The following is a 57057-nucleotide window of genomic DNA, read 5'->3' on the forward strand; positions in this document are numbered from 1 at the left end:
CCACCGTCACGACGCTCACCGCTGAAACGACGACCATCACCACGACCGCCTTCACGACGCTCGCCGCCGAAACCGCGACCTTCGCCACGACGTTCGCCACCGAAGCTACGACCGCCTTCACGACGTTCGCCGCCGAAGCTACGACCGCTACGCTCTGGACGAGGCTGCGCGTCGCCGATCAGCTGCATGTTCATCGGTTTGTTCAGGATGCGGGTGCGAGTAAAGTGCTGCAGTACTTCGCCCGGCATGCCTTTTGGCAGTTCGATAGTAGAGTGGGTACCGAACAGCTTGATGTTACCGATGTAACGGCTGCTGATGTCGCCTTCGTTCGCAATAGCGCCAACGATGTGACGAACTTCAACGCCGTCATCACGACCTACTTCAATGCGGTACAGTTCCATATCGCCAACGTCACGACGTTCGCGTTTAGGACGATCTTCACCACCGCGTTCTGCACGGTCGCCACGTGGGCCACGGTCGTTACGGTCACGACGTTCGAAACGATCGTCACGGTCACGGAACTCACGCTTAGGACGCATTGGCGCATCTGGTGGAACGATCAGAGAACGTTCGCCCTGTGCCATTTTCAGCAGCGCAGCGGCCAGCGTTTCAACGTCCAGCTCTTCGCCTTCCGCGGTCGGCTGGATTTGCGCCAGCAGTGCACGGTACTGATCCAGATCGCTGCTTTCCAGCTGCTGCTGTACTTTCGCGGCGAATTTTTCCAGACGGCGTTTGCCCAGCAGATCTGCGTTTGGCAGCTCAACTTCTGGAATGGTCAGCTTCATAGTACGTTCGATGTTGCGCAGCAGACGACGCTCGCGGTTCTCAACGAACAGCAGCGCACGGCCAGCACGACCCGCACGACCGGTACGGCCGATACGGTGAACGTAAGACTCAGAGTCCATTGGGATGTCGTAGTTAACAACCAGGCTGATACGCTCAACGTCCAGACCACGTGCCGCAACGTCGGTTGCGATCAGGATATCCAGACGACCGTCTTTCAGACGATCCAGAGTCTGCTCACGCAGAGACTGGTTCATGTCGCCGTTCAGCGCGGCGCTGTTGTAGCCGCTACGTTCCAGGGCTTCAGCCACTTCCAGGGTCGCGTTTTTGGTACGAACGAAGATAATCGCCGCATCAAAATCTTCAGCTTCCAGGAAACGTACCAGCGCTTCGTTTTTGCGCATGCCGTACACAGACCAGTAGCTCTGGCTGATGTCAGGACGAGTGGTTACGCTGGACTGAATGCGTACTTCCTGTGGATCTTTCATAAAGCGACGGGTAATACGACGGATAGCTTCCGGCATGGTTGCAGAGAACAGAGCGGTCTGATGACCTTCTGGAATCTGAGCCATGATGGTTTCAACGTCTTCGATAAAGCCCATACGCAGCATTTCATCAGCTTCGTCCAGTACCAGACCGCTCAGTTTAGAGAGATCCAGGGTACCGCGCTTCAGGTGGTCCAGCAGACGACCTGGGGTACCGACGACAATCTGTGGCCCTTGACGCAGGGCGCGTAACTGCACGTCATAACGCTGGCCGCCGTACAGGGCAACCACGTTTACGCCGCGCATATGTTTAGAGAACTCGGTCATTGCTTCAGCCACCTGAACCGCCAGTTCGCGGGTCGGGGCCAGCACCAGGATTTGAGGTGCTTTCAGCTCAGGATCGAGATTATTCAGCAGTGGCAGGGAAAACGCTGCGGTTTTACCACTACCTGTCTGGGCCATACCCAGAACGTCACGACCGCCCAGCAGGTGCGGAATGCACTCAGCCTGGATCGGAGATGGTTTTTCGTAACCCAGATCGGTAAGGGCTTCAAGGATAGGAGCCTTCAGGCCCAGATCTGCAAAAGTGGTTTCGAATTCAGCCATGTAGTACAAGTGCCTCAATATTAATGGCGGCCAGTCTACATAACTCATCATGAAATTGATCTGCAATTTTCATTGAAAAGTGTGAACCGGCTCAAAGTAGGTGTATTAACGAACAACAACGCCCTCACCCGCAAAGGTGATGGCAATCAAAAAGATTACGGGCTGATGTAGTCGTCAGCTATTGCTGGTCCGATTCTGCCAGGTCATCTTGGTCCTGGCCCAGGAGCGATAATTCCAACAATGCGTATCGGTGCTCAACGTAGTTGTGTACGTTGTTGGCAACCGCCAGTTTGAACAGTGCCGTAGCGCTGTCCTTGTCCCCAAGACTTAGGTAATACTTACCTAAATAGAAGTTGGTTTCACTGAGATGCTCAGCGAGCGAGGTGTTATCCGTTGCGTCCGCCTTCAGGCGTTCCATTAACGTTTTTTCGTCAATGTTGCCTAAGTAGAACTCGACAATGTTCCATCCCCACTGTTCTTTATCCGATTTGTCGAAGCGTTGCTTCAACGCGTCTTTTGCCTGCTTCTCATCGAGCTTCTGCTCGGCGAGATAAAGCCACAGGCTGCGGAAAGGATCATTGGGATCGTCTTGATAAAACGCCAGCAGATCATCTTGCGCTAACTTCGCACGGCCACCGTAATAAAGCGCGATGCCGCGGTTCAAGTGCGCATAATTGTAAGTTGGATCAAGCTCAAGTACAGAATCAAACGCTTCATAGGCAGCATCAAAATTGCCTGCCTGCGTTAAATAAATGCCTAAGTAATTGAATACTTCAGGCATATCAGGTCGGATTGCCAGCGCTTGCGAGAAATCGTTACGCGCTAATGCCCTCAGACCGAGACTATCATACAACACTCCGCGCTCATATAAAAGCTGTGCGCGTTCGTCATCGGTTAAAGCCCGACTGGCAAGAATTTGTTCCATACGTGCCAGGATCACTTCCTGCTGTAAAGTCGGTTGCAATGGCACTGCGAGGACTTCACTCTTACGCCAGGCAGAGTTGCTGCATCCTGCCAGCGTGAGTGCTGTCGCAACGAAACACCAGCGCAAAAAAGGCTTCATTTCCCACTCCCGAAGACAACAATTGGATGAACGTCCTGTCCCCCGCCTGCAAACAAGGCATCCGGCCAGCTAAATGTGCCCTCCGCAAACGCGGAGGGCAAAGGCAAACCTTACTCGCCCTGCTCTGCTGCCGGAGCTGGTGCTGCGGCGGCTGGCTGAGACTGCTCGGTTGCTTCTTTAATGCTCAGACGGATACGGCCCTGACGGTCAACTTCCAGAACCTTAACCGGTACTTCCTGGTTCATCTGCAGGTAGTCGGTCACTTTCTCAACGCGCTTGTCAGCGATCTGAGAGATGTGTACCAGACCTTCTTTACCGCCACCGATGGCAACGAATGCGCCAAAGTCAACGATACGGGTCACTTTACCGTTGTAGATACGACCTACTTCGATTTCTGCAGTGATCTCTTCGATACGACGGATAGCGAATTTCGCTTTTTCACCGTCGGTCGCAGCGATCTTCACGGTACCGTCATCTTCGATTTCGATGGTGGTGCCGGTTTCTTCGGTCAGAGCACGGATAACAGAACCGCCTTTACCGATAACGTCTTTGATCTTGTCTGGATTGATCTTGATGGTGTGGATACGTGGAGCGAACTGAGAAATGTCGCCACGTGGCGCGTTAATCGCCTGTTCCATCACGCCCAGGATGTGCATACGAGCACCTTTAGCCTGGTTCAGAGCAACCTGCATGATCTCTTTGGTGATACCTTCAATTTTGATATCCATCTGCAGTGCAGAGATACCGTCGCGGGAGCCCGCCACTTTGAAGTCCATATCGCCCAGGTGGTCTTCGTCGCCCAGGATGTCAGACAGAACAACAAAGTTGTCGCCTTCTTTCACCAGACCCATCGCGATACCCGCAACGGCAGCTTTGATAGGCACGCCTGCGTCCATCAGCGCCAGGGAAGCACCACATACGGAAGCCATGGAAGAAGAACCGTTAGATTCGGTGATTTCAGAAACCACACGAACGGTGTACGGGAATTTGTCCAGCTCTGGCATCACTGCCAGCACGCCGCGTTTCGCCAGGCGACCGTGACCAATCTCACGACGCTTAGGAGAACCGACCATACCGGTTTCGCCTACGCAGTAAGGAGGGAAGTTGTAGTGGAACAGGAAGTTGTCAGTACGCTCGCCCATCAGTTCGTCGAGGTTCTGTGCATCACGGGTGGTGCCCAGGGTCGCAGTCACCAGCGCCTGAGTTTCGCCACGGGTGAACAGCGCGGAACCGTGAGTACGTGGCAGAACGCCAGTACGTACGTCCAGACCACGGATCATGTCTTTTTCGCGACCATCGATACGCGGCTCGCCTGCCAGTACGCGGCTACGAACAACGTTCTTCTCGATGGCGTGCAGGATTTCACCCAGTTCGTTAGCGTCCAGGGTTTCATCTTCTGCAACCAGCTGAGCGATGGTTTCAGATTTAATCACGTCAACCTGAGCATAACGCTCTTGTTTGTCGGTGATGCGGTAAGCGTCGCTCAGGCGAGATTCTGCCAGCGCAGCAACGCGCGCGTTCAGCGCTTCGTTGACGGCTTCTGGCTGCCAATCCCAACGTGGTTTGCCCGCTTCTTTAACCAGCTCGTTGATCTCTTTGATAACAACCTGCTGCTGTTCGTGGCCGAATACAACGGCACCCAGCATCTGGTCTTCGCTCAGCAGTTCTGCTTCGGATTCAACCATCAGTACGGCAGCTTCGGTACCGGCAACAACCAGGTCCAGCTTACTCTCTTTCAGTTCGTCCTGAGTTGGGTTCAGTACGTACTGGTCGTTGATGTAACCAACACGAGCAGAACCGATTGGACCGTTGAACGGAATACCGGACAGGGACAGGGCAGCAGATGCGCCAATCATCGCAACGATGTCTGGGTTAACCTGTGGGTTAACGGAAACAACGGTCGCGATAACCTGAACTTCGTTAACGAAGCCTTCTGGGAACAGCGGGCGAACCGGGCGGTCAATCAGACGCGCGATCAGGGTTTCACCTTCGCTTGGGCGGCCTTCACGACGGAAGAAGCTACCTGGGATACGACCAGCAGCGTAAGTACGCTCCTGATAGTTAACGGTCAGCGGGAAGAAGTCCTGGCCTGGTTTCGCTTTTTTCTGACCTACAACGGTAACGAATACCGCGGTGTCATCCATGCTAACCATAACAGCGGCAGTTGCCTGACGCGCCATCATGCCGGTTTCCAGCGTAACGGTGTGTTGGCCGTACTGGAACTTACGAACGATCGGATTAAGCAAAATTCTATCCTTTCTTATTAAATGGCGGCACACCCTCTGGCGTACCGGCCGATGATACCGATCTTCTTTGCATCCTCGCGACTAATGACAACCCTAACCCGATGCGGGTAAAGCCTCTCATTAGCCGCGCGAACCTCTGCAACGAAGAATATGCACAACAACAATACATTATACCCGTTATCTTTCAAAATACTGCTGTGTCGGTAATTTCAGCTCAATTTTGTCTAAACGAAAGGTAGACAGCGAGGATTACCGGGGCGCAGACAGCGTTTCTACGGGCACTCAATTCTTTTAAATTGGCGTCGTCTGGTGGAAAAAAGGGGCCATAAAGGCCCCTCTTTCTGAAACTCGCTAGAATTAGCGACGCAGACCCAGACGCTCGATCAGCGCGGTGTAGCGTGCAACATCTTTACGTTTCAGGTAGTCGAGCAGTTTACGACGCTGAGAAACCATGCGCAGCAGACCACGACGGCTGTGGTGATCTTTTTTGTGCTCTGCAAAGTGACCCTGCAGGTGGTTGATCTGTGCAGTCAGCAGTGCAACCTGAACTTCGGTAGAACCACTGTCGTTCGCGCCACGACCGAACTCAGAAACGATTTGTGCTTTAGCTTCAACGCTTAGAGACATTTTGAACTCCAAATTTAAAAGAAAGAAAGGGTGCCGATCTCTAATTCAGCAACCCCTGATATAACGCTTGCCAATTGTTAAACAATTAAGCAGGCGTTAAGCCGCGATATTCTACTCGCAGCGCTCTGTTATCGCAAGCCACACAATCTGGCTTACTCGGCGTATTCGACCACCAGACGGCGTGGTGCCACGCGGCCTTCATCGTCAATTTCGCCCATGCCAAGGAATTTACCCTCTTCGCCTTCCGTCACGCGTACCAGACCTTCCAGCGGGGCACCTGACGTCCGCACCGGGTTACCATTTTTAAAGTAAACCGATGAGGTTAAAGGGATATTGACTATCGGGTAGTCTGAAGCCGGGCTGTCCATCGGCATTAATAGCGGGTCGAGCAGTTCCGCTGCTGGAACGCCCTGCTGCTCGGCCTGTTCGACCAATGCCTGCAGCTGTTCCAGCGTAACCATACGGTCGACTGGGTATTTGCTGACCGCCAGACGACGCAGGAAAATCACGTGTGCGCCGCAGCCGAGTTTTTCACCCAGATCGTCGATAATGGTTCGAATATAGGTGCCTTTTGAGCAGTGAATCTCCAGCTCCAGTTCGTTGCCTTCGTGGCGAATAAACAGCAGCTCATAGACGGTAATCGGACGCGCTTCGCGCGGTACGTCAATGCCCTGACGAGCATATTCGTACAGCTTCTTGCCCTGATACTTCAGCGCCGAATACATGGATGGCACCTGTTGAGTGTCTCCACGGAAGCTCTCCAGCGCTTCAGCCAGCTGCGCATCGCTGAAGGTCACTGGGCGTTCTTCCACAATTTGTCCGTCAGCATCCGAGGTATCGGTGCGCTGGCCCAGGCGGGCAATCACACGATAACGCTTGTCGGAGTCCAGCAGATACTGGGAAAACTTGGTGGCTTCACCGAGGCAAATTGGCAGCATGCCGGTAGCCAGCGGGTCCAGCGCACCGGTATGCCCGGCACGGTTGGCGTTATAAATACGCTTTACCTTCTGCAGCACATCGTTGCTGGACGCACCCTGCGGTTTATCCAGCAACAATACGCCGTGAATATCACGGCCGCGACGACGAGGACGACTCATCAGTCCTCCTTGCTGTCGTCCGCTGGGTTCACACGACGTTCGTCGTCATGCTTCACCACGCTGGTCACCAGGTTGGACATACGCATACCTTCAACCAGTGAGTTGTCGTAGAAGAAGGTCAGTTCCGGCACGATACGCAGGCGCATCGCTTTCCCGAGCAGGGAGCGGATAAAACCAGAGGCTTCCTGCAGCGCTTTGATGCCGGATTTAATCGCCGCTTCATCTTTGTCGTTCAGGAAGGTCACAAACACTTTGGCATAGGCCAGGTCACGGGACATTTCCACACCAGAAACGGTGGTCATCATGCCCAGACGAGGATCTTTAATTTCGCGCTGCAGGATGATTGCGATCTCTTTTTGCATCTCCTGGGCCACGCGCTGCGGGCGACCAAATTCTTTCGCCATAATAAATTCTCCAGACAAAAAAGGGGCTATCAGCCCCTTTTGAAATAATTGCCGGGTTGCACGAGGCGATCCCGGCCTACAATCGACAATCTTAACGAAGGTTAGGCGATGGTACGTTGGATTTCGATGATTTCGAACACTTCGATCATATCGCCAACGCGAACGTCGTTGTAGTTCTTAACGCCGATACCACATTCCATGCCGTTACGGACTTCGTTAACGTCATCTTTGAAGCGGCGCAGGGATTCCAGCTCGCCTTCATAGATAACCACGTTGTCGCGCAGAACGCGGATTGGGTTGTGACGCTTGATGGTACCTTCGGTAACCATACAGCCCGCGATCGCACCGAATTTCGGTGATTTGAACACGTCACGAACTTCAGCCAGACCAATGATCTGCTGTTTCAGTTCTGGAGACAGCATGCCGCTCATTGCCGCTTTCACTTCGTCGATCAGGTTATAGATGACGGAGTAGTAGCGCAGATCCAGGCTTTCTGACTCGATAACTTTACGAGCAGAGGCATCAGCACGTACGTTGAAGCCAACCAGGATAGCGTTGGATGCTGCAGCCAGGGTTGCGTCGGTTTCGGTGATACCACCTACGCCAGAACCGATGATCTTCACTTTCACTTCGTCGGTAGACAGTTTCAGCAAGGAGTCGGAGATCGCTTCCACAGAACCCTGTACGTCGGCCTTCAGTACGATGTTCACTTCGTGAACTTCGCCTTCGGTCATGTTGGCGAACATGTTCTCGAGTTTAGATTTCTGCTGACGAGCCAGTTTAACTTCACGGAATTTACCCTGACGGTACAGAGCAACTTCACGCGCTTTCTTCTCGTCACGAACGACTGTCACTTCGTCACCGGCAGCCGGAACACCGGACAGACCCAGGATTTCCACTGGAATGGATGGACCCGCTTCCAGCACTTCCTGACCCAGTTCGTTACGCATCGCACGAACGCGACCGTATTCGAAGCCACACAGTACGATATCGCCCTTATTCAGGGTACCTTCACGAACCAGGACGGTAGCAACTGGGCCACGACCTTTATCCAGGAAGGATTCGATTACCGCGCCGCTCGCCATACCTTTACGAACCGCTTTCAGCTCCAGAACTTCAGCCTGCAGCAGGATAGCGTTCAGCAGGTCGTCGATACCGGTACCCGCTTTTGCAGATACAGGAATGAACTGCGATTCGCCGCCCCACTCTTCCGGCATAACGCCGTACTGAGACAGTTCGTTCTTAACGCGATCCATATCGGCTTCTGGCTTATCGATTTTGTTCACAGCAACAACCAGAGGCACCTGCGCCGCTTTCGCGTGCTGGATTGCTTCGATGGTCTGCGGCATCACGCCGTCGTCTGCTGCAACAACCAGAACAACGATATCCGTTGCCTGAGCACCACGAGCACGCATAGAGGTAAACGCTGCGTGGCCTGGGGTATCCAGGAAGGTGATCATCCCGTTTTCAGTTTCAACGTGATATGCACCGATGTGCTGAGTAATGCCGCCCGCTTCGCCAGAGGCCACTTTCGTAGAACGAATGTAGTCCAGCAGAGAGGTTTTACCGTGGTCAACGTGACCCATGATGGTCACAACCGGTGCGCGCGGTTCAGCCGCAGCACCTGTATCACGGTCGCTCATTACCGCTTCTTCCAGCTCGTTTTCACGACGCAGGATAACTTTGTGGCCCATCTCTTCGGCAACCAGCTGTGCGGTTTCCTGGTCGATGACCTGGTTGATGGTGGCCATTGCGCCCAGCTTCATCATCGCTTTGATGACCTGAGAGCCTTTCACCGCCATCTTGTTAGCCAGATCGCCAACGGTGATGGTTTCGCCAATCACAACGTCACGGTTAACGGCCTGAACCGGCTTCTGGAAGCCCTGTTGCAGTGCGGAACCTTTACGCTTGCCGCCTTTACCACCGCGACCAGCAGCACGTGCTTCTTCGCGATCGGCTTTAGATTCAGCGTGTTTGTTGCCTTTCTTCTGAGGACGAGCTGCTTTCGCCGCAGTGCGGGTACGGCCACGACCACCTTCAACTTCGCGGTCATTTTCGTCTTCAGCCTGTCGGGCGTGCTGAGAGGTAGTGACGTGATAATCGCTCGCATCTTCAATCGGTTCAGCGGTATTCACACCATTCTTCTCGTTTTCTTCTGCCATACGGCGAGCTTCTTCCGCTACGCGGCGCGCTTCTTCTTCAAGCTTGCGACGTGCTTCTTCTTCCGCTTTGCGCTTCAGCTCGGCAGCTTCATTTTCACGGCGGGCTTTTTCGGCCTGGGCAGTTTTGGTCATATCGTCGGTCTGTTGATTGCTCACTTTGTCTTTTTCCGCAGCTTCACGTTTCGCTTTATCAGCGGCTTCACGATTAGCTTTTTCTGCGGCCTCACGTTCAGCTTTTTGTTGCGCCTCGCGTTTAGCTGCTTCTTCAGCTTCACGACGGGCTTGCTCTTCCGCTTCACGCTGCGCCTGCTCTTCCGCGGCCAGGCGTTCAGCCTCTTGCGGATCGCGTTTCACAAAGGTGCGTGTCTTGCGGACTTCGATTTGTACCGATTTGCTTTTTCCACCGGTACCTGGAATGTTGAGAGTACTGCGCGTTTTGCGCTGCAAAGTCAACTTATCTGGGGCGGAACCATTTTCACGGTTCAGATGCGCCAGTAAGGTTTGCTTCTCTTGCGCGGACACAGAATCATCAGCACCTTTCGGGATGCCCGCATCAGCAAATTGCTGTACCAGGCGATCCACGGAGGTCTGTATTTCTGCAGCCAGCGTTTTTACGGTTACATCTGTCATACTGTTCCTTCCTGCTACAGTTTATTACGCTTCGTCACCGAACCAGCAGATATTACGGGCAGCCATAATCAGCTCACCGGCTTTCTCGTCGGTTAAGCCTTCGATATCCACCAGATCATCAATGCCTTGTTCGGCGAGATCTTCCAGCGTACAAACACCACGGGCAGCCAGTTTGAAGGCCATCTCACGATCTAATCCTTCCAGATTCAGCAGATCGTCAGCCGGTTTATTATCACCGAGGCTCTCTTCCTGGGCCAGTGCCAGAGTGGTCAGTGCGTTTTTAGCACGCTCGCGCAGTGCTTCAACGGTGTCTTCATCCAGGCCATCAATGGCCAGCAGTTCTTTCATTGGCACATAGGCCAGTTCTTCCAGCGTGGAGAAGCCCTCTTCAACCAGCACGGTAGCGAAATCTTCATCAATATCGAGATATTTAGTGAAGGTATCGATAGCCGCGTGTGCTTCAGCCTGGTGCTTCGCCTGCAGGTCATCAACGGTCATGACGTTGAGTTCCCAGCCGCTCAGTTGAGAAGCCAGACGGACGTTCTGACCGTTACGGCCAATCGCCTGCGCCAGGTTGCCCGCTTCAACCGCGATATCCATGGTGTGTTTGTCTTCGTCAACCACAATGGATGCCACGTCGGCCGGAGCCATCGCGTTGATCACGAACTGCGCCGGGTTGTCGTCCCACAGCACGATATCGATACGTTCGCCGCCCAGCTCGGTAGAGACCGCCTGAACACGCGCGCCGCGCATACCAACGCAAGCACCGACTGGGTCGATACGTTTGTCATTGGTCTTCACAGCGATTTTGGCACGAGAGCCCGGGTCGCGAGCAGCGGCTTTGATTTCGATAACTTCTTCACCGATTTCTGGCACTTCAATGCGGAACAGTTCGATCAGCATTTCTGGCTTAGAACGGGTGACGAAGAGCTGCGCGCCGCGCGCTTCCGGACGTACGGAATACAGAACGCCACGAATACGGTCGCCTGGACGGAAGTTTTCACGCGGCAGCATGTCTTCACGCAGGATAACCGCTTCAGCGTTGCTACCAAGATCCAGGGAGATGTTGTCGCGGTTCACTTTCTTCACCACGCCGGTGATGATCTCACCTTCATGCTCACGGAACTGGTCAACAACCATTGCGCGTTCAGCTTCACGTACTTTCTGTACGATTACCTGTTTTGCCGTCTGGGTCGTGATACGGTCGAAGGTGACAGATTCAATCTGATCTTCAACGTATTCGCCCACGTTCAGGCTTTCGTCTTCGAAGCGTGCCGCTTCGAGAGTAATTTCTTTAGTCGGCTGGGTCACTTCTTCGACAATGACCCAACGACGGAAGGTGTCGAAATCACCGCTACGACGGTCAATTTCAACGCGAACGTCGATCTCTTGTTCGTACTTTTTCTTCGTTGCTGTAGCCAGCGCACTTTCCAGCGCTTCAAAAATTTTCTCGCGTGGCAGTGATTTTTCGTTGGAAACGGCTTCAACAACGGCCAAAATTTCTTTGTTCATCGCGGGCTTTTCACCTCAATCCAGACTGTTAAAAGTGGGGAACCAGGTTCGCCTTCTGGATGTTACTCAGCGCGAACACTTCATCTTTACCGTCGACTGTCACGGTGATCATCTCACCGTCTACCGCTTTAATAATGCCCTGCCATTTACGACGGTTCTGAACCGCCATACGCAGGACCAGCGCAACCTCTTCACCCATGAAACGCACATAGTGTTCAGCAGTGAACATAGGACGGTCGAGGCCCGGAGAGGAAACTTCCAGGTTGTAAGCCACAGTAATAGGATCTTCAACGTCCATCACTGCGCTTACCTGGTGGCTCACATCAGCACAATCATCAACATTGATGCCATCTTCACTATCAATATAGATGCGCAGTGTCGATGTGCGACCGCGAATAAATTCGATGCCGACCAGTTCGTAGCCTAAGGCTTCAACCGGCGCTGTAATCATCTCTGTTAATTTTTGCTCTAATGTGGACAAACCCACCCCCAAGACATAAAAAAAGGGCCTAAAGCCCAGTTATTCTGTAGTCAGATAACAAAAAACCCCGATAAATCGGGGCTTTAGATAACTGAACCCTATAGCCGCAACTGCGGCCTGGAGAACCTTCCGAAAGAATTTTTTTCAAATCCAGCTACGAAGGCCTAAGTCTTCACAGTATATTTGAAAATGAACTCTAAGGGAAAGTGGTTGCGGGGGCCGGATTTGAACCGACGACCTTCGGGTTATGAGCCCGACGAGCTACCAGGCTGCTCCACCCCGCGCCTGAAACGTGGCAAATTTTACTCGTTTTGAGCAAAAAATGCAAATAATGCTGGGATTTGGTACCGAGGACGGGACGTAAAATCGACCTACAGTATAGTGACCTCGATCACAGCTTGTCAACCTCACATTCTATGCAGAAGAAATGCGTAAGCCGTCGCGGTATGGTGATGCTGGTTATCAGCGCTGACGGCGCGGATTTTTTGAATAAAAATGCATGAATCCCTTCCGATGCCAGTCAAAACATGATTAAATGAAAACTCATTTATTTTGCATAAAAATTCACTGACAGCGTAAGCAATTTATCCTTCAGTCAATCAAGCAGGGTTTTACTTTATGACGACGATTCTCAAGCATCTTCCAGCAGGTCAACGTATTGGTATCGCCTTCTCTGGCGGTCTTGACACCAGCGCAGCGCTGCTGTGGATGCGACAAAAAGGAGCTGTCCCTTATGCATATACTGCAAATCTGGGCCAGCCTGACGAAGAAGATTATGATGCGATCCCTCGTCGTGCTATGGAATATGGCGCAGAGAACGCTCGCCTGATCGACTGCCGTAAACAACTGGTTGCTGAAGGTATCGCTGCAATTCAGTGTGGTGCCTTCCATAACACCACCGGCGGTCTGACCTACTTCAACACCACCCCGCTGGGCCGTGCCGTGACCGGTACTATGCTGGTTGCCGCCATGAAAGAAGATGGCGTTAATATCTGGGGTGACGGCAGTACTTATAAAGGTAACGATATCGAACGTTTCTATCGTTACGGCCTGCTGACCAACGCCGAGCTGCAAATCTACAAGCCGTGGCTCGATACCGACTTTATCGACGAGCTTGGCGGCCGTCATGAAATGTCTGAATTCATGATTGCCTGCGGCTTTGACTACAAGATGTCCGTTGAGAAAGCCTACTCCACCGACTCCAACATGCTGGGCGCCACTCACGAAGCGAAAGACCTTGAGTTCCTGAACTCCAGCGTGAAGATTGTTAACCCGATCATGGGCGTGAAGTTCTGGGACGAGAACGTGAAGATCCCAGCGGAAGAGGTGACCGTACGCTTTGAGCAAGGCCACCCGGTAGCGCTGAACGGTAAAACCTTCAGCGACGACGTTGAGATGATGCTGGAAGCGAACCGCATCGGTGGCCGTCACGGTCTGGGCATGAGCGACCAGATTGAAAACCGTATCATCGAAGCGAAGAGCCGTGGCATCTACGAAGCCCCGGGGATGGCACTGTTGCACATTGCCTACGAGCGTCTGCTGACCGGTATCCACAACGAAGATACTATTGAGCAGTATCACTCTCATGGCCGTCAGTTAGGCAAACTGCTGTATCAGGGCCGCTGGTTCGATTCTCAGGCGCTGATGTTGCGTGACGGCCTGCAGCGTTGGGTCGCCAGCCAGATTACCGGTGAAGTGACGCTGGAACTGCGTCGCGGCAATGACTATTCCATCCTGAATACCGTGTCCGACAACCTGACCTATAAGGCTGAGCGTCTGACTATGGAGAAAGGCGAGTCCGTGTTCTCGCCAGACGATCGTATTGGCCAACTGACCATGCGTAACCTCGACATCACCGATACCCGCGAGAAGCTGTTCGGCTACGCGAAAGCGGGTCTGCTGACCGCTTCTTCTGCCACCGGTCTACCGCAGGTTGAGAATCTGGAAAACAAAGGCAAATAAGTCTGCGTTGATAATGTAAAAGGCCGCTTATGCGGCCTTTTTTGCGTCTGGGGATTCTTCGGGCTCGGAGAGATCCCGGCGTCACTTCGTTCGGCCGGGCTAGCGGAATAATGCATACTGTAGGGAAGTTGCACTACCTGCGCCGCCATTCTCCTGGGGTCAGGCCATAGTGCTTTTTGAAGGTTTTTGAGAACGATGCCAGCGACTGGAACCCGCAGCGTTCGGCAATGACATCGAGCCGGGCCTGTCGGTCCTGGTGCAGCAATCGAGCGGCCATCGCCATACGCAACTGGGTAAGCCAAGCCTGTGGCGTCAGGTGGTAAGCGCGGGCAAAGTGACGAGCAAAGGTCGCTCGTGATAAAAAGGCGCGTGTTGCCATACTTTCCATCGTCCAGGGCTGTTCCGGCGTTGCCAGAACGGCCAGCACTGCGGGCATCAATCGTTCATCGCGCATCAGGCGCAGTAAACCGCCCGGCGGTTCCTCTGCTCCCAACAGCGTTCGTAGCAGCAAAACCAACAGCGTATCACCCAGGCTCCGCACAATCGCGCTGCCGCCGGGATGCTCGGCCAGGCTTTCGCGCACCAGAACGTTGAGCAGAATCTCCAACTCCGGGCAATCTTCTCGTTCATCAGTATGAAGATGAATAAGCTCCGACTCTTCGGCAAACAGCCAGCTAACGTGCGGGCCAAAATAGAACTCACCGCACAGCATCTCCAGCGCATCGCTCTCGTTGCCGGTACGCATTTCTGTCAGCGTGCCGTTAAAGCGGTGAGCCACCGGCAGAACCTGCCCCCACTCCACCAGGCTCTCCATGAGATGCGGCGAGCCGTGGGGCAACAGGATGACATCTCCCGCGCGCATATGCCGGGTTTGATTCCCCACGGTAAGACGCCCTTCCCCACGTAACACAAAATGCCAGGGCACGATGCCAGCACGCATCTGGTCGTGCCCCGCCTGCCAGCGCCCACCGAAGCGACAGTGAAGGTTCACTTCGCAGCGCGGAGCCAGCAGCGTCAAAAGATGGCTAAGGCTATCCATAACACTCCTGAGACGATAAGACAAAAAGATGAGACGAAGAGCGCCAGTCTAGCACGGTCAACTCCTCTAATATGACGTCATTGCCACTACAAACCCTCTAGTAACAGGAGTATGTCATGAGCCGTTTAGCTGAAATTCGTGAACAAGATGCAACAGGTAAAGCCGCAGAGATCTTTGGCGGGATTAAAAAAGCGATGGGAAAAGTGCCGAATGCCTACCTGACCATCGGCGGGCATTCACCGGAGTCGCTGCAACAGGCGCTAGCGCACAACGCCATGCTGCATAAGGGGAGCCTGAACGCGAAGGAACTGGAAACCATCAACCTGGCGGTGAGCGAAGCTACCGGCTGCGATTACTGCCTGGCGGCCCACAGCATGATGGCGAAAAAAGCCGGCTTCAGCAGTGAACAGATTCGCGAACTGCGCCGTGCAGAGTATGCCGAAGATGCCCACCTCGACGCACTGGCGAAATTCTCGCAAACGCTGGTAACCACAACGGGTACCCTGCCAGAAGCCGATGTTGCCGCTCTGCGCGATGCCGGGTTCAGCGACCGTCAGGTGATCGAAGCCATCAGCGCCATCAGCGCTATTCTGTTTACCAACATGGTGAACCGAGTGAACGACACCGTGGTTGATTTCCCAAAGGCTGACTAAGCCGAAGCATGCCGGATAACGACGTTGCCTTATCCGGCCTACGAAACCACGGTGGTTTTCTACAGACGAAAAAAAAGACGCTTTTCAGCGTCTTTCTTTCGGAATATTGGTACTGAGGATGGGACTCGAACCCACAAGCCCGTTAGGGCACTACCACCTCAAGGTAGCGTGTCTACCAATTCCACCACCTCAGCACGGATACTACTATTAATGCGGGATATCGCTGGTCGGCTGTGCCGGTGCCGCTGGCTGAGTAGTTTGCTCAGTCTTAGGCGCAGTCAGATTTTCCCACTCGCTTCCTTTATTGGTCTTGTTACTGTTGATGTTGCCCAGTACCAGACTGATAATGAAGAACAGCGTCGCAAACACAGCGGTCATGCGGGTCATGAAATTACCAGAACCACTAGAACCAAACAGCGTAGCGGAAGCGCCTGCTCCAAAGGAGGCTCCCATATCAGCGCCTTTACCTTGCTGCAGCATAACGAGGACCACAAGGCCAATCGCTACAATAAGGAAAACAACTAAAAGAGCTTCGTACATAATCAACCTGTTCCTTGCGGGGACACCGCGTACCAAGTGCTTCTACCAATAAAGCGGGATGTTTATGTTTCCCACTGAAGCGGGTGTGAATACTAACCAAAGCGAATGACCTTCGCAAGGGCAATTTCGACACATTGTATCAACTGCGGAAAAAAACAGCAAAACAACGCATAATCAGCAATAAAAAGGCGGCAAGCGCCACCTTTTTAATCACTTACATCACGGTTATACCGCTTTTACCGCATCAGCAATGCGGTGAGCGAACGCGGTGACCTGCGCTTCTTCTTCACCTTCAACCATGACGCGAATCAGCGGCTCGGTACCGGATTTACGCAACAGCACGCGGCCACGGTTACCCAGCGCCGCTTCCACTTCCGCAGCCGTCGCTTTCACGACCTCATTTTCCAGCGGGTTGGATTTACCGTCGGTGTAGCGTACGTTAACCAACACCTGTGGGAACATCTTCATGCCGCTGCACAGATCGTGCAGGCTCATGTGGTTGCGCACCATCGCCGCAACGACCTGCAGGCCAGCCACGATGCCGTCACCGGTGGTGGTTTTGTCCAGCAGGATAACGTGACCAGAGTTTTCCGCCCCGATGCGCCAGCCTTTCTCCTGCATTTTTTCCAGCACGTAGCGGTCGCCCACTTTCGCGCGGGTGAATGGAATACCCAGCTGTTTCAGCGCCACTTCCAGCCCCATGTTGCTCATCAGCGTACCTACCGCGCCACCGCGCAGTTGGCCCTGGCGCAGCGCTTCACGCGCGATGATGTACATGATCTGATCGCCATCGACTTTGTTACCTTCGTGGTCAACCATGATGACGCGGTCACCGTCGCCGTCCAGCGCGATCCCCAGATCGGCTTTTTCCGCCAGCACGCGCGCCTGCAGCGCACGCACATCAGTAGCGCCCACTTCTTCGTTGATGTTCACACCGTTTGGCTCACAGCCAATAGCAATCACGTTCGCGCCCAGCTCACGCAGTACGTTCGGCGCAATGTGGTAGGTGGCGCCGTTCGCACAGTCAACGACGATTTTCAGGTGGTTGAGGCTCAGTTCATTCGGGAAGGTCCCTTTGCAGAACTCGATGTAGCGGCCCGCAGCATCAACGATTCGGCTAGCTTTACCCAGCTCGGCGGAGTCCACACAGGTGATCTCTTTTTCCATTTCAGCTTCAATCGCTTCTTCCACTTCATCCGGCAGTTTGGTGCCGTCGATGGAGAAGAACTTGATGCCGTTGTCATAGAACGGGTTATGCGATGCAGAGATAACGATGCCAGCTTCCGCGCGGAAGGTACGGGTCAGATAAGCAACCGCAGGGGTTGGCATTGGGCCGGTGAAGGAGGCAGATAAGCCCGCCGCTGCCAGACCCGCTTCCAGAGCAGACTCCAGCATATAGCCAGAGATGCGGGTATCTTTACCGATAATGATTTTACGCGAGCCGTGGCTTGCCAGCACTTTACCCGCCGCCCAACCGAGCTTCAGGACAAAATCAGGAGTGATTGGCGCATCGCCTACACGGCCACGGATCCCATCGGTACCAAAATACTTGCGATTACTCATAACGTTTTTTTCCCTTCGCAGACAGCGTGGCTTCGACCACACGCATCGCCTCAACAGTTTCTTTGACATCGTGGACGCGAACGATATGCGCGCCCTGCATAGCTGCAATCACCGCACACGCCAGGCTGCCGCTAAGGCGTTCTGATGGCCCCACGTTCAGCAGTTGGCCAATCATCGATTTCCGCGACATACCGACGAACAGCGGCAGACCGAAATGATGGAATTCTGACAGGCGAGCGAGTAATGCGTAATTGTGAGAGAGATTTTTACCGAAACCGAACCCCGGGTCGAGCAGCAATTTATCTTTTCCGATACCCGCATTTTCACAACGTGCGATCTGCTCCACAAAGTACTGGTTCACCTCCGCAAAGACATCGTCATATTTCGGCGCTTCTTGCATGGTTTTCGGATTGCCCTGCATGTGCATCAGCGACACCGGCAGCCCGGTTTCCGCCGCGGCTTCCAGGGCGCCCGGTTCGCTGAGCGAGCGGATATCGTTGATGATATGCGCTCCCGCACGAGCAGATTCGCGGATCACTTCTGGCTTAGAGGTATCCACCGAAATCCACACTTCGAAGCGCTGGGCGATCGCCTCGACCACCGGGATTACGCGCGCCAGCTCTTCTTCCACGCTGACATCCAGCGCACCAGGGCGGGTTGACTCGCCACCGACATCGATGATCGTCGCGCCGGCGTTAATCATCAGGTTCGCATGTTTCACCGCCTCAACCAGCGTATTGTGCGTGCCGCCGTCGGAGAACGAATCCGGCGTAACGTTGAGGATCCCCATCACGTGTGGATGGGAAAGATCCAGGATGGAGCCCTGGGCGGTGAGTTTCATAGCGAATCCTTCTGAGTTCTTATTGGTGGCATAAAAAAACCCTGGAGCAAGCCCCAGGGTTTCAGGTGAAGCACAGTCATCAACGATGGGATAACTTATTTGTCGCCCAGCTGCTCTGACATGGTGCCAGAGTCCGGAGCACGCGGTTCATCAACCGGACGTGGCGCACTTGGTTTACCCGTGTTGCCAGAGTTGTTGGATGAACCTGGTTCTTCCCAGCCTGCTGGCGGACGCACGTCGCGGCGAGCCATCAGGTCGTCAATCTGCGGTGCATCGATGGTCTCATATTTCATGAGCGCATCTTTCATTGCATGCAGAATATCCATGTTGTCGTTCAGGAGCTGGCGAGCTCGAGCGTAGTTACGTTCGATAAGCGCTTTCACTTCCTGGTCGATGATACGCGCGGTTTCATCAGACATGTGTTTCGCTTTGGCGACAGAGCGCCCCAGGAATACTTCGCCCTCTTCTTCCGCGTACAGCAGCGGACCGAGTTTATCGGAGAAGCCCCACTGGGTGACCATGTTACGTGCCAGGTTAGTCGCGACTTTAATGTCGTTCGACGCACCGGTAGAAACATGTTCTACGCCATAAATAATTTCTTCTGCCAGACGACCGCCGTACAGGGTGGAGATCTGACTTTCCAGTTTCTGACGGCTGGCGCTGATAGCGTCGCCTTCAGGCAGGAAGAAGGTCACACCCAGCGCGCGACCGCGTGGGATAATCGTCACTTTGTGCACCGGATCGTGTTCCGGTACCAGGCGACCGATAATCGCGTGGCCTGCTTCGTGGTAAGCGGTGGATTCTTTCTGCGCTTCCGTCATCACCATGGAGCGACGTTCCGCACCCATCATGATTTTGTCTTTCGCTTTTTCGAACTCAACCATCGATACCACGCGCTTGTTGCCGCGCGCTGCAAACAGTGCCGCTTCGTTCACCAGGTTCGCCAGATCTGCACCGGAGAAACCAGGAGTACCACGAGCAATGATTGCTGCATCAATATCAGGTGCCAGCGGCACGCGACGCATATGCACTTTCAGAATCTGTTCACGACCGCGAACGTCCGGCAAACCAACCACAACCTGACGGTCGAAACGGCCTGGACGCAGCAGCGCTGGGTCAAGTACGTCTGGACGGTTAGTTGCCGCGATAACGATGATACCTTCGTTACCTTCGAAGCCATCCATCTCAACCAGCATCTGGTTCAGCGTCTGCTCACGTTCATCGTGACCACCGCCCAGACCTGCGCCACGCTGGCGGCCTACGGCGTCGATTTCATCGATGAAGATGATGCACGGTGCCGCTTTCTTAGCCTGTTCGAACATGTCGCGCACACGAGATGCACCAACACCCACGAACATTTCTACGAAGTCAGAACCGGAAATGGTGAAGAACGGTACTTTCGCTTCGCCAGCAATCGCTTTTGCCAGCAACGTTTTACCGGTACCCGGAGGGCCAACCATCAGCACACCTTTCGGGATTTTACCGCCCAGCTTCTGGAAACGGCTCGGTTCACGCAGGTACTCAACCAGCTCACCCACCTCTTCTTTCGCTTCGTCGCAGCCTGCAACGTCGGCAAAGGTGGTTTTAATCTGGTCTTCCGTCAGCATGCGCGCCTTGCTCTTACCGAACGACATGGCACCTTTGCCACCGCCGCCCTGCATTTGGCGCATGAAGAAGATCCAGACGCCGATCAGCAGCAGCATCGGGAACCAGGAAATGAAGATAGAAGCCAGCAGGCTTGGTTCTTCAGGCGGCTCACCAACCACTTTGACGTTTTTCGTCAGCAGGTTGTCAAGCAGCTTCGGATCGTTAACCGGGATGTAAGTCGTGTAACGGTTACTATCTTTCTTGGTAACGTTGATCTCACGTCCGTTGATACGCGCTTCGCGAACCTGGTCGTTATTGACCTCTTGCAGGAAGGTAGAATAATCCACCTTATGGCCGTTCGATTCGCTGGGCCCAAAGCTCTGGAATACTGACATCAGCACAACGGCAATGACCAGCCAGAGTATTAGGTTTTTCGCCATGTCACTCAAGGGATTAACCTCATATTACAACTGTGTTAAAAACAGCGTCAGGATACTCTATATCCAGTTTCTTTCAAACTTTCGTTTGAAAAACCACCGTCTATCACTTTCGCCCGGTCGCTACAATGTACACTTCACGTGAACGCGCACGAGAAGAGTCCGGCTTACGAACTTTAACCTTCGTAAACAGGGAGCGAATTTCCCTTAGGTACTCATCGAAGCCTTCGCCCTGGAACACTTTCACTACAAAATTTCCGCCCGGCGCTAACACATCACGAGCCATTTCAAGCGCCAGTTCCACCAGATACATGGCCCGGGGGATGTCAACCGCCGGCGTTCCGCTCATGTTTGGTGCCATATCTGACATGACAACTTGTACTTTACTGTCACCCACGCGTTCCAGTAATGCCTTCATCACGAGTTCATCACGAAAATCGCCCTGAAGGAAGTCCACACCGACGATTGGATCCATAGGTAGAAGATCGCAAGCGATGATGCGGCCTTTGCCACCAATCTGCGTGACCACGTACTGTGACCAGCCTCCTGGTGCAGCACCGAGGTCGACTACCGTCATCCCCGGTTTAAAAAGTTTGTCACTTTGCTGTATTTCATCAAGTTTAAACCAGGCACGGGAACGTAACCCCTTTTTCTGTGCCTCTTGAACATATTTATCGCTAAAGTGTTCCTGAAGCCAGCGGCTTGAACTGGCAGAACGCTTTTTACCTGTCATTTAACATTCCCATCGGGGCAGTTCATCGTAGCCTTTCGGCGTAAATTTCTACGCATCGTTTGGCGATATATGGGAGATGGCGGTAGAATGACCCGTTTTCAATCCCAACGTAAGCAAAAATATACGATGAATCTGAGTACTAAACAAAAACAGCACCTGAAAGGTCTCGCACATTCGCTCAAGCCTGTAGTTATGCTTGGCAACAATGGTTTGACCGAAGGGGTACTGGCCGAGATTGAACTAGCGTTAGAGCACCATGAACTTATCAAGGTGAAAGTCGCCTCGGAAGACAGAGAGACCAAAACTTTGATTGTGGACGCTATCGTTCGCGAAACCGGCGCCTGTAATGTACAGGTCATCGGTAAAATACTGGTGCTTTATCGCCCTGGTAAAGAACGCAAAATCTCGTTGCCACGTTAAGAATATCCTAATTTCTGACACAACATTGTGTTAAATGAGGGATTTTCTATACGAGGGCTAGCAACATGCCACGCTCTTATGCTTGATAAAAGGCCGCTATGCGGCCTTTTTCTTATCTTTACACTCGTTCAACAATTCAGTGTTGAACCGATCTTACAGATAATCCACGTGGATGATTTCGAATTCAACTTCACCACCCGGGGTACGGATAGTTACCACGTCATCCTGCTCTTTGCCAATCAACCCACGGGCGATCGGTGAGTTAACGGAGATCAGGTTCTGTTTGAAATCAGCTTCGTCGTCGCCCACGATGCGGTAAGTCTGCTCTTCATCGTTATCCAGGTTCAGCACCTTCACGGTGGCACCGAAGATCACGCGACCATTGTTCGGGATCTTGGTGATGTCGATAACCTGCGCGTTAGACAGTTTCGCTTCGATATCTTTGATACGACCTTCGCAGAAGCCCTGCTGCTCACGAGCAGCGTGATACTCTGCGTTCTCTTTCAGGTCGCCGTGCTCGCGCGCTTCAGCGATAGACGCAATGATTTCAGGGCGGCGAACTGACTTCAGAAAGTCCAGCTCTTCACGCAGTTTTTCTGCACCACGAAGGGTCATCGGAATAGCTTGCATTGTTATACCTCTTAAACATTCCTGTAGGGAGCGGTTCGCCCCGCTCCGGCTGCTAAGCCCGCCTGGGTCGCTATCAACACCAGGCCAGAAGCAAAAGAAAACCGACCCGGGTACGAAGCCCCAGGTCAGCAGCAATTTTTAGTTTGATACGTATTTTACCCCGAAGTTCACTACGGGTCATCGTTTACTTTACAGGGCGTTGCGCCGTAGTATGACGGCTTGTTTCCAGGTTGTTAGCGCGAGAATATGCGATTTCCTAGATTTATCATCGGATTGACTACCAGTATAGCGTTTAGCGTTCAGGCCGCGAATGTTGATGAATATATTAATCAACTTCCCGACGGGGCCAACCTCGCGCTTCTGGTACAGAAAGTGGGCGCACCCGCGCCGCTGATTGATTATCACGGCCAGCAGATGGCGCTGCCGGCCAGTACTCAAAAGGTACTTACCGCGCTGGCAGCCCTACTTCAGCTTGGCCCGGATTTCCGCTTTACCACCACGCTTGAGAGTAAAGGCAGCGTGGATAACGGTACATTAAAAGGCGACTTAATTGCACGATTTGGCGGCGATCCTACGCTAAAACGCCAGGATATTCGCAATATGGTCACCACCTTGAAAAAGTCGGGCGTACAGAATATTGACGGTAACGTGCTGATCGATACCTCCATCTTCGCCAGCCACGATAAAGCCCCAGGCTGGCCGTGGAACGATATGACCCAGTGCTTTAGCGCACCGCCAGCAGCCGCCATTATCGACCGCAACTGCTTCTCGATTTCACTTTATAGCGCCCAGAAAGCTAACGATCTGGCGTTTATTCGCATTGCCTCTTACTACCCGGTAACTATGTTCAGCCAGGTACGTACGCTGGCCAAAGGCTCGCCGGAAGCACAGTACTGCGAGCTGGACGTCGTACCTGGCGATCTGAACCGCTATACGCTCACCGGCTGCCTGCCACAACGCGCTGACCCGCTGCCGCTGGCGTTCGCCATTCAGGATGGCGCCAGCTACGCCGGGGCGATTATCAAAGACGAGTTGAAGCAGGCCGGGATCACCTATACCGGCACCCTACTGCGCCAGACGCTGGTAAACGAACCGGGGACGGTCATCGCCAGCAAGCAATCGGCACCGCTGCACGACTTGCTGAAAATCATGCTGAAAAAATCAGACAATATGATTGCTGATACCGTATTCCGCATGATCGGCCATTCACGCTTCGGTGTACCGGGTACCTGGCGCGCGGGTTCCGACGCAGTTCGTCAGATTCTGCGTCAGCAGGCCGGCGTGGATTTAGGCAACACGATTATCGCTGACGGCTCCGGCCTGTCGCGCCATAACCTGCTGGCGCCAGCGACCATGATGCAGGCGCTGCAGTATATCGCCCAGCATGATAACGAGCTGGACTTCATCTCAATGTTACCGCTTGCCGGACACGATGGTTCACTACAGTACCGTGCGGGTCTGCATCAGGCAGGCGTGGATGGGAAGGTTTCGGCGAAAACCGGTTCACTGCAGGGCGTATACAACCTGGCGGGCTTTATCACTACCGCTAGCGGGCAACGCATGGCGTTTGTGCAGTATCTGTCAGGGTACGCAGTTCCGCCGGCGGATCAGCGTAATCGACGCATTCCGCTGGTACGCTTTGAGAGCCGGTTGTACAAGGATATTTATCAGAACAACTGATAAAGAAAGGGCCGCAGACGCGGCCCTTTTTATTTGGTTTTGGTAGCCCGAACGAAGTGACGCCGGGCTACAGAGGACGTTGAATTAACGTTTGTAGATGAACTCAACGCCTTCTTCGTCGTCTTCATCCCAATCGTCATCCCACTCTTCGTCTTCAGCTTCTGCGGCGACTTCGTCCAGTTGCTGGCGATGGTAGTCATCCCACATGAACTCGACTTTCTCTGGCTGTTTCGCTTCTTCAGCCTGAGCAATTGGGTTCTCGATGATGAAGTTCATCACGTCCCAGCACAGGTCTTTCACGCCAACCTGGCTTGCTGCGGAGATCAGGTAGTACTTATCTTCCCAACCCATCGCTTCGGCAATCGCTTTGGCTTTAGTTTCAGCTTCCGCTTTATCCATGGTGTCGATCTTGTTGAAGAGCAGCCAACGTGGCTTATTCGCCAGCTTCTCGCTGTATTTCTCAAGCTCACCAATGATGATTTTCGCGTTTTCAGCCGGATCGGAGCCATCGATCGGATCGATATCAATGATGTGCAGCAATACGCGGCAGCGCTCAAGGTGCTTCAGGAAGCGGATACCGAGGCCAGCGCCTTCGGATGCGCCTTCAATCAGACCAGGGATGTCGGCGACCACGAAGCTCTTCTCGTTATCGACACGCACCACACCAAGGCTTGGCACCAGGGTGGTAAACGGATAGTCAGCCACTTTTGGCTTCGCCGCAGACACAGCGCGGATAAAGGTGGATTTACCGGCGTTCGGCATGCCCAGCATACCCACGTCCGCCAGCAGCATCAGTTCGAGCTGCAGGTCACGCTTATCGCCCGGCGTACCCATGGTCTTTTGACGTGGCGTACGGTTAACGGACGATTTAAAACGGGTGTTACCCAGGCCGTGCCAGCCGCCTTTAGCAACCATCAGACGCTGACCATGCTTGGTCATATCGCCCATGGTTTCGCCGGTGCCCTGATCGATAACGCGGGTACCCACCGGCACCTTGATGGTGACGTCTTTACCACGTTTACCGGTACAGTCGCGGCTTGCGCCGTTTTGACCGCGTTCAGCGCGGAAAGATTTTTCGAAACGGTAGTCAATCAGGGTGTTCAGGTTCTCGTCGGCTTCCATCCAGACGTCACCGCCGTCACCGCCGTCACCGCCGTCAGGACCACCACGAGGAATATATTTTTCACGGCGGAAGCTTACGCAACCATTACCGCCATCACCTGCTACGACCAGGATCGTTGCTTCATCAACAAACTTCATTTTACTCTCCGTAAATCATTCGCCTGCGCGGGGTAACGGAACAACCGCTTCACGCTTACGCCACCGCCCCCAAAGACGATGACCAATGGCGGAATACATCGCGCCCGCAACCACGACAAACGCACCGAGGTAACCAATAAGGTTCAACATCGGTCTGGCGAAGAAATCGGGCCAGGCCATTGATAATAAATCTGAAAATAACAGGGTAAACAGAGGAGTCAGCGTGATTAACGCGCTCACCTGTGCCGCCTGCCAGCGCGCCATGGCTTCCGCCAGCGCCCCATAACCGACCAGTGTGTTCAGACCACAGAAGATCAGACAGGCTAGCTGCCAGTCGCTCAGTTGTCCGATAACTTCAGGCTTAGCTAATGGCAGCAGTGCAATCGTACATAAAGTGTACAATAAAAAGAGGATCTGCTGTGAAGCCAGACGCCGCAATAACACCTTTTGTGCGACACCGTAGCTCACCCAGACCATCGCCGCGCTAACCCCAAAAATGACACCCCAGGTGTAATCGGTCAGGCGGGTAAAAATTTCAATCAGGCTGGTGTTAAAGAACATCACCAGCCCGCAGATAAGCATGATTGCGCCGACTATCTGCGTACCGCGCATCTTCTCTTTAAGAATAAAGACGCTGGCGACCATCATCCCAACGGGCGAAAGTTGGCCGATAACCTGAGATGCCGTCGGACTCACATACTGCAGCGATGAGCTAAACAGGACGAAGTTACCGAACAGCCCGCCGGTAGCGATAAGCAGCAGTACAAGCCAGCGTGGGTCGCGAAACAGCCGTAAAGAGGGCAGCTTGCGCTTCCAGGACAAAATGAGGCCCAGGCCACAGCTTGCCATTAGAAAGCGGTAGAAGACGATAGTGGGTGGCTCCATGACCTCCAGAACCTGCTTCATGGCAATCGGAAGTGCGCCCCAGCATACTGCTGTGGTGAGCGCCAATAGAATGCCAATGCCCGCCTGCTGCTTCATACCGGATTCCCTGCCCTGAAACGGTGGTACAACCCATCATTTTTCTGGCGTCGAATGTAAAAAGCCCCGCAACACGTTGCGGGGCTTTCATCCGTTACCGGGACGCGAAAAACTTATTCAGCAACGATGCTGATATAACGACGGTTTTTCGGGCCTTTCACTTCGAATTTCACTTTACCGTCTGCTTTAGCAAACAGAGTGTGGTCTTTGCCGCAGCCTACGTTAGAGCCAGCGTGGAACTGAGTACCACGTTGACGAACGATGATGCTACCAGCCAGAACGGATTCGCCGCCAAAGCGTTTTACGCCAAGACGTTTAGCTTCTGAGTCGCGACCGTTACGAGTCGAGCCACCAGCCTTTTTATGTGCCATTTAATCTGCTCCCCTTAACTTAAGCGCTGATGCCAGTAATTTTCACATCAGTGAACCACTGACGATGGCCCTGCTGCTTACGGTAGTGTTTACGACGACGAAACTTAACGATTTTAACTTTCTCGCCACGACCATGAGCAACAACTTCAGCTTTGATAACGCCGCCATCAACGAAAGGAACGCCGATTTTGACTTCTTCACCGTTTGCGATCATCAGAACTTCAGCGAATTCAACAGATTCGCCAGTTGCGATGTCCAGCTTTTCCAGGCGAACGGTCTGACCTTCGCTAACTCGGTGTTGTTTACCACCACTTTGGAAAACCGCGTACATATAAACTCCGCTTCCGCGCACAACTTTATGTGATTCAGAGTGCGCTATAAATATTCACAATAGGGCGCGAATATTACGCAAAACGCGAGCCTTTGACAAGTGCTAGCATCAATACATGCAGAAAAAAAATACAACCTGCACAGTAACGTTTATCTGAGGCGTTTTTTCAGTACAATCGTATCTACAACGCTAACGTAAAACCTTCGTTATCCCATATGGATAAGTGGTAAACAGGACATTAAGCCCGGCTTTTGCGATGAATCTACAACAAATCAACGAGTTAACCGCGCAGGATATGGCGGGTGTCAATGCGACGATTCTCGAGCAGCTCAACTCGGACGTCCAATTGATCAATCAGCTTGGCTATTACATCGTCAGCGGCGGCGGGAAACGGATTCGTCCGATGATCGCCGTATTGGCCGCCCGTGCCGTTGGCTATCAGGGAAATGCCCACGTCACTATCGCTGCGCTGATCGAATTTATTCATACCGCAACGCTGCTGCACGACGACGTTGTCGATGAGTCCGATATGCGTCGCGGTAAGGCGACGGCAAACGCGGCTTTTGGCAACGCGGCCAGCGTGCTGGTTGGCGATTTTATCTATACGCGCGCCTTCCAGATGATGACCAGCCTCGGTTCGCTGAAGGTGCTGGAGGTCATGTCTGAAGCGGTAAACGTCATTGCCGAAGGCGAAGTCCTTCAACTGATGAACGTTAACGACCCGGACATTACCGAAGAGAACTACATGCGCGTCATTTACAGCAAAACGGCGCGTCTGTTCGAAGCGGCGGCGCAGTGTTCAGGTCTGCTTGCCGACTGTACGCCAGAGCAGGAGAAAGGTCTGCAGGACTATGGCCGCTACCTCGGCACCGCTTTCCAGCTGATTGACGATCTGCTCGACTATAGCGCCGATGGTGAAACGCTGGGTAAAAACGTGGGCGATGACCTCAACGAGGGCAAACCGACGCTGCCGCTGCTGCACGCTATGCGTAATGGCACTCCGGAGCAGGCTCTGCTGATTCGTGGTGCTATTGAGCAGGGCAACGGTCGCCATCTGCTTGAGCCAGTGCTGGAGGCGATGGCCGCCTGTGGTTCACTGGAGTGGACGCGTCAGCGCGCCGAGGAAGAAGCTGACAAAGCGATTGCTTCCCTGGTATCCCTGCCGGATACGCCGTGGCGCGATGCGCTTATCGGGCTTGCCCATATCGCCGTTCAGCGCGATCGCTAATCCCCGGTTCGCTTCTCCGCGATAACGCTGAAAAAGTTCCTGAAAGCGCCGAAAGGCGCTTTTTTTTGCCAAAAATTTGATGTTTTCCTAATTTAATTAAACTTACTAGAACTCTTTATGAACTTACCGAAAAGAGCGATACAGTATATTCCGCACTCAACGTAACGAGTTAATGACCGTTTTCAGGGAGGAAGTATGGAGAAGTTTAGCGACTGGCATCCCGCCGACATTATCGCGGGGTTACGTAAAAAAGGCACATCAATGGCAGCAGAATCACGCAAGAACGGGCTAAGCTCATCCACCTTAGCCAACGTGCTTTCGCGTCCGTGGCCGAAAGGCGAGATGATCATTGCCAAAGTTCTGGAAACGGACCCATGGATTATTTGGCCATCGCGCTATCACGATCCAGTCACCCATGTGTTTATCGACAGAACGCAGTCTATTCGGCGCAGTAAGCAGGAAAATGAGTGAGATATTAGGTGAGAAGCGCCCAGCAGGATCTGCGGGCGCTTAAATAGGCGTTGCGATTACTCGCCTTTGATACGTTCGATATTAGCACCTAAAGCGCGCAGCTTATCTTCAATGCGCTCGTAACCGCGATCGATGTGATAGATACGGTCAACGATTGTGGTGCCCTGGGCGATACAGCCCGCCAGCACGAGGCTTGCAGAGGCGCGCAGGTCAGTTGCCATCACCTGAGCCCCGGAGAGCTGCTCAACGCCGTGGCAAATCGCGGTGTTGCTTTCGATTTCTGCACGTGCACCCATACGGATAAGTTCTGGAATGTGCATGAAGCGGTTTTCGAAGACCGTTTCAGTGATCACGCCAGTGCCTTCCGCAACCATGTTCAGCAGGGTGAACTGGGCCTGCATGTCAGTTGGGAATGCCGGATGTGGCGCGGTACGCACGTTCACCGCTTTAGGGCGCTTACCGTGCATGTCCAGGCTTATCCAATCTTCACCGACTTCAACGTCGGCGCCGGCTTCACGCAGCTTAGCCAGAACGGCATCCAGAGTATCCGGCTGCGCGTTGCGGCAGACAATTTTCCCGCCAGAGATCGCCGCTGCCACCAGGAAGGTGCCGGTTTCGATACGATCGGGCAGAACGCGGTAGACACCGCCACCCAGACGCTTCACGCCTTCGATGGTGATGCGGTCGGTACCCTGACCCGTTACCTTCGCACCCATGGCGTTGAGGAAGTTCGCCGTATCGACGATTTCCGGCTCACGAGCGGCGTTTTCGATGATGGTGGTGCCTTCCGCCAGCGTCGCGGCGGACATGATGGTAACGGTCGCGCCAACGCTGACCATATCCATCACAATATGCGCGCCTTTCAGACGACCGTTAACGCTTGCTTTGACGTAGCCTTCTTCCAGCTTAATTTCTGCGCCCAGTTGCTCGAGACCAGAGATATGCAGGTCGACCGGACGCGCACCGATGGTGCAGCCACCCGGCAGAGAAACCTGGCCCTGGCCAAAACGCGCCACCAGCGGCCCCAGCGCCCAAATAGAAGCACGCATGGTTTTCACCAGGTCGTATGGCGCACAGAAGACGTTTACCGAGCCCGCGTCAATCCACACCGAGCCGTTACGCTCAACTTTTGCACCCAGCTGAGTCAACAGCTTCATGGACGTATCAACGTCTTTCAGCTTCGGTACGTTCTGGATCTCTACCGGGTCTTCTGCCAGCAAAGCGGCAAAAAGAATCGGCAGGGCAGCATTTTTAGCACCGCTAATGGTGACCTCGCCCTGAAGGCGGGTTGGCCCCTGCACACGAAATTTATCCATCAAATCTAATCTCTGTTAAGTATTCACGTTCGCCACCGGAAAAGTGCGCACACTTTTCCCCTGGCTCAAAAACCGTTGAGTTTGCGATCGCGTGCCCACTCTTGTGGGGTGTACGCCTTGATCGACAGGGCATGAATGCGGTTGTCCGCAAGGTACTCCATCAGCGGGCCGTAGATAGTCTGCTGCTTCTTAACCCGGCTCATGCCATCAAACATCTCACCCACGGCAATGACCTGGAAGTGGCTGCCATCGCCAGAAACGAGAACTTCCTGAAGGGAGAGTGCGTTCATCAGCACGGTCTGAATTTCATTATTTTCCATAGGTTCGCATTTCATTTGAGAGTGAAAACAAGCCCCACATCTTAGAGGAAAGTGGCGCGGTCTTAAACAAGCAAAAAGCCCCATCGTTGAGATTGATGGGGCTTTATCAGAAACCACAACAGTAACGTGCTGAAACTGTTAGGGGATCATGCCTTCCGGCAGGTTATACAAGCTTTTCAGGGTCGCCAGTTTTTCGCTTACCCCTTCCAGGCTCGGGGTACGCCCCTGTGCGCGGATAAGTTCAACCAGATGCACCAGCAGCGCCAGGCCAGCCGTATCAACACGGCTAAGGCCGCTGAGGTCGAGAACCGACACGCCCTGGGTCGCTTCACCTCTGGCATCCCACAGGGACACCAGAAAATCCTGATCCAGTTCACCGTGCAGCGCCAGGCGTTCACCATCGCGCTTCCAGCTTAGCGGTTCGGCCATTATTTTTTCTGATCCAGGGTGATTGGCTGTGCAGAAATGGATTTCAGCTGTGCGGTCAGGCCGTCAATGCCTTTGGTGCGCAGCAGGTCGCTCCATTCGTTCTGCTTGGTGGTGATCATGCTCACCCCTTCCGCAATCATGTCATAGGCCTGCCAGTTACCCGTCTGGGTATTTTTACGCCACTGGAAGTCCAGGCGTACCGGAGGGCGGCCGTTCGGGTCGATGATGGTCACACGGATAGGCACGATGGTCGCATCGCCCAGCGGCTGTTCTGGCGCAATCTGGTAGGTCTGACCGTGGTACATTGCCAGCGCCTGACCGTACGCCTGTTTCAGGTATTCACGGAAAGCGGTGAAGTAAGCTTCACGCTGCGCAGGGGTCGCGTCTTTATAGTAACGGCCCAGCACCAGCGCACCGGCGTATTTCACCTGTACGTACGGCAGCAGTTCCTGATCGACCACGTCGCGCAGGTAGTTCGGGTTAGAACGAATCTTAGGTTGTTCATTCTTCAGGCGATCGAACGTCTTCTGCGCCGCTTCATTCATCAGCTTATAAGGGTTGGTTTGGTCTGCCGCAGTGGCCGCCGTCAGCGGCGCAATCACCAGCATGGCGACCATCAGTAAACGTTTAAACATGTCGAGTATCTCCTGAGATTAATTCGTCGCGCCAGTCGCAGGCGTCGCTGTACCAGTATGTCCATCTGCAGAACCCTGCGCATCGCCTGAATTCTGATTGTCGCTGCCTTTGCTGTTGTAAAGGAATTGGCCAATCAGGTCTTCCAGTACCATCGCTGATTTAGTGTCCTGGATGATACCGCCATCTTTAAGGATAGACGTTCCCAGTTCAGGGTCTTCAAAGCCGACGTTCAGCGCCAGATACTGTTCGCCGAGCAGACCAGAGGTACGAATGGCCAGCGAACTGGTATCAGGGATATGGTTATAGCGATCTTCGATGTCGATTGCGACGCGCGGTAAGTAGGTTTTCGGATCCAGTTCAATATCCGCAACGCGACCAATCACTACGCCGCCAATTCGCACCGGTGAACGGTTTTTCAGGCCGCCGATGTTATCGAAGGTGGCGTAAATGCGGTAGGTTGGTTCTGATTTCATTGACGATACGTCCGCCGCTTTCAGGCAGATAAACAGCGCCGCCAGCAGGGCAACCAACAAAAAAATACCGACCCAGATTTCACTCTTTTTCGTTTGCATTCACTCAATTCCCAAACATCAGTGCCGTCAGCACAAAGTCCAGCCCAAGAACCGCCAGCGAGGAGTGCACCACGGTGCGCGTCGTCGCCCGGCTAATTCCGGCAGAAGTGGGGATCGCATCGTAACCGTTAAATAACGCAATCCATGTCACCGTAATGGCGAAAACAACGCTCTTGATCAGGCAGTTCACCAGATCCAGACGCCAGTCCACCGCATTTTGCATTGCCGACCAGAAGAACCCGGCATCAATACCTTTCCAGCTTACGCCGACCAGCGAACCGCCCCAGATGCCGACCGCCACGAAGATAATGGTCAGCAGCGGCAGCGAGATAACGCCCGCCCACAAACGAGGGGAGATAACGCGACGCAGCGGATCCACCGCCATCATCTCCATGCTGGAAAGTTGCTCGGTAGCGCGCATCAGGCCAATTTCCGCGGTCAGCGCAGAACCCGCACGCCCGGCAAACAGCAGCGCGGCAACCACCGGCCCCAGTTCACGCAGCAGCGACAGTGCCACCAGCATGCCAAGACTGGTCTCAGCGCTATAGGTGGTCAGCACCAGGTAGCCCTGCAGTCCCAGCACCATGCCGATAAACACGCCCGACACGATGATGATGACCAGAGAGAGCACGCCGACGTTATACAGCTGGCGAACCAGCAGCGGCGCGTGTTTGCGGAACTCCGGCTTGCCGACAACGGCATTGAATAACATTAACCCAGCGCGCCCGAACGTCGCGACGGTCTTGATCCCGCGATGTCCAAGCGCTGCCAGTGCATTTAACAGCATGAGTAGATTAGCTCCCTGTGCCGATGAGATCGCGGCGATAGTCGCCCGCAGGATAACGGAACGGCACCGGGCCGTCGGCAATACCGTCGAGGAACTGACGCACTCGAGGATCGCTATTTTCCTGCAATGAAGAGGCGCTGCCGTGCGCGACGATTTTCTGGTCCGCCACGATATAAGCGTAATCCGCAATGCTCAGCACTTCCGGCACATCGTGAGAAACCACAATACAGGTGACACCCAGCGCACTGTTGAGTTCAGAAATCAGCTTTACCAACACGCCCATGGTAATAGGGTCCTGGCCGACGAAAGGCTCGTCGAACATGATGAGATCTGGCTCCAGCGCAATGGCGCGCGCCAGCGCGGCGCGACGGGCCATACCGCCGGACAGCTCCGATGGCATCAGCTTTGCGGCACCGCGCAGACCAACGGCCTCCAGCTTCATCATCACCGTGCTTTTCAGCAGCGGCGCCGGTAGACGGGTGTGCTCGCGAATCGGATATGCCACATTGTCGAACACGTTCATGTCGGTAAACAGCGCACCGGACTGAAACAGCATGCTCATACGCTTACGTACGGTATAGAGGCGGGAGCGCGACATCTTCGGCACGTTCTCACCATCAAAGAGGATCTCTCCGCTATCTGGGGGGATCTGCCCGCCAATCAGGCGCAGCAGTGTGGTCTTGCCAATCCCCGACGGGCCCATAATCGCGGTGATTTTTCCGCGCGGCACCGAGAGCGAGATATTGTCGAAGATGACCCGACTGCCACGTGAAAACGTGACGTCTCGCACCTCGACCAGATTCTCGATATTTTGGCTCATAGGCTTACCTTTCCAGGTCCTTAAGTAGAGCAAACTCCTGCTTGCCCCCGCATTCTTACAGAATCCTAACCGCTCTGGTTAACGAAATCTGGCATTTGTTTTACTTTTCCAGCGCATAAAGTCAAAATTAGGAATTCGTTACGTCCAGACGTGCGGACCGGCGATTATACCCGAATAAAGGACTTTAGATGCTTTTAGCTACGGCTCTGTTAATAATTGGTTTACTTCTGGTGGTCTACAGCGCCGACCGCCTCGTGTACTCCGCCTCGATTCTGTGCCGTGCTTTAGGTGTCCCTCCTCTGATTATAGGTATAACCGTTGTCAGCATCGGTACCTCACTGCCGGAAATCATCGTTTCTGCCGCTGCGTCGCTGCACGGACAGGTCGATCTGGCCATCGGCACCGCCGTCGGCTCCAACATCGTCAACATTTTGCTGATCCTCGGGCTGACCGCCCTGTTCCACCCATTTACCGTGCATTCTGATATTCTGCGCCGCGAATTACCGCTAATGTTGGTAGTGAGCCTGGTAGCAGGCTATGTGTTGTATGATGGCGAACTGTCATGGTTTGACGGCGTCTTTTTATTTATTCTGGCCGGGCTCTGGCTGTTGTTTATCATTAAAATAGCCCGCCTTGCCGAGCGCGAGGGTAACGATAAATTTACCCAGGAGCAGCTGGCCGAACTACCGCGCGACGGGTCGCTGCCCGTTGCCTGCCTCTGGCTCGGCGTGGCGCTGATTATCATGCCGATGGCGACCCAGATGGTGATTGATAATGCTACCGTGCTGGCCAATTACTTCGCCATGAGCGAACTGACCATTGGCCTGACGATTATCGCGCTGGGCACTAGCCTGCCGGAGCTGGCGACCGCCATTGCTGGCGTACGTAAAGGCGAAAACGATATTGCGGTCGGCAATATCATCGGCTCGAATTTCTTTAATATTGCTATCGTGCTGGGGCTCCCTGCCCTTATCGCGCCAGGGGCGTTTAACCCTCTCGCGTATACCCGGGACTACGGCGTGATGATGCTGGTCAGCGTGGTCTTCGCCCTGCTGTGCTGGCGCCGCCGCCAGGTAGGGCGCGTCGCGGGCGTGTTGTTGATCGGCGGTTTTGTGGTATGGCTGGCGCTGCTCTACTGGGGCACGCCGCTTTTCATCGAATGAACTGGGATAACACTATGTCGCAAATAGATTTGCCGTCAGATTTCAACTTCCAGCAGGCTGGAAGAGAGGTTCTGGCGATTGAACGGGAAGGGCTGGAACAGCTTGATCAATACATTAATCAGGATTTCAGCGAAGCCTGCGAGAAGATCTTCTACTGCACCGGCAAAGTGGTGGTCATGGGGATGGGCAAGTCCGGGCACATAGGCCGCAAGATGGCAGCCACTTTCGCCAGCACCGGTACTTCCGCCTTCTTCGTTCATCCTGGTGAAGCGGCGCACGGCGATTTAGGCATGGTCACCCCGCAGGACGTGGTCATCGCCCTGTCGAACTCCGGCGAGTCCAACGAAATTCTGGCGCTAATCCCGGTGTTAAAGCGCCTTCGCGTCCCGCTTATCTGCATGACCAGCAAACCGGAAAGCAGCATGGGCCGCGCGGCGGATATTCATTTATGTGTCAAAGTTCCGCGCGAAGCCTGCCCGCTCGGGCTAGCCCCAACCTCCAGCACCACGGCAGCACTGGTGATGGGCGATGCGCTGGCGGTGGCGTTACTGAAGGCTCGCGGTTTTACTGCTGAAGATTTTGCCCTTTCGCACCCCGGCGGGGCACTGGGTCGTAAGCTTCTGCTGCGCGTTAACGATATTATGCATACGGGTGCTGAGATTCCGCATGTTAGCGTTGACGCGTCGCTGCGCGATGCTCTGCTGGAGATTACCCGCAAAAATCTGGGCATGACTGCCATCTGCGATGACAATATGCAGATCAAAGGTATTTTCACCGATGGTGACCTGAGACGCATCTTCGATACCGGCGCCGATGTGCGCAGTCTCGGCATCGCTGACGTGATGACGCCTGGCGGTATTCGTATCCGCCCAGGCATGCTGGCCGTCGATGCGCTGAATCTGATGCAATCCCGTCATATTACCTGCGTGCTGGTTGCCGATGGCGACCATCTGCTAGGTGTGATACATATGCACGACCTACTGCGCGCAGGCGTAGTGTAATCAAGGATATAAAGAATGAGTAATGCTGTCGCATCGGTCGCCACCTGTTATGGCCCGGTGAGTCCACAATTTATGGCGAAGGCGGAGAAAATCCGCCTGCTGATCCTCGACGTTGACGGGGTGCTTTCTGACGGCCTTATCTACATGGGCAACAGCGGTGAAGAGCTGAAAGCCTTTAACGTCCGCGACGGCTACGGCGTGCGCTGCGCCCTCACCTCAGATATCGACGTGGCGATTATTACCGGGCGAAAGGCTAAACTGTTAGAAGACCGCTGCGCCACGCTCGGCATCACCCATCTTTACCAGGGGCAGTCGGATAAACTGATCGCCTACCGCGAGCTGATAGCAAAACTGAATCTCCAGCCGGATGAAGTTGCCTACGTTGGCGATGACCTGATCGACTGGCCGGTGATGGCCGAAATTGGTCTTAGCATCGCCGTCGCGGATGCGCACCCTCTGCTGTTACCGAAAGCCGATTACGTGACGCGTATTGCGGGCGGTCGCGGTGCGGTTCGTGAAGTCTGCGACCTGCTGCTAATGGCGCAAGGGAAGCTGGAAGAAGCCAAAGGGCAATCGATATGAGTAAAACCAGACGTTGGGTTATCATTGTGTTATCGCTGGTTGCGCTTGTCCTGATCGGCCTGAACCTGGCCGATAAAGACGACAGCAGCCAGGCCGTCGTTAACGCAAACGATCCAACCTACCAAAGCGAACATACCGATACCGTGGTGTACAGCCCCGAGGGCGCGCTCAGCTACCGGTTAATTGCCGAGCACGTGGAGTATTTTTCCGACCAGGCGTTGTCATGGTTTACCCACCCGTTTTTGACAACCTATGACACCAGCAAGGTGCCGACCTGGTCGATTAAAGCAGATAAAGCCAAACTCACTAATGACCGCATGCTGTATCTCTATGGACACGTTGAAATCAACGCGCTGACAGAAGACGCACAACTGCGTAAGATTACTACGGATAATGCCCAGGTGAACCTGACGACTCAGGACGTTTCCTCTGACGATCTGGTGACGTTATACGGAACAACATTTAATTCCAGCGGCCTGAAAATGCGCGGCAATTTACGCAGCAAAAACGCCGAGCTGATTGAAAAGGTTAGAACCTCTTATGAAATTCAGAACAAACAAACTCAGCCTTAAGCTGGCACTTGCCGGTTCCTTGCTGGCCGCCAGCCTGCCGGCAATGGCGCTTACCGGCGATACCAATCAGCCGATTCATATCGAATCCGATCAGCAGTCGCTGGATATGCAGGGCAACATCGTGACCTTCACCGGTAACGTCGTGGTGACCCAGGGCAGTATCAAAATCAACGCCGATAAGGTCGTCGTGACACGTCCGGCTGACCAGAAAGGCAAAGAAGTCATCGACGGCTACGGTAATCCGGCCACCTTCTACCAGATGCAGGACAACGGCAAGCCGGTAAAAGGCCGCGCCTCGAAAATGCATTATGAGCTGGCAAATGACTTCGTGGTGCTGACCGGCAACGCTTACCTTGAGCAACTGGATAGCAACATCAAAGGCGACAAGATCACTTATCTGGTCAAAGAGCAGAAAATGCAGGCGTTTAGCGACAAAGGTAAACGCGTAACCACCGTGCTGGTTCCATCGCAGCTGCAGGACAAGTCCAAGGACCAGGTTCCGGCACAGAAGAAGAGTAACTAATTCGTTATGGCGACATTAACTGCAAAAAATCTGGCGAAGGCCTACAAAGGCCGCCGCGTGGTGGAAGATGTCAGTCTGACCGTGAATTCCGGTGAGATTGTGGGTCTGCTTGGGCCAAACGGCGCGGGCAAAACCACCACCTTCTACATGGTGGTAGGGATCGTTCCGCGTGATGCCGGCAATATCATCATCGACGATGAAGACATCAGCCTGCTGCCGCTGCACGCCCGCGCGCGTCGCGGTATCGGCTATCTGCCGCAGGAAGCCTCCATCTTCCGTCGTCTGAGCGTCTACGACAACCTGATGGCGGTGCTGCAGATCCGTGACGATCTGAGCAACGAACAGCGTGAAGACCGCGCCAAAGAGTTGATGGAAGAGTTCCACATCGAGCATCTGCGCGACAGCCTTGGCCAGGCGCTTTCCGGCGGTGAACGTCGCCGTGTTGAAATCGCCCGCGCGCTGGCGGCAAACCCGAAATTTATCCTGCTGGATGAACCGTTTGCCGGCGTTGACCCGATTTCCGTTATCGATATTAAACGCATCATTGAACACCTCCGCGACAGCGGCCTTGGCGTGCTGATCACCGACCACAACGTACGTGAAACGCTGGCCGTGTGTGAACGCGCTTATATCGTCAGCCAGGGGCACCTGATTGCCCACGGTACCCCTCAGGAGATCCTACAAGACGAACATGTTAAACGCGTGTATCTTGGGGAAGACTTCAGACTCTGATAGGGTAGTGGTTTACGACGTTAGCGGGAGATATTCGTTCTGAACATGAAGCAAGGTTTGCAATTAAGGCTCAGCCAACAGCTTGCCATGACGCCACAGCTGCAGCAGGCAATCCGTCTGCTGCAACTGTCTACGCTGGAACTTCAGCAGGAACTCCAGCAGGCGCTGGAGAGCAACCCCCTGCTTGAGCAAACCGATCTTCACGAAGAAGTAGAGACTCAGGAAACCGTCGATAACGAAACGCTGGACAGCGTCGATGCGCTGGAAAAGCCCGATATGCCCGAAGAGTTGCCGCTCGACGCCAGCTGGGATGAAATCTACACCGCCGGAACCCCTTCCGGGACCGGCGCTGATTATCAGGACGATGAATTACCGGTTTATCAGGGTGAAACTACCCAGTCGCTTCAGGATTATCTGATGTGGCAGGTTGAGCTGACGCCGTTCACCGATACTGACCGGGCGATTGCCACCTCGATAGTCGACGCGGTGGACGATACCGGCTACCTCACCGTCACGGTGGAAGACATTCTTGAAGGCATTGGCGACGAAGAGGTTGGCCTTGATGAAGTGGAAGCCGTGCTCAAACGGATCCAACGCTTCGATCCGGTCGGCGTCGCCGCCAAAGATCTTCGCGATTGCCTGCTGATCCAACTTTCCCAGTTCTCCCCCACTACGCCGCGTATCGCTGAAGCCCGTTTGATTATCAGCGATCATCTCGATCTGCTCGCCAACCATGATTTCCGTTCGCTGATGCGCGTCACGCGACTGAAAGAGGACGTGTTGAAAGAGGCGGTAGATCTGATTCAGTCACTGGATCCGCGCCCGGGTCAATCGATCCAGACCGGCGAACCGGAGTATGTGATCCCCGACGTACTGGTGCGCAAAGTGAGCGATCGCTGGGTCGTTGAGCTGAACGCCGACAGCATTCCGCGTCTGCAGATCAACCAACACTACGCGGGAATGTGCAACAACGCCCGTAACGACGCCGACAGCCAGTTTATCCGCAGCAACCTGCAGGACGCAAAATGGCTGATTAAGAGCCTTGAGAGCCGTAACGATACGCTGCTGCGGGTCAGCCGCTGCATCGTTGAACAGCAGCAGGCCTTTTTCGATCTCGGCGAAGAGTATATGAAACCGATGGTACTGGCGGATATCGCCCAGACCGTCGAGATGCACGAGTCCACGATTTCGCGTGTTACCACGCAAAAGTATTTGCATAGCCCACGAGGCATTTTCGAGCTTAAGTATTTCTTCTCCAGTCACGTGAGTACCGAGGGCGGCGGCGAAGCCTCTTCCACGGCGATTCGCGCGCTGGTTAAGAAATTAATTGCCGCGGAGAACCCCGCAAAACCACTGAGCGACAGTAAACTGACCACCATGCTCTCTGAACAGGGTATCATGGTGGCACGGCGTACCGTTGCAAAGTACCGAGAGTCTTTATCCATTCCGCCGTCTAACCAGCGTAAACAGCTGGTTTGACACAACTGATAAGGAAGACACTATGCAACTCAACATCACTGGACACAACGTCGAAATTACCGATGCGATGCGCGAATTTGTGAATACGAAATTCGTTAAGCTCGAACAGTATTTCGAGAGGATCAATCAGGTCTACATTGTGTTGAAGGTGGAGAAATTGACGCACATCTCGGATGCAACGTTGCATGTTAACGGGGGCGAACTTCATGCTAGCGCGGAAGGCAAGGATATGTACGCCGCCATCGACGGTTTGATCGACAAACTGGCGAGACAGTTAAACAAGCATAAAGACAAACTAAAACAACATTGATTGTCCGAGCAGTCGCCCGATATGCCCGCATACCGGGCGATGCTTAGGTGAAATTATGACAAATAACGATTCGGCTCTTCAACTGAGCAATGTCCTTAACCAGGAATGTACCCGCAGTGCTGTGCACTGTCAGAGTAAAAAGCGTGCGCTGGAAATCATCAGCGAGCTGGCGGCAAAACAGCTGAGCCTGCCTCCGCAGGTGGTCTTTGAAGCTATTTTGACCCGCGAGAAGATGGGCAGTACCGGTATTGGTAACGGTATCGCTATTCCTCACGGCAAGCTGGAAGAAGATACGCTGCGCGCGGTTGGTGTGTTTGTGCAGTTGGAAACCCCGATCGCCTTTGATGCTATCGACAATCAGCCCGTCGATTTACTCTTTGCGCTCCTGGTGCCGGCAGACCAGACCAAAACCCATCTGCACACGCTGTCCCTGGTGGCAAAACGTCTGGCGGATAAAACCATTTGCCGTCGTCTGCGCGCCGCGCAGAGCGACGAAGAGCTGTATCAAATCATCACCGATACGGAAACTCACGATGATGCATAGTGGACATCACATCGTACTGAGGAGAAACGGTACATGGTACTGATGATCGTCAGCGGCCGCTCAGGCTCGGGAAAATCGGTCGCCTTGCGCGCGCTGGAAGATATGGGCTTTTACTGCGTCGATAACCTGCCGGTCGTGCTGCTGCCAGAACTGGCAAAAACGCTCGCCGACCGGGAAATATCGGCCGCCGTCAGCATCGACGTGCGTAACATGCCCGAATCACCGGAAATCTTTGAGCGGGCCATGGAAAACCTGCCGGATAACTTCTCCCCGCAACTGTTGTTCCTTGATGCCGATCGCAACACCCTGATTCGCCGCTACAGCGACACCCGCCGCCTACACCCCCTCTCCAGTAAGAATCTGTCGCTGGAAAGCGCCATTGATGAAGAGAGTAACCTGCTGGAGCCGCTGCGCTCTCGCGCCGACCTTATCGTCGATACCTCCGAGATGTCGGTTCACGAACTGGCGGAAATGCTGCGTACTCGCCTGCTGGGCAAACGCGAGCGTGAGCTGACGATGGTGTTCGAGTCCTTCGGCTTCAAGCACGGCATTCCGATTGACGCCGACTACGTCTTCGACGTCCGTTTCCTGCCGAACCCACACTGGGATCCTAAGCTGCGTCCAATGACCGGCCTGGACAAACCGGTAGCCGCGTTCCTTGACAGGCACACGGAAGTTCACAACTTTATCTATCAAACACGCAGCTATCTTGAGCTATGGTTACCTATGCTGGAAACCAATAACCGTAGCTATCTGACCGTGGCGATTGGTTGTACCGGCGGTAAACACCGTTCGGTCTACGTTGCCGAACAGCTGGCTGACTACTTCCGCTCGCGCGGCAAGAACGTGCAGTCTCGTCATCGGACGCTGGAAAAACGCAAATCATGACCGTAAAGCAGACCGTTGAGATAACCAATAAGCTGGGCATGCACGCCCGCCCGGCGATGAAGCTGTTTGAGTTGATGCAAAATTTCGACGCTGAGGTTCTACTGCGTAACGATGAAGGGACCGAAGCGGAGGCGAATAGCGTGATTGCGCTGCTGATGCTGGACTCTGCCAAAGGCCGTCAGATTGAGGTCGAGGCCACCGGGCCGCAGGAAGAAGAGGCGCTGGCCGCGGTGATTGCGCTGTTTAACGCCGGGTTTGACGAAGACTAGTCTCGTAGGCCGGATAAGGCGTTTACGCCGCCATCCGGCAATACCGCGGTGCCTTACAATGCCTGATGGCGCTACGCTTATCAGGCCTACAAAATTCACCGCAGCCTGCGGCTAATACAGCTTATTCTCCCGCATAAACCCTTCACCGCCCAGCTGACGCATCTGGCGTAAAATCCACGCCTGACGGCTGCGCACATACCCTGACGGCGCACTGGCTTTAAAACGGATCGGGTTAGGCAACACCGCGGCTAGCAGCGCGGCTTCCGCCATCGTCAGCTTGCTCGCAGGCTTATGGAAATAGCGTTGAGACGCTGCTTCCACGCCAAAAATACCGTCGCCGAATTCGGCAATATTCAGATAGACGGTCAGAATACGCTTCTTACTCCAGACCGTCTCCATACCCAGCGTCAGACCGGCTTCCAGTCCTTTACGTACCCAGCTGCGCCCGTCCCACAAAAACAGGTTCTTCGCCGTCTGCTGCGACAACGTGGAGGCACCGCGAATCCGGTTTTCATTACGCTCGTTATGCGCCAGCGCTTTCTCTATCGCCGAGACATCAAAACCCCAATGATCCGGGAATTTCTGATCCTCAGCGGCGATCACCGCCAGCCCCATAAACGGTGAGATAGCGTCCATGCTAACCCAATCAGAGTGCGCCACGTAGCCAAAGTCGCCCGTCATCCAGGCGCCAATTTGACGCTCAATCATCACTGCGGAGAATGGAACCGGCAGAAAACTAAACGCGGCAATACCGCCGCCCCAGAAAAGCGCCAGCAGCAGCAGTAGTCGCCAGAACAGTTGTTTTAGCCCCGCTACCTTCCTCAAAGCCATCTTCTTCACGCTAACTCTCTGACGCCGATTAATATTTCTGATTAAGTCGTTATGCTTCACACATTTTACTGATTCACGTAACAAAAATTTTAAGTTTTGCTATCTTATTGAGCGTGCAATCGTATTTCAGGTTGTGTCAAAAACAAAAAAATAGAGCTAATCAGCTGACGCAGCCACCAGTTCCCTGGTGTTGGCGCAGTATTCGCGCACCCCGGTCAAGCCGGGGTCATTTTTTATCAGCGTTCGCTACCCACGCTTTCAGCACCGCGACGTCCTGCTGCCACTCGGACTTCATCTCTTCAACCCATTCACCCACGTTATCCCACCAGGCAGGTAAATCCGGCGACTGGATCTGCTGCCCCAGTTGCTGCAGGTGGCGCAGACCGACGGAGCCAGCTGCGCCTTTGATCTTATGACCTTCCTCAACGATACCTTTTTGATCCCGCGCGGTCAGGTTCGACTCCAGCACCGCCAGGTAGCCCGGCATCATCTTCTCGAAGACCGCCAGACCGTCGGTAATCAGCTTCGGCCCAACCAGATCGATGTACTGCTCCAGCATTGGAATATCCAGTAACTGCTGTGATTTGCTGCTCTCTACAGGGGTCACGGCACTCTCCTCTTCGTCTTCAACGGTATCCCAGAACTTCTTAATCATCGCGGTCAACGCCGGTACCGAGAGCGGTTTGCTCAGCACATCGTCCATACCGGCTTCCAGATACTCTTTCTTATCTTTCAGCACGTTCGCCGTCAGTGCCACCAGCGGCGGCAGATCGTCTGCGTGGTATTTGCTGGTGAGCTGGCGGGATATATCCAGCCCGGTCATGTCCGGCAGCTGGATATCCAGCAGCACCAGGTCATATTCACCGGGGGTAAACATCTCCAGCGCGTCTTTACCGGTCATCGCCACGTCGACGCTGTTACCCAGCTTCTCAAGCACCGAGCGGGCCACAATCACGTTCAACTCGATATCTTCCACCAGAAGGACGTGCAGTGCCGGCAGCGGCAGCTCATCGTCCTCAAATGCATCTTCAACCTCTTCCGCTACCGCCGGTGCATGCACCGTCAGGGTGAAGGTGGCGCCATGCCCGGCCTGGCTTGAGACTTCAATATCGCCGCCCATGCTTTTCGCTAGACGGCGAGAAACCGCCAGCCCAATACCTGTTCCGGTAGCAGGCTTGCCGCCCTGGCTGTCTTTAACCTGATAATACATGGCGAAGATTTTATCCTGCTCTTCCTGCGGGATACCGATACCGGAGTCTTCCACTTCAAAGTGGAGCATGTCGCCTGCGTCATAGCGCACGCGCACCGTCACGCTCCCCTGCTGAGTGAACTTCACGGCGTTGCTGATAAGGTTCCACAGAATCTGGCGCAGTCGCGTACCGTCGGTAATCACCTTATGCGGTAGCGGCAGCGTGGGCTCCATCACGAAGCGTAGTCCTTTTTGCTGCGCCTGCAGGCCAGAGAGGTTTTCCAGATCGGCCAGGAAACCGGTGAAATCGACCGGCTGGTTGTCCAACTGGACTTTCCGGCGTTCCATTTTGTCCATGTCGATAATATCGTTGAAGATATTGCCCAGCGTAACCGCAGAAACATGAATGGTTTTCAGGTATTTTTCCTGCTCAGCGGTCAGGTTGGTGTCGAGCAGAATGCGACTCAAGCCGACGATGCCATTCAGCGGCGTGCGCAGCTCGTGGCTGATGGTGGAGATAAAGGTGGTCTTGTCGCGGCTGGCACGCTCAAGCGCGTCCTGATAGCGTTTACGCTCGGTAATATCGCGACCAAAGCCCATCAGGCCGTGGCGTTTACCGACGCGGTCATAGTACGGCACTTTACGAATCTCAAAGCAGGCTTTGCGGCCATCAGGGTAATCAAGCCACTGTTCGTAGGTCAGTGAGACGTTATGACGGAAGACCTTCTCATCGGTTTCAATGACTTTCGCCGCCGCTTCCGGGGCATAAACCTCTTCCGGGTGCAGGTGAATCAGCTGCTTCTCGCTTTTGCCCGTCAGCAGTTCCATCGCACGGTTACAGCCGGAAAACTCTTTATCTTCATTGCGATAGAAGACTAAATCGGGAGAGGCATCGAGGAAGGAGCGCAGGAAAGAAGATTGCTGTTCGAGGCGGATCTGCGTCTCTTCACGCTCCTGCACCTCAATACGCAGCTGTTCGAGCGTCGCGAGACGCTCGGCCTCGGCCTTTTCACGGTCGCTAATTTCCTGATTCAGCTGAGAAATATTGTCTTTGAGCTGGACGTTCAGCTTGAGGTCGCGTTCGCGCATCTCTTCAAGCTTTTCCACCAACCGGGAGAGACGCTGTCGGGACTCTTCCAGCTGTTCCACCACCACCGACAGGAAGTAGACCGCCCAGGGGGTAATCAGCAAGCCGAAGAAGATAGAGCGAATAACATCAATGCTTTCAACCTGACCGTGCAGCACCATGGTCACCGCCATCTGTACCACAATAGCCAGTACCACCAGCGCCAACGCCAACAGTAATGAGAAACGTACCAGACCCAGCTTCATCATCAGGTCGACGTAATACTGCGCCAGCATACGGATTTGCTTCATAAGGGATTCCTTAACGACAACGTCGTTCAATCATACCCAATTCTGAGCGTGGCGCGGTAGGTTGTGAGAAAAATGCGGGGATTATCTACTAATTGGGCCTCGGAGCCATTCCCGGCGCGCTTCGCTTGGCCGGGCTACACTGCTGTTGTAGGCCGGATAAAGCAACGCCGCCATCTGGCAAGGCGCACAGGGGTGCCAGATAGCGCTATGGCTGCACCCACGGTGTGCCCAGTGCTGAACCCTGCACACCATGCTCATTCAGGTATTTATCCAGCTCCACCATCCCGGTCCAGCGGTTCTCACACCACAGCGGGGCCAGCAGCGTCGGTCGGCGGGCGCTGGCGGAAATGCGATGATAAATCACCTCTGGCGGCGTATGGCGAATCATCTCACCTGCGGTGACCGTATAGTCGTCCAGCGCAATGCCGTTCAGACGCCCGGCTTCCCAGGCTTTCGCCATAATGCTGCCGGTAACGATATGCAGCGGATGCAGCTTAATGCCGTCGACGCCCGTTTCAACTACCTGCTGGAGCGTCTCCAGACAATCACGCTGCCCTTCGCCCGGCAGACCGACAATCAGGTGGCTGCACACCTTCAGGCCGCGTTCGCGCGCCAGACGGGTGGTATTCTGATAGCAGGCAAAATCATGGCCGCGGTTAATACGGTGCAGCGTTTTATCGTGTGCCGTTTGCAGACCGAGTTCCAGCCACACTTCATAGCCCTGCTCGTGGTATACACTCAGCAGGTCGAGCACCGCCTCCGGCACGCAGTCCGGGCGCGTACCGACGCACAGCCCGACGATATTGGCCTGGCTGATGGCCTGCTGGTACATCGACCGCAGCACCTGCACTTCGGCAAAGGTGCTGGTATAGGCCTGAAAGTAGGCCAGGTAGCGTTTTGCGCGATTCACCAGGTTCGCCTGGTGCGCCAGCTGCTCGGCAATCGACTTATGTTGCTGCTCTTCATCGGCGAACGAGGCCACGTTGCAGAACGTGCAGCCACCGCGGCCGATGGTGCCATCGCGGTTAGGACAGCTAAATCCACCATGCAGCGTCAGTTTATGAACCTTTTCGCCGTAACGACGCGTAAGATCCCCACCAAACATATTGACTAATTTTTGTAACTGCATAATCTGATAGACCGGCCTGAAGAAAGGGGCCAAGCCTGCCATTTTTAGTCTCGATCGGCGATGACCTGGATCAATCGTCATGTAGACCTTTTACCCCATTGCATAACCAATCAAAATAACTGCAATTTCATTCACAGCCATATAGATTATTTTTACTTATGTTCAGCGCCTAATTTGCAATAATCTATCTGTCGTTGAAAAACAGAGTGATCCTATACCCCCACACTCCATGCCAGCATTAAATGCTACTTATCGTGATATAAACAGTGCATGACGATTAAAACAGCGCTTTCAGATAGTGAGACAGATCACACTAGCTAATCCCATTCAGCACGCTTAACGCCAGCCCAAAACGACTGTTTTTTCTTATATATCATCACGTTAATTGCTCTATAGCACATTTCTGTATAAATAAGATTGCCATTTGACCTATGTATCGATTCCCGATAAGTTGGGAATCCGCTGGAAGCTTTCTGGATGAGCAGCCTGCTCATCATATTTATGCAGTAATTGAGATTCCCTCTTAAGCAAGTCCTCAAACTTGTGCGACCTACGCGAAAAGGATAAAAGAGGGCGAATGCGAGGTTAGGCAGATGAATGCCATACCCCGTCGCCATGCTCTTGCTGTGCCTTGCGCGCAATCGATTAAGGGGGCGTCCCGTAGAGCCTGGGGAGGTTCACTGATATGTTGTACGATAAATCCCTTGAGAGGGATAACTGTGGTTTCGGCCTGATCGCCCACATAGAAGGCGAACCTAGCCACAAGGTAGTGCGTACCGCGATACACGCACTGGCCCGAATGCAGCACCGCGGCGCGATTCTCGCCGACGGTAAAACCGGTGACGGTTGTGGCCTGCTGCTGCAAAAACCTGACCGTTTCTTTCGCATCGTCGCCGAAGAACGCGGCTGGCGCTTAGCGAAAAACTATGCCGTTGGGATGCTGTTCCTGAACAAAGATCCTGAACTGGCTGCGGCGTCTCGCCGTGTTGTAGAAGAAGAACTGCAGCGTGAAACCCTGTCTATCGTCGGCTGGCGCGATGTGCCAACCAATGAAGGCGTATTGGGTGAGATCGCCCTCTCCTCTCTGCCTCGCATTGAACAAATCTTTGTAAACGCCCCTGCGGGCTGGCGCCCACGCGATATGGAACGCCGCCTGTTTATCGCCCGTCGCCGTATCGAAAAACGCCTCCAGGAAGATAAAGACTTCTACGTTTGTAGCCTGTCGAACCTGGTCAACATCTATAAAGGTCTGTGTATGCCGGCGGATTTGCCGCGCTTCTACCTGGACCTTGCGGACCTGCGTCTGGAATCAGCCATCTGCCTGTTCCACCAGCGCTTCTCCACTAACACCGTTCCTCGCTGGCCGCTGGCTCAGCCGTTCCGCTATCTGGCGCACAACGGTGAAATCAACACCATCACCGGTAACCGCCAGTGGGCACGTGCGCGTACCTATAAGTTCCAGACCCCGCTGATCCCGGATCTCCACGACGCCGCGCCGTTCGTTAACGAAACCGGCTCCGACTCCAGCTCCATGGATAACATGCTTGAGCTGCTGCTGGCGGGCGGGATGGACATCATCCGCGCCATGCGTCTGCTGGTGCCACCGGCCTGGCAGAACAACCCGGATATGGACCCGGATCTGCGTTCGTTCTTCGACTTTAACTCCATGCACATGGAGCCGTGGGACGGCCCGGCAGGTATCGTCATGTCTGACGGTCGCTACGCCGCCTGTAACCTCGACCGTAACGGTCTGCGTCCCGCGCGCTACGTCATCACCAAAGACAAGCTCATCACCTGCGCCTCTGAAGTCGGCATCTGGGACTACCAGCCTGACGAAGTGGTCGAAAAAGGCCGCGTAGGCCCGGGCGAGCTGATGGTTATCGACACCCGCAGCGGCCGCATTCTGCACTCTGCTGAAACCGACAACGATCTGAAAAGCCGCCACCCGTACAAAGAGTGGATGGAGAAGAACGTTCGCCGCCTGGTACCGTTTGAAGATCTGGCCGACGACCGCGTTGGCAGCCGTGAGCTGGACGACGATACCCTCGCCAGCTACCAGAAACAGTTTAACTACAGCGCCGAAGAGCTGGATTCCGTTATCCGCGTACTCGGTGAAAACGGCCAGGAAGCGGTCGGCTCAATGGGTGACGATACCCCGTTCGCCGTGCTCTCCAGCCAGCCGCGTATCATTTACGACTACTTCCGTCAGCAGTTTGCGCAGGTGACCAACCCGCCAATCGACCCGCTGCGTGAAGCACACGTGATGTCGCTGGCGACCAGCATCGGCCGCGAGATGAACGTCTTCTGCGAAGCAGAAGGCCAGGCGCACCGCCTGAGCTTCAAATCACCGATTCTGCTGTACTCCGATTTCAATCAGCTCACTACGATGAAAGAGGAGCACTACCGCGCCGACACGCTGGATATCACCTTCGATGTGACGGAAACCAACCTCGAAGAGACGGTGAAAGCGCTGTGCGATAAAGCCGAACAGATGGTCCGTAACGGTACCGTACTGCTGGTGCTCTCTGACCGTAACATCGCTAAAAATCGTCTGCCGGTACCGGCACCGATGGCGGTAGGCGCTATCCAGACCCGTCTGGTTGATAAGAGCCTGCGCTGCGATGCCAACATCATCGTCGAAACCGCTAGCGCCCGTGACCCGCACCACTTTGCGGTGCTGCTCGGCTTTGGCGCCACGGCTATCTACCCGTACCTGGCTTATGAAACCCTGGGTCGTCTCATCGATACGCATGCTATCGAGAAAGACTACCGCACGGTGATGCTGAACTACCGTAACGGCATCAACAAAGGCCTGTACAAGATCATGTCCAAAATGGGCATCTCGACCATCGCGTCTTACCGTTGCTCCAAGCTGTTTGAAGCGGTCGGCCTGCACGATGATGTGGTCGATAACTGCTTCCAGGGCGTGGTGAGTCGCATCGGCGGCGCGTCGTTCGATGACTTCCAGCAAGATTTGCTGAACCTGTCGAAGCGTGCCTGGCTGGCGCGTAAACCGCTGGAACAGGGCGGCCTGCTGAAGTACGTCCACGGTGGCGAATACCACGCCTACAACCCGGACGTGGTACGCACCCTGCAACAGGCGGTACAGAGCGGCGAATACAGCGATTACAAAGAATATGCAGAGCTGGTGAACAACCGCCCTGCAGCAACGCTGCGCGACCTACTGGCGATTAGCCCGAACGGTGAAACCGTCAACCTGGCCGACGTTGAGCCAGCAAGCGACCTGTTCAAGCGTTTCGATACCGCTGCGATGTCTATCGGCGCACTGAGCCCGGAAGCACACGAAGCGCTGGCCGAAGCAATGAACAGCATCGGCGGCAACTCGAACTCCGGCGAAGGCGGCGAAGACCCGGCGCGTTACGGCACCAACAAAGTGTCACGCATCAAGCAGGTGGCTTCCGGTCGCTTTGGCGTGACGCCAGCGTACCTGGTTAACGCTGACGTGATTCAGATTAAAGTTGCCCAGGGCGCGAAGCCAGGTGAAGGCGGCCAGCTGCCGGGTGATAAAGTCACCCCGTACATCGCCAAACTGCGCTACTCCGTACCGGGCGTGACGCTGATTTCACCTCCGCCACACCACGATATTTACTCTATCGAGGATCTGGCGCAGCTGATTTTCGACCTGAAACAGGTCAACCCGAAAGCGATGATCTCCGTGAAGCTGGTTTCCGAACCGGGCGTGGGCACCATCGCAACCGGCGTGGCAAAAGCCTATGCCGACCTTATCACCATCGCTGGCTACGACGGCGGCACCGGTGCAAGCCCACTCTCCTCCGTGAAGTACGCAGGCTGCCCGTGGGAACTGGGTCTGGTTGAAACGCAGCAGGCGCTGGTTGCAAACGGCCTGCGTCACAAGATTCGTCTGCAGGTGGACGGCGGCCTGAAAACGGGCGTCGACATCATTAAAGCGGCAATCCTCGGTGCAGAAAGCTTCGGCTTCGGTACCGGGCCAATGGTGGCGCTGGGCTGTAAATACCTGCGTATTTGCCACCTGAACAACTGCGCTACCGGCGTAGCAACTCAGGATGAGAAACTGCGTAAGAACCACTACCACGGCCTGCCGTTCAAAGTGACCAACTACTTTGAATTCATCGCCCGTGAAGTGCGCGAGCTGATGGCTGAACTGGGCGTAACCCGCCTCGTTGACCTGATTGGCCGCACCGACCTGCTCAAAGAGCTGGATGGCTTCACCGCCAAGCAGCAGAAACTGGAGCTGTCTCGCCTGCTGGAAACCGCGCAGCCACATCCTGGCAAAGCGCTGTACTGCACCGAGAACAACCCGCCGTTTGATAACGGCGTGCTGAACGCGCAGCTGCTGCAGCAGGCAAAACCGTTTGTGGATGAGCGCCAGAGCAAAACCTTCTGGTTTGATATCCGCAACACTGACCGTTCCGTTGGCGCATCGCTGTCTGGCTACATTGCCCAAACGCACGGCGACCAGGGGCTGGCAGCGGACCCAATCAAAGCGCACTTCAGCGGTACCGCGGGCCAGAGCTTCGGTGTATGGAACGCAGGCGGCGTTGAGCTGTACCTGACCGGCGATGCCAACGACTATGTCGGTAAAGGCATGGCGGGCGGTCTGCTGGCGATTCGCCCTCCGGTGGGTTCATCCTTCCGCAGCTTTGAGGCGAGCATCATCGGCAACACCTGTCTGTACGGCGCGACCGGCGGTCGTCTGTACGCCGCAGGCCGTGCGGGTGAACGTTTCGGCGTGCGTAACTCCGGGGCGATTACCGTGGTAGAAGGCATCGGCGACAACGGTTGTGAATACATGACCGGCGGTATCGTCTGCGTGCTGGGCAAAACGGGCGTCAACTTCGGTGCTGGTATGACTGGCGGCTTCGCCTACGTACTGGATGAAGACGGTGATTTCCGCAAACGCGTGAACCCGGAACTGGTGGAAGTGCTGGACGTCGACACGCTGGCCATTCACGAAGAGCACCTGCGCGGTCTGATTACCGAGCATGTGCAGCTGACCGGTTCTTCCCGTGGCGAAGAGATCCTGGCGCACTGGGAGACTTACTCCGCGAAGTTCGCGCTGGTTAAGCCGAAGTCCAGTGATGTGAAAGCCCTGTTGGGTCACCGTAGTCGTAGCGCAGCTGAGCTGCGTGTGCAGGCGCAGTAAGAGGTCATCATGAGTCAGAACGTTTATCAATTTATCGACCTGCAGCGCGTTGATCCGCCAAAGAAACCGCTGAAGATCCGTAAGATCGAGTTTATTGAGATCTACGAGCCGTTTTCCGAAGGCCAGGCCAAAGCACAGGCAGACCGCTGCCTGTCCTGCGGTAACCCTTACTGTGAGTGGAAATGTCCGGTACACAACTACATCCCGAACTGGCTGAAGCTGGCCAACGAAGGGCGTATTTTTGAAGCCGCCGAGCTGTCACACCAGACCAACACCCTGCCAGAAGTCTGCGGGCGCGTTTGTCCACAGGACCGTCTGTGCGAAGGTTCCTGTACGCTGAACGACGAGTTTGGCGCGGTCACCATCGGCAACATCGAACGCTATATCAACGATAAAGCGTTCGAGATGGGCTGGCGCCCGGATATGACCGGCGTGAAGCAGACCGACAAGAAAGTCGCCATCATCGGCGCGGGCCCAGCGGGCCTGGCGTGCGCTGACGTGCTGACCCGTAACGGCGTGAAAGCCGTGGTCTTTGACCGTCACCCTGAAATCGGCGGTCTGCTGACCTTCGGTATCCCAGCCTTCAAGCTGGAAAAAGAGGTGATGACCCGCCGCCGTGAGATCTTCACCGGCATGGGGATTGAGTTCAAACTCAACGTTGAAGTGGGCCGCGACGTTCAACTGGATGACCTGCTGAAGGATTACGATGCTGTGTTCCTCGGCGTGGGCACCTATCAGTCGATGCGCGGCGGCCTGGAGAACGAAGACGCTTCCGGCGTATTCGACGCCCTGCCGTTCCTGATTGCCAATACCAAGCAGATTATGGGCTTCGGCGAAACCGCCGAAGAGCCGTATGTCAGCATGGAAGGCAAGCGCGTGGTGGTGCTGGGCGGCGGTGATACCGCGATGGACTGCGTGCGCACCTCTATTCGCCAGGGTGCAACGCACGTGACCTGTGCCTACCGTCGTGACGAAGAGAACATGCCGGGTTCAAAACGCGAAGTGAAAAACGCGCGTGAAGAAGGCGTGGAATTCCAGTTTAACGTCCAGCCTCTGGGCGTTGAAGTGAACGCTAATGGCAAGGTCAGCGGCGTCAAAATGGCGCGTACCGAAATGGGTCAGCCGGATGCGAAAGGCCGCCGTCGCGCGGAGATCGTTGCCGGATCCGAGCACGTGGTGCCAGCCGATGCCGTCGTCATGGCGTTTGGCTTCCGTCCACACAGCATGGAATGGCTGGCGAAGCACAGCGTTGAGCTGGATTCTCAGGGCCGCGTCATTGCGCCTGAAGGCCACGAAAACGCTTTCCAGACCAGCAATCCGAAAATCTTCGCCGGTGGTGACATCGTGCGCGGTTCCGATCTGGTAGTGACGGCGATTGCCGAAGGCCGTAAGGCGGCTGAAGGAATCATGAACTACCTGGAAGTGTAAAACCGTTCCGGCTCCCCTGCCAAAGCGTTACGCTTGTGGATGGGGAGCCTGTATTTCCCTGCTAAATACTCTCTAATGCCTTCTTTGAAAGCGGCTCGCAAACGCGGATGTAACTCAATGTAATACCGCCCCCCTGGATTGACCCAGCAATGCCTGAAGCGTATTGGTTGCGATACCTTTTATTTCGCCACTATCGCATCAGGGATGACATGACTATACCAACATCACTTCAGCCCGCTGAGGATTATCAGCAAATCCATGACGGTATTATCCGACTACTGGACACAGCACGCACCGAGACCGTCCGCAGCATCAACGCCCTGATGACGGCAACCTATTGGGAAATTGGCCGACGAATTGTCGAGTTTGAGCAGAATGGTGAAGCGCGGGCGGCCTACGGCACTCGACTGATTGAACGTTTATCGGTGGATTTAACTCAGCGGTATAAACGTGGGTTTTCTAGCAGAAACCTGTGGCAGATAAGAACATTTTATCTCTATTTTCAAGAAGTTGAAATTCTGCAGACAGTGTCTGCAGAATCTTCGCGTCTGATACAGCTTGCCCGAGCTTTCCCTCTTCCGTGGTCAGCCTATATCCGTTTACTGTCAGTCAAAGACGCTAATGCCCGTCAATTTTATGAAAAAGAGACATTACGTAACGGCTGGTCGGTACGACAGCTAGAGCGGCAAATTGCCACGCAGTTTTACGAGCGGACACTGCTATCCCATGACAAACCAGCCATGCTGCAACAGGGTGTGCCTTCTGTCCCCGAGGTTTTACCGGAACAGGCACTGCGCGACCCTTTCATTCTGGAGTTTTTAAACCTGAAGGACGAGTATTCAGAGTCTGATCTTGAAAAAGCGCTCATAAACCATCTGATGGACTTTATGCTGGAACTGGGCGATGACTTTGCGTTTGTAGGACGTCAGCGTCGCTTGCGGATTGACGACAGCTGGTTTCGCGTCGACCTGCTATTTTTCCACCGAAAATTACGTTGTCTGTTGGTTATCGACCTGAAAGTAGGCAAATTCAGCTATGCCGATGCAGGGCAAATGAATATGTACCTGAACTATGCCAAAGAGCACTGGACTATGCCGGGAGAAAATCCCCCCGTGGGGCTCATTCTGTGTGCGGAGAAAGGGGCTGGAGAAGCACACTACTCACTGAACGGTCTGCCCAACACCGTGATGGCAAGCGAATACAGAATCCAGTTGCCTGATGAAAAACTGCTAGCAGATGAGCTAATTCGTTCGCAAAGAGCATTGGCCGCGCGGGGTAACTCCCTGTCTGACTGACATAACAAAACAGGCCCTAAAGGGCCTGTTCTCATCTTACTTCACTACGCGGAGCGCTGGGCGCCCACCGCGAGGCGGCGGCGGTGTATCATCCGGGTCGTTGTCATCGCTGATATCGGGCTTATCGCCATCAATCACTGACATCACCGTTTCGCTTCCACCGTTATCCACGTCTTCATCATCATTGAAGCTTTCTGCATTCTCATCATATGCAGCTTCAGGTTCAAACATGGTTCCGGCACCGTTCTCACGGGCATAGATAGCCAGCACGGCGGCCAGCGGGACGGAAACCTGACGCGGTACGCCGCCGAAGCGCGCGTTGAAGCGCACTTCATCGTTGGCCAGCTCAAGGTTGCCCACCGCACGTGGTGCGATGTTCAACACGATCTGTCCATCACGCGCGTACTCCATCGGTACATTCACGCCTGGCATCATGATATCGACCACCAGATGTGGCGTCAGCTGGTTATCCAGCAGCCACTCGTAGAACGCACGCAGCAGGTACGGACGGCGTGGGGAAAGCTGAGATACTTCCATTCAATTAACCCCGGCCAAGGCGCATTTCGCGCTCGGCTTCCGTTAAGGATGCGAGGAAAGAGTCACGCTCAAAGACGCGAGTCATATAGCCTTTCAGCTCTTTCGCACCTGCGCCGACAAGCTCAATGCCCATTACCGGTAGACGCCACAGCAGTGGAGCCAGGTAGCAATCGACGATGCTGAACTCATCGCTCAGGAAGAACGGCTTCTGGGTAAAGACCGGCGCAATTGCCAGCAGCTCTTCACGCAGCTGTTTACGCGCAGCGTCTGCCTGAGCAGCGGAGCCGTTCATCACCGTGTTCATCAGTGAGTACCAGTCTTTCTCAATACGGTGCATATACAGGCGGCTTTCACCACGTGCGACCGGATAAACAGGCATCAGCGGCGGATGAGGGAAACGCTCATCCAGATATTCCATAATGATGCGTGACTCCCACAGAGTCAGTTCACGATCCACCAGTGTCGGTACGCTTTGATTCGGGTTGAGGTCAATCAGATCCTGCGGTGGATTGTCCTTTTCCACGTGCTCTATCTCAAAGCTGACGCCTTTCTCAGCCAGCACGATGCGGACCTGATGGCTATAGATGTCAGTAGGACCAGAAAACAGCGTCATTACCGAACGTTTGTTGGCAGCGACAGCCATGAAAACCTCCAGGTATATTCAGAATTTTTACTGCTACCAGCCACAACGGCGGCTAGCCAGATGATTAGCCCTATCTGCACGCTGAACAACATTCTCGTTCACGAATTAAACAAAAAATGAACAATCGCGCGCATTTGGGCAGAAAATTGGATGATAGTCTACCAGATTTTGAACGGCTTGTGGTGAGGGGATTCTGGAAAAGCGGAAAAAGAGCCCGACTGCCATCGATTTGCGGGCATAAAAAAACCCGCCGAAGCGGGTTTTTTTCGCCAATTGTTGTCTGCCGAAGCAGAAACAAATTAACGCTTGGAGAACTGAGGACGACGACGTGCTTTACGCAGGCCGACTTTCTTACGTTCAACCTGACGAGCATCACGAGTAACGAAGCCAGCTTTACGCAGTTCGGAACGCAGGGACTCATCGTACTCCATCAGAGCGCGGGTGATACCGTGACGGATCGCACCAGCCTGACCAGAGATACCACCACCTTTAACAGTGATGTACAGATCCAGTTTCTCAACCATGTCGACCAGTTCCAGCGGCTGACGAACTACCATGCGGGCAGTTTCACGACCGAAGTACTGTTCCAGAGAACGTTGGTTGATAACGATTTTGCCGTTGCCCGGTTTGATGAAAACGCGAGCTGCGGAACTTTTGCGGCGACCAGTGCCGTAGTATTGATTTTCAGCCATTGCCTATAATCCCGATTAGATGTCAAGAACTTGCGGTTGCTGTGCCGCGTGGTTGTGCTCGTTACCCGCGTAAACTTTCAGTTTACGGAACATTGCACGACCCAGCGGGCCTTTTGGCAGCATGCCTTTAACCGCGATTTCAATCACACGCTCAGGATGGCGAGCAATCATCTCTTCAAAGGTCGCTTCTTTAAGACCACCGACGTAGCCAGTGTGACGATAGTACACTTTGTCAGTACGCTTGTTGCCGGTTACAGCAACTTTGTCAGCGTTCAGGACGATGATGTAATCACCGGTATCTACGTGCGGAGTGTATTCCGCTTTGTGCTTACCGCGCAGGCGCAGAGCCAGTTCGGAAGCCAGACGGCCCAGAGTTTTACCGGTCGCGTCAACAACATACCAGTCGCGTTTTACGGTTTCTGGTTTAGCTGTAAAAGTTTTCATTAAAAGCTTACCCAAATAAATTAGTTACACGTTGGTGAACACCCAAACGTTTTGTCAGTTGAGGTTCACACGACATTGTCCAGCAAACCTACCCCTTCGAATAGCCTATGCCGGCGCAGAGAAAGTTTTGGGAAAAAAACTCTCTTGTAACGTGGGGTCGCAAGATTATAGAGAAGTCGGGGTCAAAGATCGACCCCTTTATGTGATTTGCCGTGGGTTTTTCGGGGCCAGGGGATATGCGGCCTGATACCCTCCTCTTTCACGAGGAGGGTGGCATTTATGGCATGTGCGGGCGCTTCAGATACTCTTCGCTCTGCATTTCCTGCAAACGTGACAGACAGCGCTGGAACTCAAACTTCAGTCGCTCGCCCTGATAGATGTTGTAAAGCTCCACCTCGGCGCTGACCACCAGCTTCACATGGCGTTCATAGAACTCATCGACCAGCGCGATAAAGCGGCGGGCCTCGCTCTCCAGCAGCGGCGTCATTATCGGCACGTCATAGAGCATCACGGTGTGGAACAAACGCGAGAGCGCGATGTAGTCGTGCTGGCTGCGTGCATCGACGCACAGCGTGGTGAA

The 57057-nt window shown here is 54.3% G+C and carries 56 protein-coding genes and 2 tRNA genes (2 of these 58 running past the window's edge); 20 read left to right on the forward strand and 38 right to left on the reverse strand.

The genetic code is table 11. The features are described from left to right. The 11 genes from ACLGE8_RS08935 to ACLGE8_RS08985 all read right to left on the reverse strand — a co-directional run. Positions 1 to 1874: the 5' portion of a DEAD/DEAH family ATP-dependent RNA helicase gene (locus tag ACLGE8_RS08935; protein WP_410998023.1), read on the reverse strand. 88 nt of this gene lie to the left of the window's left edge; 1874 of the gene's 1962 nt are visible here — the first part of the coding sequence; it begins with the start codon at positions 1872 to 1874; its stop codon lies off the left edge, out of view. Continuing rightward, entirely contained in the window at positions 1867 to 1947 is an 81-nt protein-coding gene (yrbN, locus tag ACLGE8_RS08940) for a protein YrbN (RefSeq protein WP_100249910.1), read from the reverse strand. Before yrbN ends, ACLGE8_RS08935 begins: the two co-directional genes overlap by 8 nt. A gap of 105 nt (positions 1948 to 2052) precedes the next feature. Beyond that, positions 2053 to 2937 (reverse strand): lipoprotein NlpI, encoded by an 885-nt coding sequence (gene nlpI, locus ACLGE8_RS08945; protein ID WP_185667823.1) that lies wholly within the window; start codon positions 2935 to 2937, stop codon positions 2053 to 2055. A 110-nt stretch (positions 2938 to 3047) separates the two neighbouring features. After that, positions 3048 to 5183, reverse strand: coding sequence for a polyribonucleotide nucleotidyltransferase (gene pnp / locus ACLGE8_RS08950; RefSeq protein WP_185667822.1), 2136 nt, complete (start codon positions 5181 to 5183; stop codon positions 3048 to 3050). A gap of 357 nt (positions 5184 to 5540) precedes the next feature. Continuing rightward, positions 5541 to 5810: a 30S ribosomal protein S15 gene (gene rpsO / locus ACLGE8_RS08955; RefSeq protein ID WP_035891092.1), complete on the reverse strand. Its 270-nt coding sequence runs from the start codon at positions 5808 to 5810 to the stop codon at positions 5541 to 5543. Positions 5811 to 5962: 152 nt separating this feature from the next. Continuing rightward, positions 5963 to 6907 (reverse strand): tRNA pseudouridine(55) synthase TruB, encoded by a 945-nt coding sequence (gene truB, locus ACLGE8_RS08960; RefSeq protein ID WP_410998024.1) that lies wholly within the window; start codon positions 6905 to 6907, stop codon positions 5963 to 5965. Further along, a complete protein-coding gene (gene rbfA / locus ACLGE8_RS08965; protein ID WP_185667820.1) occupies positions 6907 to 7311 on the reverse strand; it encodes a 30S ribosome-binding factor RbfA in 405 nt (134 codons plus the stop codon). Before rbfA ends, truB begins: the two co-directional genes overlap by 1 nt. Before the next feature lie 101 nt (positions 7312 to 7412). Further along, positions 7413 to 10103 (reverse strand): translation initiation factor IF-2, encoded by a 2691-nt coding sequence (gene infB, locus ACLGE8_RS08970; protein WP_220440891.1) that lies wholly within the window; start codon positions 10101 to 10103, stop codon positions 7413 to 7415. A gap of 24 nt (positions 10104 to 10127) precedes the next feature. Beyond that, on the reverse strand, positions 10128 to 11615 hold the full coding sequence (gene nusA / locus ACLGE8_RS08975; protein ID WP_123651655.1) for a transcription termination factor NusA: 1488 nt from the start codon (positions 11613 to 11615) through the stop codon (positions 10128 to 10130). Between the two features lie 28 nt (positions 11616 to 11643). Continuing rightward, a complete protein-coding gene (gene rimP, locus ACLGE8_RS08980; protein WP_333496249.1) occupies positions 11644 to 12096 on the reverse strand; it encodes a ribosome maturation factor RimP in 453 nt (150 codons plus the stop codon). A gap of 207 nt (positions 12097 to 12303) precedes the next feature. Further along, a tRNA-Met gene (locus ACLGE8_RS08985) sits at positions 12304 to 12380 on the reverse strand. A gap of 334 nt (positions 12381 to 12714) precedes the next feature. Between ACLGE8_RS08985 and argG the strand changes: the two genes are divergently transcribed. Beyond that, positions 12715 to 14058 carry an argininosuccinate synthase gene (argG, locus tag ACLGE8_RS08990; protein WP_035891104.1) on the forward strand — a complete coding sequence of 448 codons (1344 nt, stop codon included), beginning with the start codon at positions 12715 to 12717 and terminating at the stop codon, positions 14056 to 14058. 133 nt (positions 14059 to 14191) lie between these two features. Here argG and ACLGE8_RS08995 read toward each other — a convergent pair whose 3' ends face one another. Continuing rightward, positions 14192 to 15097 (reverse strand): cupin domain-containing protein, encoded by a 906-nt coding sequence (locus tag ACLGE8_RS08995; RefSeq protein ID WP_410998025.1) that lies wholly within the window; start codon positions 15095 to 15097, stop codon positions 14192 to 14194. A gap of 116 nt (positions 15098 to 15213) precedes the next feature. Here ACLGE8_RS08995 and ACLGE8_RS09000 point away from each other — a divergent pair, with 116 nt between their 5' ends. Further along, positions 15214 to 15750 carry a carboxymuconolactone decarboxylase family protein gene (locus ACLGE8_RS09000; RefSeq protein WP_333012199.1) on the forward strand — a complete coding sequence of 179 codons (537 nt, stop codon included), beginning with the start codon at positions 15214 to 15216 and terminating at the stop codon, positions 15748 to 15750. 107 nt (positions 15751 to 15857) lie between these two features. On the opposite strand, the gene ACLGE8_RS09005 is transcribed toward ACLGE8_RS09000, so the two are convergent. From ACLGE8_RS09005 to rlmE, 6 genes are all read right to left on the reverse strand, one after another. Next, a tRNA-Leu gene (locus ACLGE8_RS09005) sits at positions 15858 to 15944 on the reverse strand. A 13-nt stretch (positions 15945 to 15957) separates the two neighbouring features. After that, positions 15958 to 16290, reverse strand: coding sequence for a preprotein translocase subunit SecG (secG, locus tag ACLGE8_RS09010; protein WP_333496253.1), 333 nt, complete (start codon positions 16288 to 16290; stop codon positions 15958 to 15960). Between the two features lie 225 nt (positions 16291 to 16515). Further along, a complete protein-coding gene (gene glmM / locus ACLGE8_RS09015) occupies positions 16516 to 17853 on the reverse strand; it encodes a phosphoglucosamine mutase (RefSeq protein ID WP_185667812.1) in 1338 nt (445 codons plus the stop codon). Beyond that, entirely contained in the window at positions 17846 to 18694 is an 849-nt protein-coding gene (folP, locus tag ACLGE8_RS09020) for a dihydropteroate synthase (protein WP_410998026.1), read from the reverse strand. The genes glmM and folP overlap by 8 nt, the downstream gene beginning before the upstream one ends. A gap of 95 nt (positions 18695 to 18789) precedes the next feature. Continuing rightward, a complete protein-coding gene (ftsH, locus tag ACLGE8_RS09025; RefSeq protein ID WP_220440886.1) occupies positions 18790 to 20721 on the reverse strand; it encodes an ATP-dependent zinc metalloprotease FtsH in 1932 nt (643 codons plus the stop codon). 103 nt (positions 20722 to 20824) lie between these two features. Next, the gene (gene rlmE, locus ACLGE8_RS09030; RefSeq protein WP_035891117.1) at positions 20825 to 21451 is read right to left on the reverse strand and encodes a 23S rRNA (uridine(2552)-2'-O)-methyltransferase RlmE; all 627 of its coding nucleotides are present in this window, start codon (positions 21449 to 21451) and stop codon (positions 20825 to 20827) included. A gap of 126 nt (positions 21452 to 21577) precedes the next feature. On the opposite strand from rlmE, the gene yhbY reads away from it, so the two are divergent. Beyond that, positions 21578 to 21871 carry a ribosome assembly RNA-binding protein YhbY gene (gene yhbY / locus ACLGE8_RS09035; protein ID WP_185667939.1) on the forward strand — a complete coding sequence of 98 codons (294 nt, stop codon included), beginning with the start codon at positions 21578 to 21580 and terminating at the stop codon, positions 21869 to 21871. Positions 21872 to 22024: 153 nt separating this feature from the next. Here the strand turns inward: yhbY and greA are convergent, their stop codons facing one another. Beyond that, entirely contained in the window at positions 22025 to 22501 is a 477-nt protein-coding gene (gene greA / locus ACLGE8_RS09040; protein WP_035891119.1) for a transcription elongation factor GreA, read from the reverse strand. 246 nt (positions 22502 to 22747) lie between these two features. On the opposite strand from greA, the gene dacB reads away from it, so the two are divergent. Then, complete coding sequence (gene dacB, locus ACLGE8_RS09045) at positions 22748 to 24181, forward strand: serine-type D-Ala-D-Ala carboxypeptidase (protein ID WP_410998027.1); 1434 nt, start codon at positions 22748 to 22750, stop codon at positions 24179 to 24181. An 84-nt stretch (positions 24182 to 24265) separates the two neighbouring features. Here the strand turns inward: dacB and cgtA are convergent, their stop codons facing one another. From cgtA to rplU, 4 genes are all read right to left on the reverse strand, one after another. Beyond that, positions 24266 to 25441 carry an Obg family GTPase CgtA gene (gene cgtA, locus ACLGE8_RS09050; protein WP_410998028.1) on the reverse strand — a complete coding sequence of 392 codons (1176 nt, stop codon included), beginning with the start codon at positions 25439 to 25441 and terminating at the stop codon, positions 24266 to 24268. 15 nt (positions 25442 to 25456) lie between these two features. Then, on the reverse strand, positions 25457 to 26422 hold the full coding sequence (locus tag ACLGE8_RS09055) for a DMT family transporter (protein ID WP_185667807.1): 966 nt from the start codon (positions 26420 to 26422) through the stop codon (positions 25457 to 25459). Between the two features lie 113 nt (positions 26423 to 26535). Beyond that, the gene (gene rpmA / locus ACLGE8_RS09060) at positions 26536 to 26793 is read right to left on the reverse strand and encodes a 50S ribosomal protein L27 (RefSeq protein ID WP_035891128.1); all 258 of its coding nucleotides are present in this window, start codon (positions 26791 to 26793) and stop codon (positions 26536 to 26538) included. A gap of 19 nt (positions 26794 to 26812) precedes the next feature. Next, on the reverse strand, positions 26813 to 27124 hold the full coding sequence (rplU, locus tag ACLGE8_RS09065; protein ID WP_003025032.1) for a 50S ribosomal protein L21: 312 nt from the start codon (positions 27122 to 27124) through the stop codon (positions 26813 to 26815). 256 nt (positions 27125 to 27380) lie between these two features. On the opposite strand from rplU, the gene ispB reads away from it, so the two are divergent. Then, positions 27381 to 28352, forward strand: a complete 972-nt coding sequence (ispB, locus tag ACLGE8_RS09070) for an octaprenyl diphosphate synthase (RefSeq protein WP_410998032.1) — start codon at positions 27381 to 27383, stop codon at positions 28350 to 28352. A gap of 195 nt (positions 28353 to 28547) precedes the next feature. Then, a complete protein-coding gene (gene sfsB, locus ACLGE8_RS09075; RefSeq protein ID WP_185667805.1) occupies positions 28548 to 28823 on the forward strand; it encodes a DNA-binding transcriptional regulator SfsB in 276 nt (91 codons plus the stop codon). A gap of 56 nt (positions 28824 to 28879) precedes the next feature. Here the strand turns inward: sfsB and murA are convergent, their stop codons facing one another. The 7 genes from murA to mlaF all read right to left on the reverse strand — a co-directional run bounded on the left by murA (position 28880) and on the right by mlaF (position 33703). Beyond that, positions 28880 to 30139: a UDP-N-acetylglucosamine 1-carboxyvinyltransferase gene (gene murA / locus ACLGE8_RS09080; RefSeq protein ID WP_185667804.1), complete on the reverse strand. Its 1260-nt coding sequence runs from the start codon at positions 30137 to 30139 to the stop codon at positions 28880 to 28882. A 65-nt stretch (positions 30140 to 30204) separates the two neighbouring features. Continuing rightward, entirely contained in the window at positions 30205 to 30459 is a 255-nt protein-coding gene (gene ibaG / locus ACLGE8_RS09085) for a BolA family iron metabolism protein IbaG (protein ID WP_035891140.1), read from the reverse strand. A 138-nt stretch (positions 30460 to 30597) separates the two neighbouring features. Continuing rightward, entirely contained in the window at positions 30598 to 30888 is a 291-nt protein-coding gene (mlaB, locus tag ACLGE8_RS09090; RefSeq protein WP_410998034.1) for a lipid asymmetry maintenance protein MlaB, read from the reverse strand. Continuing rightward, positions 30888 to 31523 (reverse strand): phospholipid-binding protein MlaC, encoded by a 636-nt coding sequence (gene mlaC, locus ACLGE8_RS09095; protein ID WP_035891146.1) that lies wholly within the window; start codon positions 31521 to 31523, stop codon positions 30888 to 30890. The genes mlaB and mlaC overlap by 1 nt, the downstream gene beginning before the upstream one ends. A gap of 18 nt (positions 31524 to 31541) precedes the next feature. Continuing rightward, positions 31542 to 32096: an outer membrane lipid asymmetry maintenance protein MlaD gene (gene mlaD / locus ACLGE8_RS09100; RefSeq protein WP_185667801.1), complete on the reverse strand. Its 555-nt coding sequence runs from the start codon at positions 32094 to 32096 to the stop codon at positions 31542 to 31544. Between the two features lie 4 nt (positions 32097 to 32100). Further along, positions 32101 to 32883, reverse strand: coding sequence for a lipid asymmetry maintenance ABC transporter permease subunit MlaE (mlaE, locus tag ACLGE8_RS09105; RefSeq protein ID WP_185667800.1), 783 nt, complete (start codon positions 32881 to 32883; stop codon positions 32101 to 32103). A 7-nt stretch (positions 32884 to 32890) separates the two neighbouring features. Next, positions 32891 to 33703, reverse strand: a complete 813-nt coding sequence (mlaF, locus tag ACLGE8_RS09110; RefSeq protein WP_185667799.1) for a phospholipid ABC transporter ATP-binding protein MlaF — start codon at positions 33701 to 33703, stop codon at positions 32891 to 32893. A gap of 188 nt (positions 33704 to 33891) precedes the next feature. Between mlaF and ACLGE8_RS09115 the strand changes: the two genes are divergently transcribed. The 11 genes from ACLGE8_RS09115 to npr are packed head-to-tail and all read left to right on the forward strand — an operon-like array spanning position 33892 to position 41766. Continuing rightward, a complete protein-coding gene (locus tag ACLGE8_RS09115) occupies positions 33892 to 34866 on the forward strand; it encodes a calcium/sodium antiporter (RefSeq protein ID WP_333496260.1) in 975 nt (324 codons plus the stop codon). 14 nt (positions 34867 to 34880) lie between these two features. Further along, complete coding sequence (gene kdsD, locus ACLGE8_RS09120) at positions 34881 to 35867, forward strand: arabinose-5-phosphate isomerase KdsD (RefSeq protein ID WP_410998038.1); 987 nt, start codon at positions 34881 to 34883, stop codon at positions 35865 to 35867. A gap of 15 nt (positions 35868 to 35882) precedes the next feature. Then, positions 35883 to 36449, forward strand: coding sequence for a 3-deoxy-manno-octulosonate-8-phosphatase KdsC (gene kdsC, locus ACLGE8_RS09125; protein ID WP_410998040.1), 567 nt, complete (start codon positions 35883 to 35885; stop codon positions 36447 to 36449). Then, a complete protein-coding gene (gene lptC / locus ACLGE8_RS09130) occupies positions 36446 to 37021 on the forward strand; it encodes an LPS export ABC transporter periplasmic protein LptC (RefSeq protein ID WP_410998042.1) in 576 nt (191 codons plus the stop codon). The genes kdsC and lptC overlap by 4 nt, the downstream gene beginning before the upstream one ends. Then, positions 36990 to 37544 (forward strand): lipopolysaccharide ABC transporter substrate-binding protein LptA, encoded by a 555-nt coding sequence (lptA, locus tag ACLGE8_RS09135; RefSeq protein WP_410998044.1) that lies wholly within the window; start codon positions 36990 to 36992, stop codon positions 37542 to 37544. The genes lptC and lptA overlap by 32 nt, the downstream gene beginning before the upstream one ends. Before the next feature lie 6 nt (positions 37545 to 37550). Then, complete coding sequence (gene lptB / locus ACLGE8_RS09140) at positions 37551 to 38276, forward strand: LPS export ABC transporter ATP-binding protein (RefSeq protein ID WP_035891167.1); 726 nt, start codon at positions 37551 to 37553, stop codon at positions 38274 to 38276. A 45-nt stretch (positions 38277 to 38321) separates the two neighbouring features. After that, positions 38322 to 39755, forward strand: coding sequence for an RNA polymerase factor sigma-54 (rpoN, locus tag ACLGE8_RS09145; RefSeq protein WP_410998046.1), 1434 nt, complete (start codon positions 38322 to 38324; stop codon positions 39753 to 39755). A 22-nt stretch (positions 39756 to 39777) separates the two neighbouring features. Beyond that, complete coding sequence (hpf, locus tag ACLGE8_RS09150) at positions 39778 to 40065, forward strand: ribosome hibernation promoting factor (RefSeq protein WP_185667793.1); 288 nt, start codon at positions 39778 to 39780, stop codon at positions 40063 to 40065. Positions 40066 to 40120: 55 nt separating this feature from the next. After that, entirely contained in the window at positions 40121 to 40609 is a 489-nt protein-coding gene (ptsN, locus tag ACLGE8_RS09155; RefSeq protein WP_035891171.1) for a PTS IIA-like nitrogen regulatory protein PtsN, read from the forward strand. Between the two features lie 33 nt (positions 40610 to 40642). After that, entirely contained in the window at positions 40643 to 41497 is an 855-nt protein-coding gene (gene rapZ / locus ACLGE8_RS09160; protein ID WP_035891172.1) for an RNase adapter RapZ, read from the forward strand. Then, positions 41494 to 41766 carry a PTS phosphocarrier protein NPr gene (npr, locus tag ACLGE8_RS09165; RefSeq protein WP_185667791.1) on the forward strand — a complete coding sequence of 91 codons (273 nt, stop codon included), beginning with the start codon at positions 41494 to 41496 and terminating at the stop codon, positions 41764 to 41766. The genes rapZ and npr overlap by 4 nt, the downstream gene beginning before the upstream one ends. A gap of 111 nt (positions 41767 to 41877) precedes the next feature. Here the strand turns inward: npr and mtgA are convergent, their stop codons facing one another. The 3 genes from mtgA to ACLGE8_RS09180 form a co-directional block, all read right to left on the reverse strand. Continuing rightward, positions 41878 to 42597 (reverse strand): monofunctional biosynthetic peptidoglycan transglycosylase, encoded by a 720-nt coding sequence (gene mtgA, locus ACLGE8_RS09170; protein WP_368299563.1) that lies wholly within the window; start codon positions 42595 to 42597, stop codon positions 41878 to 41880. Between the two features lie 226 nt (positions 42598 to 42823). After that, positions 42824 to 45163, reverse strand: a complete 2340-nt coding sequence (gene arcB, locus ACLGE8_RS09175; protein WP_410998049.1) for an aerobic respiration two-component sensor histidine kinase ArcB — start codon at positions 45161 to 45163, stop codon at positions 42824 to 42826. Between the two features lie 205 nt (positions 45164 to 45368). Next, on the reverse strand, positions 45369 to 46292 hold the full coding sequence (locus ACLGE8_RS09180) for a TIGR01212 family radical SAM protein (protein WP_410998051.1): 924 nt from the start codon (positions 46290 to 46292) through the stop codon (positions 45369 to 45371). A 685-nt stretch (positions 46293 to 46977) separates the two neighbouring features. Between ACLGE8_RS09180 and gltB the strand changes: the two genes are divergently transcribed. The 3 genes from gltB to ACLGE8_RS09195 all read left to right on the forward strand — a co-directional run bounded on the left by gltB (position 46978) and on the right by ACLGE8_RS09195 (position 54161). Continuing rightward, a complete protein-coding gene (gltB, locus tag ACLGE8_RS09185; RefSeq protein WP_410998053.1) occupies positions 46978 to 51438 on the forward strand; it encodes a glutamate synthase large subunit in 4461 nt (1486 codons plus the stop codon). 9 nt (positions 51439 to 51447) lie between these two features. Next, positions 51448 to 52866, forward strand: a complete 1419-nt coding sequence (gltD, locus tag ACLGE8_RS09190; protein WP_410998055.1) for a glutamate synthase subunit GltD — start codon at positions 51448 to 51450, stop codon at positions 52864 to 52866. Between the two features lie 209 nt (positions 52867 to 53075). Continuing rightward, positions 53076 to 54161 (forward strand): PDDEXK nuclease domain-containing protein, encoded by a 1086-nt coding sequence (locus ACLGE8_RS09195; protein WP_410998057.1) that lies wholly within the window; start codon positions 53076 to 53078, stop codon positions 54159 to 54161. Positions 54162 to 54197: 36 nt separating this feature from the next. Here ACLGE8_RS09195 and sspB read toward each other — a convergent pair whose 3' ends face one another. The 5 genes from sspB to zapE all read right to left on the reverse strand — a co-directional run. After that, positions 54198 to 54698, reverse strand: coding sequence for a ClpXP protease specificity-enhancing factor (gene sspB / locus ACLGE8_RS09200; RefSeq protein WP_410998059.1), 501 nt, complete (start codon positions 54696 to 54698; stop codon positions 54198 to 54200). 4 nt (positions 54699 to 54702) lie between these two features. Further along, positions 54703 to 55341, reverse strand: coding sequence for a stringent starvation protein SspA (gene sspA, locus ACLGE8_RS09205; protein WP_185667785.1), 639 nt, complete (start codon positions 55339 to 55341; stop codon positions 54703 to 54705). A 299-nt stretch (positions 55342 to 55640) separates the two neighbouring features. Beyond that, entirely contained in the window at positions 55641 to 56033 is a 393-nt protein-coding gene (gene rpsI / locus ACLGE8_RS09210) for a 30S ribosomal protein S9 (RefSeq protein ID WP_000829818.1), read from the reverse strand. A 15-nt stretch (positions 56034 to 56048) separates the two neighbouring features. Then, positions 56049 to 56477, reverse strand: a complete 429-nt coding sequence (rplM, locus tag ACLGE8_RS09215; RefSeq protein ID WP_185667784.1) for a 50S ribosomal protein L13 — start codon at positions 56475 to 56477, stop codon at positions 56049 to 56051. Between the two features lie 277 nt (positions 56478 to 56754). After that, a protein-coding gene (gene zapE / locus ACLGE8_RS09220) for a cell division protein ZapE (protein ID WP_410998062.1) crosses the window boundary here: on the reverse strand, positions 56755 to 57057 show its end. The gene runs 828 nt beyond the window's last position; only the last 303 of its 1131 coding nucleotides appear in the window; its start codon lies beyond the right edge, outside the window; it ends in the stop codon at positions 56755 to 56757.

Origin of the sequence: Kluyvera sp. 142486 (assembly GCF_046569695.1) — a bacterium.
Classification (GTDB): domain Bacteria; phylum Pseudomonadota; class Gammaproteobacteria; order Enterobacterales; family Enterobacteriaceae; genus Kluyvera.

Coding starts and splice junctions, on each gene's coding strand:
- rplU (WP_003025032.1), bottom strand. CDS start 27,124: ATGTACGCGGTTTTCCAAAGTGGTGGTAAACAACACCGAGTTAGCGAA.
- rplM (WP_185667784.1), bottom strand. CDS start 56,477: ATGAAAACTTTTACAGCTAAACCAGAAACCGTAAAACGCGACTGGTAT.
- mlaC (WP_035891146.1), bottom strand. CDS start 31,523: ATGTTTAAACGTTTACTGATGGTCGCCATGCTGGTGATTGCGCCGCTG.
- kdsD (WP_410998038.1), top strand. CDS start 34,881: ATGTCGCAAATAGATTTGCCGTCAGATTTCAACTTCCAGCAGGCTGGA.
- ACLGE8_RS09055 (WP_185667807.1), bottom strand. CDS start 26,422: ATGAAGCAGCAGGCGGGCATTGGCATTCTATTGGCGCTCACCACAGCA.
- rpmA (WP_035891128.1), bottom strand. CDS start 26,793: ATGGCACATAAAAAGGCTGGTGGCTCGACTCGTAACGGTCGCGACTCA.
- secG (WP_333496253.1), bottom strand. CDS start 16,290: ATGTACGAAGCTCTTTTAGTTGTTTTCCTTATTGTAGCGATTGGCCTT.
- npr (WP_185667791.1), top strand. CDS start 41,494: ATGACCGTAAAGCAGACCGTTGAGATAACCAATAAGCTGGGCATGCAC.
- ACLGE8_RS08995 (WP_410998025.1), bottom strand. CDS start 15,097: ATGGATAGCCTTAGCCATCTTTTGACGCTGCTGGCTCCGCGCTGCGAA.
- sspA (WP_185667785.1), bottom strand. CDS start 55,341: ATGGCTGTCGCTGCCAACAAACGTTCGGTAATGACGCTGTTTTCTGGT.
- lptB (WP_035891167.1), top strand. CDS start 37,551: ATGGCGACATTAACTGCAAAAAATCTGGCGAAGGCCTACAAAGGCCGC.
- greA (WP_035891119.1), bottom strand. CDS start 22,501: ATGCAAGCTATTCCGATGACCCTTCGTGGTGCAGAAAAACTGCGTGAA.
- hpf (WP_185667793.1), top strand. CDS start 39,778: ATGCAACTCAACATCACTGGACACAACGTCGAAATTACCGATGCGATG.
- dacB (WP_410998027.1), top strand. CDS start 22,748: ATGCGATTTCCTAGATTTATCATCGGATTGACTACCAGTATAGCGTTT.
- infB (WP_220440891.1), bottom strand. CDS start 10,103: ATGACAGATGTAACCGTAAAAACGCTGGCTGCAGAAATACAGACCTCC.
- mlaB (WP_410998034.1), bottom strand. CDS start 30,888: ATGGCCGAACCGCTAAGCTGGAAGCGCGATGGTGAACGCCTGGCGCTG.
- rpsO (WP_035891092.1), bottom strand. CDS start 5,810: ATGTCTCTAAGCGTTGAAGCTAAAGCACAAATCGTTTCTGAGTTCGGT.
- ibaG (WP_035891140.1), bottom strand. CDS start 30,459: ATGGAAAATAATGAAATTCAGACCGTGCTGATGAACGCACTCTCCCTT.
- ftsH (WP_220440886.1), bottom strand. CDS start 20,721: ATGGCGAAAAACCTAATACTCTGGCTGGTCATTGCCGTTGTGCTGATG.
- nusA (WP_123651655.1), bottom strand. CDS start 11,615: ATGAACAAAGAAATTTTGGCCGTTGTTGAAGCCGTTTCCAACGAAAAA.
- rbfA (WP_185667820.1), bottom strand. CDS start 7,311: ATGGCGAAAGAATTTGGTCGCCCGCAGCGCGTGGCCCAGGAGATGCAA.
- argG (WP_035891104.1), top strand. CDS start 12,715: ATGACGACGATTCTCAAGCATCTTCCAGCAGGTCAACGTATTGGTATC.
- ACLGE8_RS09115 (WP_333496260.1), top strand. CDS start 33,892: ATGCTTTTAGCTACGGCTCTGTTAATAATTGGTTTACTTCTGGTGGTC.
- sfsB (WP_185667805.1), top strand. CDS start 28,548: ATGGAGAAGTTTAGCGACTGGCATCCCGCCGACATTATCGCGGGGTTA.
- gltD (WP_410998055.1), top strand. CDS start 51,448: ATGAGTCAGAACGTTTATCAATTTATCGACCTGCAGCGCGTTGATCCG.
- lptA (WP_410998044.1), top strand. CDS start 36,990: ATGAAATTCAGAACAAACAAACTCAGCCTTAAGCTGGCACTTGCCGGT.
- sspB (WP_410998059.1), bottom strand. CDS start 54,698: ATGGAAGTATCTCAGCTTTCCCCACGCCGTCCGTACCTGCTGCGTGCG.
- rpoN (WP_410998046.1), top strand. CDS start 38,322: ATGAAGCAAGGTTTGCAATTAAGGCTCAGCCAACAGCTTGCCATGACG.
- rapZ (WP_035891172.1), top strand. CDS start 40,643: ATGGTACTGATGATCGTCAGCGGCCGCTCAGGCTCGGGAAAATCGGTC.
- ptsN (WP_035891171.1), top strand. CDS start 40,121: ATGACAAATAACGATTCGGCTCTTCAACTGAGCAATGTCCTTAACCAG.
- mtgA (WP_368299563.1), bottom strand. CDS start 42,597: ATGGCTTTGAGGAAGGTAGCGGGGCTAAAACAACTGTTCTGGCGACTA.
- truB (WP_410998024.1), bottom strand. CDS start 6,907: ATGAGTCGTCCTCGTCGTCGCGGCCGTGATATTCACGGCGTATTGTTG.
- mlaE (WP_185667800.1), bottom strand. CDS start 32,883: ATGCTGTTAAATGCACTGGCAGCGCTTGGACATCGCGGGATCAAGACC.
- ACLGE8_RS09180 (WP_410998051.1), bottom strand. CDS start 46,292: ATGCAGTTACAAAAATTAGTCAATATGTTTGGTGGGGATCTTACGCGT.
- yhbY (WP_185667939.1), top strand. CDS start 21,578: ATGAATCTGAGTACTAAACAAAAACAGCACCTGAAAGGTCTCGCACAT.
- kdsC (WP_410998040.1), top strand. CDS start 35,883: ATGAGTAATGCTGTCGCATCGGTCGCCACCTGTTATGGCCCGGTGAGT.
- nlpI (WP_185667823.1), bottom strand. CDS start 2,937: ATGAAGCCTTTTTTGCGCTGGTGTTTCGTTGCGACAGCACTCACGCTG.
- gltB (WP_410998053.1), top strand. CDS start 46,978: ATGTTGTACGATAAATCCCTTGAGAGGGATAACTGTGGTTTCGGCCTG.
- mlaD (WP_185667801.1), bottom strand. CDS start 32,096: ATGCAAACGAAAAAGAGTGAAATCTGGGTCGGTATTTTTTTGTTGGTT.
- murA (WP_185667804.1), bottom strand. CDS start 30,139: ATGGATAAATTTCGTGTGCAGGGGCCAACCCGCCTTCAGGGCGAGGTC.
- folP (WP_410998026.1), bottom strand. CDS start 18,694: ATGAAACTCACCGCCCAGGGCTCCATCCTGGATCTTTCCCATCCACAC.
- ACLGE8_RS09000 (WP_333012199.1), top strand. CDS start 15,214: ATGAGCCGTTTAGCTGAAATTCGTGAACAAGATGCAACAGGTAAAGCC.
- arcB (WP_410998049.1), bottom strand. CDS start 45,163: ATGAAGCAAATCCGTATGCTGGCGCAGTATTACGTCGACCTGATGATG.
- rlmE (WP_035891117.1), bottom strand. CDS start 21,451: ATGACAGGTAAAAAGCGTTCTGCCAGTTCAAGCCGCTGGCTTCAGGAA.
- rpsI (WP_000829818.1), bottom strand. CDS start 56,033: ATGGCTGAAAATCAATACTACGGCACTGGTCGCCGCAAAAGTTCCGCA.
- glmM (WP_185667812.1), bottom strand. CDS start 17,853: ATGAGTAATCGCAAGTATTTTGGTACCGATGGGATCCGTGGCCGTGTA.
- lptC (WP_410998042.1), top strand. CDS start 36,446: ATGAGTAAAACCAGACGTTGGGTTATCATTGTGTTATCGCTGGTTGCG.
- ACLGE8_RS09195 (WP_410998057.1), top strand. CDS start 53,076: ATGACTATACCAACATCACTTCAGCCCGCTGAGGATTATCAGCAAATC.
- ispB (WP_410998032.1), top strand. CDS start 27,381: ATGAATCTACAACAAATCAACGAGTTAACCGCGCAGGATATGGCGGGT.
- mlaF (WP_185667799.1), bottom strand. CDS start 33,703: ATGAGCCAAAATATCGAGAATCTGGTCGAGGTGCGAGACGTCACGTTT.
- yrbN (WP_100249910.1), bottom strand. CDS start 1,947: ATGAAAATTGCAGATCAATTTCATGATGAGTTATGTAGACTGGCCGCC.
- cgtA (WP_410998028.1), bottom strand. CDS start 25,441: ATGAAGTTTGTTGATGAAGCAACGATCCTGGTCGTAGCAGGTGATGGC.